61 protein-coding genes and 1 pseudogene (1 of these 62 only partly in view) are annotated in these 53,859 nt (G+C 63.4%); 43 read left to right on the top strand and 19 right to left on the bottom strand.

Features of this window, described 5'->3' with window-relative positions:
* A protein-coding gene (locus NKK50_RS29410) for a phytanoyl-CoA dioxygenase family protein (protein ID WP_023702040.1) crosses the window boundary here: on the top strand, positions 1-386 show its 3' end. The gene continues 409 nt to the left of window position 1, outside the view; only the last 386 of its 795 coding nucleotides appear in the window; the start codon falls outside the window, past its left edge; its stop codon occupies positions 384-386.
* Positions 387-519: 133 nt separating this feature from the next.
* A complete protein-coding gene (gene purD / locus NKK50_RS29405; RefSeq protein WP_352544272.1) occupies positions 520-1,806 on the top strand; it encodes a phosphoribosylamine--glycine ligase in 1,287 nt (428 codons plus the stop codon).
* A 3-nt stretch (positions 1,807-1,809) separates the two neighbouring features.
* Here the strand turns inward: purD and NKK50_RS29400 are convergent, their stop codons facing one another.
* Positions 1,810-2,922: a glycoside hydrolase family 25 protein gene (locus NKK50_RS29400; protein WP_352544275.1), complete on the bottom strand. Its 1,113-nt coding sequence runs from the start codon at positions 2,920-2,922 to the stop codon at positions 1,810-1,812.
* A 447-nt stretch (positions 2,923-3,369) separates the two neighbouring features.
* Between NKK50_RS29400 and NKK50_RS29395 the strand changes: the two genes are divergently transcribed.
* Positions 3,370-5,139: an acyl-CoA dehydrogenase family protein gene (locus NKK50_RS29395; RefSeq protein ID WP_023752611.1), complete on the top strand. Its 1,770-nt coding sequence runs from the start codon at positions 3,370-3,372 to the stop codon at positions 5,137-5,139.
* Between the two features lie 31 nt (positions 5,140-5,170).
* Positions 5,171-5,923, top strand: coding sequence for a crotonase/enoyl-CoA hydratase family protein (locus tag NKK50_RS29390; RefSeq protein ID WP_023738480.1), 753 nt, complete (start codon positions 5,171-5,173; stop codon positions 5,921-5,923).
* Between the two features lie 8 nt (positions 5,924-5,931).
* Here NKK50_RS29390 and pdxH read toward each other — a convergent pair whose 3' ends face one another.
* Positions 5,932-6,549: a pyridoxamine 5'-phosphate oxidase gene (pdxH, locus tag NKK50_RS29385; protein WP_023668448.1), complete on the bottom strand. Its 618-nt coding sequence runs from the start codon at positions 6,547-6,549 to the stop codon at positions 5,932-5,934.
* 40 nt (positions 6,550-6,589) lie between these two features.
* Here pdxH and NKK50_RS29380 point away from each other — a divergent pair, with 40 nt between their 5' ends.
* Together NKK50_RS29380 and NKK50_RS29375 are read left to right on the top strand one after the other, a co-directional pair.
* On the top strand, positions 6,590-7,051 hold the full coding sequence (locus NKK50_RS29380) for an RT0821/Lpp0805 family surface protein (protein WP_023698503.1): 462 nt from the start codon (positions 6,590-6,592) through the stop codon (positions 7,049-7,051).
* Positions 7,052-7,175: 124 nt separating this feature from the next.
* A complete protein-coding gene (locus NKK50_RS29375) occupies positions 7,176-8,105 on the top strand; it encodes a DnaJ C-terminal domain-containing protein (RefSeq protein WP_023692090.1) in 930 nt (309 codons plus the stop codon).
* A 19-nt stretch (positions 8,106-8,124) separates the two neighbouring features.
* On the opposite strand, the gene NKK50_RS29370 is transcribed toward NKK50_RS29375, so the two are convergent.
* Complete coding sequence (locus NKK50_RS29370; protein WP_023743671.1) at positions 8,125-8,760, bottom strand: TetR/AcrR family transcriptional regulator; 636 nt, start codon at positions 8,758-8,760, stop codon at positions 8,125-8,127.
* A gap of 187 nt (positions 8,761-8,947) precedes the next feature.
* On the opposite strand from NKK50_RS29370, the gene mddA reads away from it, so the two are divergent.
* The 3 genes from mddA to NKK50_RS29355 all read left to right on the top strand — a co-directional run bounded on the left by mddA (position 8,948) and on the right by NKK50_RS29355 (position 11,357).
* A complete protein-coding gene (mddA, locus tag NKK50_RS29365) occupies positions 8,948-9,682 on the top strand; it encodes a methanethiol S-methyltransferase (protein ID WP_352544271.1) in 735 nt (244 codons plus the stop codon).
* A 219-nt stretch (positions 9,683-9,901) separates the two neighbouring features.
* Complete coding sequence (fabI, locus tag NKK50_RS29360; RefSeq protein WP_352544270.1) at positions 9,902-10,723, top strand: enoyl-ACP reductase FabI; 822 nt, start codon at positions 9,902-9,904, stop codon at positions 10,721-10,723.
* A gap of 46 nt (positions 10,724-10,769) precedes the next feature.
* Entirely contained in the window at positions 10,770-11,357 is a 588-nt protein-coding gene (locus NKK50_RS29355) for a histidine phosphatase family protein (protein WP_023685404.1), read from the top strand.
* Positions 11,358-11,441: 84 nt separating this feature from the next.
* Here the strand turns inward: NKK50_RS29355 and NKK50_RS29350 are convergent, their stop codons facing one another.
* Entirely contained in the window at positions 11,442-11,696 is a 255-nt protein-coding gene (locus tag NKK50_RS29350; RefSeq protein ID WP_023685405.1) for a DUF1344 domain-containing protein, read from the bottom strand.
* Between the two features lie 183 nt (positions 11,697-11,879).
* Here NKK50_RS29350 and aroC point away from each other — a divergent pair, with 183 nt between their 5' ends.
* Positions 11,880-12,995 (top strand): chorismate synthase, encoded by a 1,116-nt coding sequence (aroC, locus tag NKK50_RS29345; RefSeq protein ID WP_352544269.1) that lies wholly within the window; start codon positions 11,880-11,882, stop codon positions 12,993-12,995.
* Between the two features lie 74 nt (positions 12,996-13,069).
* Entirely contained in the window at positions 13,070-14,170 is a 1,101-nt protein-coding gene (ribB, locus tag NKK50_RS29340; RefSeq protein WP_023668438.1) for a 3,4-dihydroxy-2-butanone-4-phosphate synthase, read from the top strand.
* A gap of 329 nt (positions 14,171-14,499) precedes the next feature.
* Here ribB and NKK50_RS29335 read toward each other — a convergent pair whose 3' ends face one another.
* On the bottom strand, positions 14,500-15,723 hold the full coding sequence (locus tag NKK50_RS29335) for an MFS transporter (RefSeq protein WP_352544268.1): 1,224 nt from the start codon (positions 15,721-15,723) through the stop codon (positions 14,500-14,502).
* 118 nt (positions 15,724-15,841) lie between these two features.
* Between NKK50_RS29335 and NKK50_RS29330 the strand changes: the two genes are divergently transcribed.
* The 8 genes from NKK50_RS29330 to NKK50_RS29295 all read left to right on the top strand — a co-directional run bounded on the left by NKK50_RS29330 (position 15,842) and on the right by NKK50_RS29295 (position 22,462).
* Entirely contained in the window at positions 15,842-16,450 is a 609-nt protein-coding gene (locus NKK50_RS29330; RefSeq protein ID WP_352544267.1) for a TetR/AcrR family transcriptional regulator, read from the top strand.
* Between the two features lie 94 nt (positions 16,451-16,544).
* Complete coding sequence (locus tag NKK50_RS29325) at positions 16,545-17,528, top strand: hypothetical protein (protein WP_352544266.1); 984 nt, start codon at positions 16,545-16,547, stop codon at positions 17,526-17,528.
* Between the two features lie 71 nt (positions 17,529-17,599).
* Complete coding sequence (locus NKK50_RS29320) at positions 17,600-18,526, top strand: histone deacetylase family protein (protein WP_352544265.1); 927 nt, start codon at positions 17,600-17,602, stop codon at positions 18,524-18,526.
* Between the two features lie 3 nt (positions 18,527-18,529).
* Positions 18,530-18,781 carry an exodeoxyribonuclease VII small subunit gene (locus tag NKK50_RS29315; RefSeq protein WP_023668433.1) on the top strand — a complete coding sequence of 84 codons (252 nt, stop codon included), beginning with the start codon at positions 18,530-18,532 and terminating at the stop codon, positions 18,779-18,781.
* A 38-nt stretch (positions 18,782-18,819) separates the two neighbouring features.
* Positions 18,820-19,086, top strand: coding sequence for a DUF2277 domain-containing protein (locus NKK50_RS29310; protein WP_023668432.1), 267 nt, complete (start codon positions 18,820-18,822; stop codon positions 19,084-19,086).
* A 10-nt stretch (positions 19,087-19,096) separates the two neighbouring features.
* Positions 19,097-20,017 carry a pirin family protein gene (locus NKK50_RS29305; protein WP_023687141.1) on the top strand — a complete coding sequence of 307 codons (921 nt, stop codon included), beginning with the start codon at positions 19,097-19,099 and terminating at the stop codon, positions 20,015-20,017.
* A gap of 101 nt (positions 20,018-20,118) precedes the next feature.
* Positions 20,119-22,032 carry a 1-deoxy-D-xylulose-5-phosphate synthase gene (dxs, locus tag NKK50_RS29300; protein ID WP_352544264.1) on the top strand — a complete coding sequence of 638 codons (1,914 nt, stop codon included), beginning with the start codon at positions 20,119-20,121 and terminating at the stop codon, positions 22,030-22,032.
* A gap of 145 nt (positions 22,033-22,177) precedes the next feature.
* Complete coding sequence (locus tag NKK50_RS29295; protein WP_023668429.1) at positions 22,178-22,462, top strand: hypothetical protein; 285 nt, start codon at positions 22,178-22,180, stop codon at positions 22,460-22,462.
* Here NKK50_RS29295 and NKK50_RS29290 read toward each other — a convergent pair.
* Positions 22,459-22,860: a GFA family protein gene (locus NKK50_RS29290; RefSeq protein WP_023668428.1), complete on the bottom strand. Its 402-nt coding sequence runs from the start codon at positions 22,858-22,860 to the stop codon at positions 22,459-22,461. The genes NKK50_RS29295 and NKK50_RS29290 overlap by 4 nt on opposite strands.
* A gap of 146 nt (positions 22,861-23,006) precedes the next feature.
* Here NKK50_RS29290 and NKK50_RS29285 point away from each other — a divergent pair, with 146 nt between their 5' ends.
* Positions 23,007-23,801 (top strand): TlyA family RNA methyltransferase, encoded by a 795-nt coding sequence (locus tag NKK50_RS29285; protein ID WP_023702017.1) that lies wholly within the window; start codon positions 23,007-23,009, stop codon positions 23,799-23,801.
* A complete protein-coding gene (locus tag NKK50_RS29280) occupies positions 23,798-25,033 on the top strand; it encodes a class I SAM-dependent RNA methyltransferase (protein ID WP_352544263.1) in 1,236 nt (411 codons plus the stop codon). The genes NKK50_RS29285 and NKK50_RS29280 overlap by 4 nt, the downstream gene beginning before the upstream one ends.
* Positions 25,034-25,099: 66 nt before the next feature.
* Here the strand turns inward: NKK50_RS29280 and NKK50_RS29275 are convergent, their stop codons facing one another.
* From NKK50_RS29275 to NKK50_RS29255, 5 genes are all read right to left on the bottom strand, one after another.
* Positions 25,100-25,489, bottom strand: coding sequence for a type II toxin-antitoxin system VapC family toxin (locus NKK50_RS29275; protein ID WP_023709873.1), 390 nt, complete (start codon positions 25,487-25,489; stop codon positions 25,100-25,102).
* Entirely contained in the window at positions 25,476-25,751 is a 276-nt protein-coding gene (locus tag NKK50_RS29270; protein ID WP_084569973.1) for an AbrB/MazE/SpoVT family DNA-binding domain-containing protein, read from the bottom strand. Before NKK50_RS29270 ends, NKK50_RS29275 begins: the two co-directional genes overlap by 14 nt.
* A gap of 79 nt (positions 25,752-25,830) precedes the next feature.
* A complete protein-coding gene (tldD, locus tag NKK50_RS29265; protein ID WP_031239407.1) occupies positions 25,831-27,243 on the bottom strand; it encodes a metalloprotease TldD in 1,413 nt (470 codons plus the stop codon).
* Between the two features lie 210 nt (positions 27,244-27,453).
* Positions 27,454-27,921, bottom strand: coding sequence for a YbjN domain-containing protein (locus NKK50_RS29260; protein WP_050590349.1), 468 nt, complete (start codon positions 27,919-27,921; stop codon positions 27,454-27,456).
* Positions 27,922-27,994: 73 nt separating this feature from the next.
* On the bottom strand, positions 27,995-28,579 hold the full coding sequence (locus tag NKK50_RS29255; protein WP_023668422.1) for an invasion associated locus B family protein: 585 nt from the start codon (positions 28,577-28,579) through the stop codon (positions 27,995-27,997).
* Between the two features lie 363 nt (positions 28,580-28,942).
* Between NKK50_RS29255 and coxB the strand changes: the two genes are divergently transcribed.
* From coxB to NKK50_RS29190, 13 genes are all read left to right on the top strand, one after another.
* Entirely contained in the window at positions 28,943-29,839 is an 897-nt protein-coding gene (gene coxB, locus NKK50_RS29250) for a cytochrome c oxidase subunit II (RefSeq protein WP_050485823.1), read from the top strand.
* 38 nt (positions 29,840-29,877) lie between these two features.
* Complete coding sequence (ctaD, locus tag NKK50_RS29245; RefSeq protein ID WP_023668420.1) at positions 29,878-31,530, top strand: cytochrome c oxidase subunit I; 1,653 nt, start codon at positions 29,878-29,880, stop codon at positions 31,528-31,530.
* Between the two features lie 71 nt (positions 31,531-31,601).
* Positions 31,602-32,546 (top strand): heme o synthase, encoded by a 945-nt coding sequence (locus NKK50_RS29240; protein WP_023668419.1) that lies wholly within the window; start codon positions 31,602-31,604, stop codon positions 32,544-32,546.
* Positions 32,543-32,698, top strand: coding sequence for a cytochrome c oxidase system small membrane protein (locus NKK50_RS29235; protein WP_023668418.1), 156 nt, complete (start codon positions 32,543-32,545; stop codon positions 32,696-32,698). Before NKK50_RS29240 ends, NKK50_RS29235 begins: the two co-directional genes overlap by 4 nt.
* A gap of 8 nt (positions 32,699-32,706) precedes the next feature.
* Entirely contained in the window at positions 32,707-33,333 is a 627-nt protein-coding gene (locus NKK50_RS29230; RefSeq protein ID WP_023687150.1) for a cytochrome c oxidase assembly protein, read from the top strand.
* 1 nt (position 33,334) lies between these two features.
* Complete coding sequence (locus NKK50_RS29225; protein ID WP_023668416.1) at positions 33,335-34,216, top strand: cytochrome c oxidase subunit 3; 882 nt, start codon at positions 33,335-33,337, stop codon at positions 34,214-34,216.
* Between the two features lie 76 nt (positions 34,217-34,292).
* Positions 34,293-34,433, top strand: a complete 141-nt coding sequence (locus tag NKK50_RS29220; RefSeq protein ID WP_023732093.1) for a L,D-transpeptidase family protein — start codon at positions 34,293-34,295, stop codon at positions 34,431-34,433.
* Between the two features lie 13 nt (positions 34,434-34,446).
* The gene (locus NKK50_RS29215; protein WP_023685423.1) at positions 34,447-34,833 is read left to right on the top strand and encodes a DUF983 domain-containing protein; all 387 of its coding nucleotides are present in this window, start codon (positions 34,447-34,449) and stop codon (positions 34,831-34,833) included.
* Positions 34,830-35,585, top strand: a complete 756-nt coding sequence (locus tag NKK50_RS29210) for an SURF1 family protein (RefSeq protein WP_023692072.1) — start codon at positions 34,830-34,832, stop codon at positions 35,583-35,585. Before NKK50_RS29215 ends, NKK50_RS29210 begins: the two co-directional genes overlap by 4 nt.
* A gap of 161 nt (positions 35,586-35,746) precedes the next feature.
* Complete coding sequence (ispH, locus tag NKK50_RS29205) at positions 35,747-36,757, top strand: 4-hydroxy-3-methylbut-2-enyl diphosphate reductase (RefSeq protein WP_023834467.1); 1,011 nt, start codon at positions 35,747-35,749, stop codon at positions 36,755-36,757.
* 7 nt (positions 36,758-36,764) lie between these two features.
* The gene (locus NKK50_RS29200; RefSeq protein ID WP_023827465.1) at positions 36,765-37,727 is read left to right on the top strand and encodes a homoserine kinase; all 963 of its coding nucleotides are present in this window, start codon (positions 36,765-36,767) and stop codon (positions 37,725-37,727) included.
* Positions 37,724-38,260, top strand: coding sequence for a ribonuclease HI (gene rnhA / locus NKK50_RS29195; RefSeq protein WP_352544262.1), 537 nt, complete (start codon positions 37,724-37,726; stop codon positions 38,258-38,260). The genes NKK50_RS29200 and rnhA overlap by 4 nt, the downstream gene beginning before the upstream one ends.
* A gap of 29 nt (positions 38,261-38,289) precedes the next feature.
* The gene (locus NKK50_RS29190; RefSeq protein ID WP_023827463.1) at positions 38,290-38,874 is read left to right on the top strand and encodes a histidine phosphatase family protein; all 585 of its coding nucleotides are present in this window, start codon (positions 38,290-38,292) and stop codon (positions 38,872-38,874) included.
* A gap of 72 nt (positions 38,875-38,946) precedes the next feature.
* On the opposite strand, the gene NKK50_RS29185 is transcribed toward NKK50_RS29190, so the two are convergent.
* The 3 genes from NKK50_RS29185 to NKK50_RS29175 all read right to left on the bottom strand — a co-directional run bounded on the left by NKK50_RS29185 (position 38,947) and on the right by NKK50_RS29175 (position 40,914).
* Positions 38,947-39,426, bottom strand: a complete 480-nt coding sequence (locus tag NKK50_RS29185) for a DUF2938 domain-containing protein (RefSeq protein ID WP_023732091.1) — start codon at positions 39,424-39,426, stop codon at positions 38,947-38,949.
* A gap of 87 nt (positions 39,427-39,513) precedes the next feature.
* Positions 39,514-39,996: a peroxiredoxin gene (locus tag NKK50_RS29180; RefSeq protein WP_023698522.1), complete on the bottom strand. Its 483-nt coding sequence runs from the start codon at positions 39,994-39,996 to the stop codon at positions 39,514-39,516.
* Between the two features lie 111 nt (positions 39,997-40,107).
* The gene (locus NKK50_RS29175; RefSeq protein ID WP_023706670.1) at positions 40,108-40,914 is read right to left on the bottom strand and encodes a protein-disulfide reductase DsbD domain-containing protein; all 807 of its coding nucleotides are present in this window, start codon (positions 40,912-40,914) and stop codon (positions 40,108-40,110) included.
* A gap of 215 nt (positions 40,915-41,129) precedes the next feature.
* Between NKK50_RS29175 and NKK50_RS29170 the strand changes: the two genes are divergently transcribed.
* Positions 41,130-41,738 carry a YqgE/AlgH family protein gene (locus tag NKK50_RS29170; RefSeq protein WP_023668405.1) on the top strand — a complete coding sequence of 203 codons (609 nt, stop codon included), beginning with the start codon at positions 41,130-41,132 and terminating at the stop codon, positions 41,736-41,738.
* Positions 41,739-41,934: 196 nt separating this feature from the next.
* Here NKK50_RS29170 and NKK50_RS29165 read toward each other — a convergent pair whose 3' ends face one another.
* Genes NKK50_RS29165 through thrC form a run of 4 tightly spaced genes read right to left on the bottom strand, consistent with a single transcriptional unit; the run spans position 41,935 to position 48,142 of the window.
* On the bottom strand, positions 41,935-44,823 hold the full coding sequence (locus NKK50_RS29165) for an EAL domain-containing protein (protein WP_023706671.1): 2,889 nt from the start codon (positions 44,821-44,823) through the stop codon (positions 41,935-41,937).
* Positions 44,824-44,826: 3 nt separating this feature from the next.
* On the bottom strand, positions 44,827-45,423 hold the full coding sequence (locus tag NKK50_RS29160; RefSeq protein ID WP_023668403.1) for a GNAT family N-acetyltransferase: 597 nt from the start codon (positions 45,421-45,423) through the stop codon (positions 44,827-44,829).
* 14 nt (positions 45,424-45,437) lie between these two features.
* Complete coding sequence (locus tag NKK50_RS29155; RefSeq protein WP_023668402.1) at positions 45,438-46,730, bottom strand: M16 family metallopeptidase; 1,293 nt, start codon at positions 46,728-46,730, stop codon at positions 45,438-45,440.
* Positions 46,731-46,744: 14 nt separating this feature from the next.
* Positions 46,745-48,142 (bottom strand): threonine synthase, encoded by a 1,398-nt coding sequence (gene thrC / locus NKK50_RS29150; protein ID WP_352544261.1) that lies wholly within the window; start codon positions 48,140-48,142, stop codon positions 46,745-46,747.
* Positions 48,143-48,268: 126 nt separating this feature from the next.
* Here thrC and NKK50_RS29145 point away from each other — a divergent pair, with 126 nt between their 5' ends.
* The 7 genes and pseudogenes from NKK50_RS29145 to NKK50_RS29115 all read left to right on the top strand — a co-directional run bounded on the left by NKK50_RS29145 (position 48,269) and on the right by NKK50_RS29115 (position 51,548).
* The gene (locus NKK50_RS29145) at positions 48,269-49,000 is read left to right on the top strand and encodes a hypothetical protein (RefSeq protein ID WP_023668400.1); all 732 of its coding nucleotides are present in this window, start codon (positions 48,269-48,271) and stop codon (positions 48,998-49,000) included.
* 199 nt (positions 49,001-49,199) lie between these two features.
* Complete coding sequence (locus NKK50_RS29140) at positions 49,200-49,523, top strand: ArsR/SmtB family transcription factor (protein WP_023668399.1); 324 nt, start codon at positions 49,200-49,202, stop codon at positions 49,521-49,523.
* Entirely contained in the window at positions 49,520-49,945 is a 426-nt protein-coding gene (locus tag NKK50_RS29135; RefSeq protein ID WP_023668398.1) for an SRPBCC family protein, read from the top strand. Before NKK50_RS29140 ends, NKK50_RS29135 begins: the two co-directional genes overlap by 4 nt.
* Positions 49,946-50,002: 57 nt before the next feature.
* Positions 50,003-50,395, top strand: coding sequence for a VOC family protein (locus tag NKK50_RS29130; protein ID WP_023668397.1), 393 nt, complete (start codon positions 50,003-50,005; stop codon positions 50,393-50,395).
* Between the two features lie 25 nt (positions 50,396-50,420).
* Positions 50,421-50,642, top strand: a complete 222-nt coding sequence (locus NKK50_RS29125; protein ID WP_023668396.1) for a hypothetical protein — start codon at positions 50,421-50,423, stop codon at positions 50,640-50,642.
* A gap of 3 nt (positions 50,643-50,645) precedes the next feature.
* Positions 50,646-51,103, top strand: a pseudogene (locus NKK50_RS29120) (DUF1801 domain-containing protein).
* A gap of 13 nt (positions 51,104-51,116) precedes the next feature.
* Positions 51,117-51,548 (top strand): DUF1801 domain-containing protein, encoded by a 432-nt coding sequence (locus tag NKK50_RS29115; protein WP_352544260.1) that lies wholly within the window; start codon positions 51,117-51,119, stop codon positions 51,546-51,548.
* Positions 51,549-51,553: 5 nt separating this feature from the next.
* Here the strand turns inward: NKK50_RS29115 and NKK50_RS29110 are convergent, their stop codons facing one another.
* Positions 51,554-52,240, bottom strand: coding sequence for an HAD family hydrolase (locus tag NKK50_RS29110; protein WP_023687164.1), 687 nt, complete (start codon positions 52,238-52,240; stop codon positions 51,554-51,556).
* Positions 52,241-52,427: 187 nt separating this feature from the next.
* On the opposite strand from NKK50_RS29110, the gene NKK50_RS29105 reads away from it, so the two are divergent.
* Positions 52,428-53,561: a site-specific DNA-methyltransferase gene (locus NKK50_RS29105; RefSeq protein ID WP_352544259.1), complete on the top strand. Its 1,134-nt coding sequence runs from the start codon at positions 52,428-52,430 to the stop codon at positions 53,559-53,561.
* Positions 53,562-53,859 lie beyond the last annotated feature (298 nt).

The following is a 53,859-nucleotide window of genomic DNA, read 5'->3' as shown; positions in this document are numbered from 1 at the left end:
TCAAGGAAGCGACGCTGCGGCTGATCGCCGGCTCGCACAAATGGGACAAGATGATCCTGCCGGTGCGCTGGCTCGATGACAGCAATTTCTATGCCGGCGAGGGCGATTATCTGCCCGTGCCGGATCCCGACAAGGACCCGTCGCTGAAGGTGCTCGAATGGGAGATGGAGCCGGGCGACGCCATCCTGTTCGACTTCCGCACCGCGCATGGTGCGCGCGGCAATCCGACCGCGGCGCGTCGCCGGGCGCTGTCGCTGCGCTGGGTCGGCGACGATGCGCGCTATGTCGAGCGCCCCGGCCGTACCTCGCCGCCCTATCCCGGCCATGACATGAAGCCCGGCCAGAAACTGCGCGAGGACTGGTTCCCGGTCGTCTTCCAGAGCTGATACCGGCCGGGGACGCCGTGCTCTCGGCGCGACGTTCCCGTGCGCAACCGGTATGGCGCAAGGTAAAACTCTTGACCCGCGCCGCCCGGGGCAATAGCGCAGTCCCTGTCGTGAAATGACAAGGGACATCGGCATGCGCGTTTTGTTAATCGGCTCCGGCGGCCGCGAACATGCCCTGGCCTGGAAGATCGCGGCCTCGCCGCTTTTGACCAGGCTCTATGCCGCGCCCGGCAATCCGGGCATCGCCCACGAGGCCGAACTGGTCAAGCTCGACATCGCCGACCGTGCCGCTGTTGCCAGCTTCTGCCAGGACAACGCGATCGATCTCGTCGTCGTCGGGCCGGAAGGGCCGCTGGTCGCCGGCATTGCCGACGATCTGCGTGAGCAGGGCATCCGCGTCTTCGGCCCGTCGAAGCGGGCAGCGCGGCTCGAAGGCTCGAAAGGTTTTACCAAGGACCTTTGCGCCAAATACGGCATCCCGACCGCCGCCTATGGCCGCTTCACCGATCTTGCCTCGGCGAAAGCCTATGTCGAAAAGGTCGGCGCGCCGATCGTCATCAAGGCCGACGGGCTTGCCGCCGGCAAGGGCGTCACCATCGCCATGACGCTGGATGAGGCGCAAGCCGCGCTCGATGCCTGTTTCGACGGCGCCTTTGGCGACGCCGGCGCTGAGGTCGTAGTCGAGGAATTCATGACCGGCGAGGAGGCGAGTTTCTTCTGCTTGTGCGACGGCACCACGGCACTGCCCTTCGGCACCGCGCAGGACCACAAGCGCGTCGGCGACGGCGACACCGGCCCCAACACCGGCGGCATGGGCGCCTATTCGCCGGCGCCGGTGATGAGCCCCGAAATGGTCGAGCGCACCATGCGCGAGATCGTCGAGCCGACCATGCGCGGCATGGCCGAGCTTGGCGCGCCGTTCGCCGGCATTCTCTTCGCCGGGCTGATGATCACCGACAAAGGGCCGAAGCTGATCGAATACAACACCCGCTTCGGCGATCCCGAATGCCAGGTGCTGATGATGCGGCTGAAGGACGATCTGCTGGTGCTGCTCAACGCCGCCGCCGACGGCCAGTTGGCGCACAGTTCGATCCGCTGGCGCGACGATGCCGCACTGACCGTGGTGATGGCGGCACAGGGCTATCCCGGGACGCCGGAAAAAGGCTCGGTCATTCGGGGTCTCGACGAAGCCGCTGGCGACGGCGTTGAGATTTTCCATGCCGGCACTGCCATCAATGGCGGCGCGCTGGTCGCCAATGGCGGCCGCGTGCTCAACGTCACCGCATCAGGCAAGACGGTGGGCGAAGCGCAAAGCCGCGCTTACGCCGCGCTCGACCGTATCGACTGGCCGCAAGGCTTCTGCCGCCGCGACATAGGCTGGCAGGCGGTGGCGCGGGAAAAGGCCAGCGCCGCCACATAAGCCTCAGCGCTCGCGAACCAGTTCCGTCGAAGCGGTGCTGACCGGGTCGGCGGCCTGCGAGAAGGCGGCCTCGAGCAGAGCCTCCGAACGATACGTGGTCCGCTTCCAGGCGACATACTCGGCAATGCCGAAGCGCGCGCGGCGCGGCACCGTCTTGACCACCGGCATGCGGAAGGCGGCGCGGAATGTCTGCCAGCGCGCGCCGAGCACCGCCACCATTTCCTCGACCGTCGGTGGCGTCGCCACATCGGCGTATGTGATGGTGACTTTGCCGGCGAGCCCGGCCGCGCGCGACACCGGCACCGGTATCGAGGCGAGGTAGTCGGGCGGCACGTCGATCAGGCCGCCGAAGGGCCATTGCTGGCGCAGTGCCGCCGCGTCCATCGGCGCGACGTTGACGTCGATGTCGTTGGGCGTGCCGGCGACGCGGTAGGGGCAGCGCAGGCGCCCGCAATTGGCCTGCGCCGAGAACTGCCACAGCGCATAGCCCTGCCAGTTGCCCATCGGAAAATGCACGTCGATGTCGGGCTTGTAGCGCGCGTACCAGAGCGGCAGCCGCGACAGCAGACGGTATTGGTAGCGGTTGTCGGCGATGTACTGGGCGGTCTTGCCGTTGGTGTAGAGGATCGGGAAACGGCCGAGCCGCCGGTGCACCTGGCGCACGAATTCCTCGGCATCCTCGAGCGACATCCATTGCGAGGGGTCGTTGCCTTCGAGATCGAGGGCGAGCAGATCGTCAGGGGCTGGCTCGGCGAAATCGATGAAACTGTTGGCCTGCTCGAGCGGATTGCCGGGGCGGGCAAGATGATACGCGCCCCATTTCAGGCCGAGCGCCTTGGCCACCACCTTGCGCGTCTGGAACAGCTCGCGCGTCACCGCAAAGCGTTTCCACAGCGTCTTGCAGAGTTTGACGGCGATCTCGTCGCCATAGCAGAAATAGGGCGGCGGCAGCCCGTCGGAGGCCTTGTTGATGAAGCCGACTATGCGCTTGTCGGTGGCAAGCTGCGCCCACTCGATGGAATTGTATTCATAGGCGTCGACTACCAGCGCGCGGTCGCCATCCCGCCAAGGCTCGGAAAAGTCCGAGGCTGTAGCCGCTGACGTCAGCGCCATCATCGCCGCGAGAGCGATCGCTGAGCGGCGAAGAAGATGCGCCGGCGTTTTCAAACAGGGGATCCCCGCTGACCAAACACCGATGGTGGACCGGTATGGTTAAGGAAGTGCTTTCGGGCAGGAGTCCTGTCGCTCTCGCGATTTCGTCATTCTATGGCGAAGCAAGGAGCGAAGCGACCCGGCGCGGACCATAGTATGCATTCCGCGACTTCGAAGCGTTGCCACGGCGCGGAATTCTGCACCGTTGCGCCCCTGGCGCGAGGTCGCGACATGGTACTCGGCATCCGCTACGCTCCCGCTCCACTGTGGACGACGAAGTTCGATGAAAATCCGCGTGACAAAGTTTGACGTTTACGTAAAAAGAAGGTCGGAGGCCGCCCAGAGGCGGATGGTTTTGCATCGGCCCGGGTCCTAGGATCGAGCAGTCGGAGCAGCGGAGGAGAAAGCGGCATGTACAAGGCCCCGGTCGACGACATTTCGTTCACGCTCAAGCATGTCGCCGGGCTCAAACCGGCGCTCGACAGCGGCGCGTTCGGCGACCTCGGCGAAGACCTTGTCGACGCCATCCTGGCCGAGGCCGGCCGCTTCGCCAGCGAGGAAGTGGCGCCGCTCTACAAGATCGGCGACGAGCACGGCGCGGTGCTGAAGGATGCAGCCGTGACCATGCCGCCCGGCTGGAGGGCGCTTTACCGCAGCTGGATCGGCGGTGGCTGGAACGCGCTGTCCGGACCGGAAGAATTCGGTGGCCAGGGCCTGCCGACCATGCTCGGCGTTGCCGCGCTCGAAATGTGGAACTCCGCCGCCATGGCCTTCGGCATCGGCCCGACGCTGACCATGGGCGCCGTCGAGGCGCTGGACAAGCATGCCTCCGAAGCGCTGAAGGCAAAGTATCTGGCAAAGCTCGTCTCCGGCGAGTGGATGGGGACGATGAACCTGACCGAGCCGCAGGCCGGTTCCGATCTCGCCGCCTTGCGCAGTCGCGCCGAGCCTGCCGGCGACGGCACCTACCGCATCTTCGGCCAGAAGATCTTCATCACCTATGGCGAGCATGATTTCACCGACAACATCATCCATCTGGTGCTGGCGCGGCTGCCCGACGCACCGGCCGGCACGCGCGGCATCTCGCTGTTTTTGGTGCCGAAATTCCTGGTCAATGATGACGGCTCGCTCGGTGCCCGCAACGACGTCTTCTGTTCCGGCCTCGAGCACAAGCTCGGCATCCATGCCTCGCCGACTTGCACCATGATCTATGGCGACGGGTTCCAGGGTGCTGCGCCCGGCGCCGTCGGTTGGCTGATCGGCGAGGAGAACAAGGGGCTCGCCTGCATGTTCACCATGATGAACAACGCGAGGCTTTGCGTCGGCATGCAGGGCGTGGCAGTGGCCGAAGCCGCGACGCAGAAGGCGATCGCCTATGCCAATGAGCGCCGCCAGGGCAAGGCATCGGACTTTTCAGGCGCCGGGATGGCGCCGATCGTCCATCACCCCGACGTGCAGCGCAATCTCTTGACCATGAAGGCTTTGACCCAGATCGCCCGCGCCATCTCGTATTCCTGCGCCTATGCCATCGACTTTGCGCGTGTGTCGACAGGCGAGGAGGCCGCGCATTGGCGCGATCGCGCCAATCTGCTGACGCCGCTGGCCAAGGCCTTTTCCACCGATATCGGCGTCGATGTCGCATCGCTCGGCGTCCAGGTCCACGGCGGTATGGGCTTCATCGAGGAGACGGGCGCGGCCGCGCTCTATCGCGACTCCCGCATTGCGCCGATCTATGAAGGCACCAACGGCATCCAGGCGATCGACCTTGTAGCCCGCAAATTGCCGCTTGGCGGCGGCGAGCATGTGCATGGCTATATCGCCGAACTGAAGGCCATCGCCGACGAGGTGCGGACCTCGAACCTGCAGGGCTTCGGCCGCACCGCCGAAGCGCTTGACCAGGCGTTCGACGATCTCACCGAGGCGACGCGCTTCCTGCAGAAGCTGCTGGCCGACGGCCGTCTGGACGAAGCGCAAGCCGGTGCGACCCCCTATCTCAGGCTGATCTCGCTTGCTGCCGGCGGCGCTTATCTGGCGCGTGGCGGACTTGCCCAGCAGAGCCGCATCGCCCTTTGCCGCTTTTTCGCCGAAAACCTGCTCGGCGAAGTCAGCGCCTTGAAGGAACGCGTCATCGATGGCGCCGAGAGCCTCGCTACCGCCGGCAAGGCGCTGATAACGGCCTGAATACCAGAGCGCTCACCAGGGAAGAATGACCGTGACAGACCATATTCTCGTCGAGCGCCAGGGCGCCATCCAGATCATCCGCATGAACCGTCCCGACAAGAAGAACGCACTGACGCGCGCCATGTACGCGACAATGTCCAAGGCGCTGGCCGATGGCGATGCCGACCCGGCGGTTCGCGTCCATGTCTTCCTCGGTGTGCCTGGCGCCTTCTCTTCCGGCAACGATCTCGCCGATTTCCTGGTCATCGCCACCGGCGGTGAGGGCGGCAACGAGGTCTGGGACTTCCTGATGGCGCTGGCCAAAACGGAGAAGCCGATGGTCTCCGGCGTCGACGGCATTGCGGTCGGCATCGGCACCACGCTCAATTTGCATTGCGACCTGACTTTCGCCACGCCGCGCACGGTGTTCCGCACACCCTTCGTCGACCTCGGCCTGGTGCCGGAGGCGGGCTCCAGCCTGCTGGCGCCGCTCATCCTCGGCAGGCAGGGCGCCTTTGCGCTGCTTGGACTCGGCGAAGGTTTTTCCGCCGAACGCGCCAAGGCCGCCGGCCTGATCTATGAGGTGGTCGAGGAGGACGGGCTAGAAGCCGCGGCACTCGCCGCGGCCGGCGCGATCGCCGCCAAGCCGCCGCAGGCGCTGAAGATCGCTCGTGACCTGATGCGCGCCCCGCGCGACGAGCTTGTCGCCCGCATCAAGGTGGAGAGCGAGCGTTTCTCCGAGCGGCTGAAGTCCGACGAAGCGCGCGCCGCGTTGACGGCCTTCATGACGCGCAAGAAGGCCTGAACTTATCCTCAGGGATAAAGCCGTGTCTTGTCCCAGCCGCCTTCGGCGTTGCGCGAAAAGACCAGCCGATCGTGCAGCCGGAATGGCCGGTCGTGCCAGAACTCGATCGCCTGCGGCACGATGCGGAAGCCCGACCAGTGCTTTGGCCGCGGGATTTCGCCGATAGGGTAGCGCGCCGTGTATTCGGCCACCGCCTTCTCCAGGGCAAAGCGGCTTTCCAGCGGCCGCGACTGTTTCGAAGCCCATGCGCCGATCCGGCTGCCGCGCGGCCGCGTCGCGTAATAGGCGTCGGCTTCAGCGTCGCTGACGATCTCCACCGGACCGCGTATGCGCACCTGGCGGCGCAGCGATTTCCAGTGGAAGCACATCGCCGCCTTCATGCTGCCAAGAATCTCGCGGCCCTTGGCGCTCTCGAAATTCGTGTAGAAGACAAAGCCGCTTTCATCGAAACCCTTGAGCAGCACCATCCGCACATCCGGCATGCCGTCGGCATCGACGGTTGCAAGTGCTACGCCGTTGGCGTCGTTGATTTCGCTTTTCTTGGCGTCCTCCAGCCACTCGGCAAAGAGCCGGAACGGCTCGGCGGCTTCGGTAAAGTCACTACTTGTTAACTCAGTGTCACTCATAGTTTTTCTCAAATTGTATCGAGCTTCAGGAGGTTGCCGATTGTCGCGTATCGCGCAAGCTTTTGACAGCGGGCAATGGAGCGTTATCGCTTCGGCCAGTTCGAAAGCCGTGATCGTGATTATCGCACTGCCGCTTGCCGCCTGCGGCGCCGGCGGCTTCAGCCTGGAAAAGGCCGAGGTCGATCGTTCCATCGTCACCTCAAGCGCGCCGGCCAGGGTGACATCGACGGATGCCGACAGCGCTTCCGACCAGACCACGATCGGCAATGCGGTGTCTTCGGCCGACATCGAGGAGCTTCGCGGCCAGGCCGTGCCGTGGGCGAATGCCGACACCGGCTCGCGCGGCTCCATCACCGAACTCGCCGAAGTGCAGGACAACGGCCAAGACTGCCGCAGCTTTACCGCCTCGCGCGAAAGCTTCGACGGCGTCGCTTTGTTCAAGGGGCAATTGTGCATCGCCGCGGCCGGCGGCTGGCACATGCAGGACTTCAAACCGCTCTGATTTTCGAGGTTTGCGGGCATCGCAATTTCAACGCTCGATAAGCCTGCGCGCCACTGGAATTTCTTCCTATGGGAGCGCATATAAGGGCCAACGTGGATTTAACTCATTTTCCAGGGCAGGACGCATGCGCGACCCCTATGAGGTGCTGGGCGTTGCCAAGAACGCATCGGCCAAGGACATAAAATCGGCTTACCGCAAGCTCGCCAAGAAGTATCATCCGGACCAGAATCCGAATGATCCCAAGGCCAAGGACCGTTTTGCCGCCGCCAATCAGGCCTATGAGGTCGTCGGCGACGAGAAGAACCGTGCGGCCTTCGACCGCGGCGAGATCGACGCCGACGGCAAGCCGAAATTCCAGGGCTTCGAGGGTGCAGCCGGCGGCGGCGATCCGTTCGGTGGCTTCCGCCGCCAGCAGGGCGCCGGCGGCTCGCGCTTCGAATTCCGATCGGGGCGTCCGGGCGGCGATCCGTTCGACGGCAACAGCGACATTTTCAGCCAGATCTTCGGCGACGCCTTTTCCGGCGCGCGTGGCGCCGGAACAGGCGACCGCCGCCAGCAGGCGACCGCCGCCGATCTCAACGTGACGCTCGACGTCACCATCGAGGAGATAGCGACCGCCGAAAAGGTGACGGCGATGTTCCCCGACGGCCGCAAGATTGCGGTCAAGCTGCCGGTCTATGTCGAGGACGGACAGACCATCCGGCTGAAGGGCCAGGGCGAGCAGGGGCCGGGACAGCCGGGCGATGCGCTGGTCAAGATCCGTATCCGCAGGCACCCGCGCTACCGCATCGAGGGCCGTGACCTGCATGCCGATCTGGAGGTAGCGTTGGCCGACGCGGTGCTGGGCGCCAAGGTGCCGGTCGACACGCCGACCGGCAGGCTGGCGGTCAACATTCCGGCCTGGTCGAGTTCCGATAAGGTGCTGCGCCTGAAGGGCAGGGGCTTGCCGGAAAAGGCCGGCGGCCATGGCGATCTCTACGCCCATGTTCGCATCATGCTGCCGGAAGGCGGCGACAGCGAACTCGAAGCGCTGATGCGCAGCCGCAAAGGCTGATGCGGCTCGACTTGGCTGGCTAGCTGCCGGGCGCCGCTTCCTCCATCCGCCGGATGGTTTCGCCGAAGCGGCGCAGCGCCTGCCGCACCGGGACATGCGGGCCCTCGATCTCCAGCAGGATCATCGTCTCGCTGCCGAGGAAGGCGGCGCTGACCAGACTGGTTACTTCGGCGGCGGAGAATGGCCCGAGGCCGCCGAACCGCTGCTCCGCCTCTTGCGCCAGTCCGTCCAGCAGTTCGAACCAGCCGCGCAGGTCGCGGCGCACCGCCTTGGCGATTTCGGGGCTCGACAGGCTTGCCGCGATCATCTCGTGCAGGATCCGGACATAGCCGGACGCCAGATCATCGTCGAGGAAATCGCAAGCGCGCTCCCAGCGTTGCCACAGCGGCATCGGTGCCGCAAAGGTCTCCGCCTGGCGCTTCAGCAGGCCCTCGTTCAGATGGTCCAGCAGGGCCAGGAACAGCCGTTCCTTGGAGCCGAAATGGTAATGGATCTGGCTGAGCGGAACGCCGGCGATCTCGGCAACGCGGCGCGTCGACAGATCGGCATAACCGCCTTGATGGAGGCATAACTCGGCGGCCGAAATCAGTTCGGCGCGCGTGTCGCGCTTTTGCTTGTTCTGCGGCGGGGTAACGGCTTCGGCAGCGTCCGTCATGCGGCGTGGCTGCCGCTGTTAGCGGTGCAATCTGGGCGGATCATAGCTTCTCCTGTCCGGGGCTGGACGTCCCTCCACTCTATCTCGGTCGAGCGACCGATCAAGTTGACTCGTCAGAGAATTTATGGTTTTTGACACTGAATTCGGTCGACCGACCGAATCCTGATGCTTGCATGGAGGGGCAGTCATGGCGGGCGTAATCACCCTTATCTACGGCGTTGCCGCATACCTGATTTTTCTCGGTTCGTTTCTCTATGCGGTCGGTTTCGTCGGCAACATGGTCGTGCCGAAATCCATCGATTCCGGAGTCGCTGGAAGTCCGGTCGAAGCCGTCATCGTCAATGCGCTGCTGCTCGGCCTTTTCGCCGCCCAGCACAGCATCATGGCGCGGCCGGTTTTCAAGCGCTGGTGGACACAGATTGTCCCGCACGCGGCCGAACGCAGCACCTATGTGCTTTTGGCCAGCCTCATCCTGCTGCTGCTCTACTGGCAATGGCGGCCGATCCCCGGTCTCGTCTGGACGGTCGAGAACCCGGTCTGGGTCGCCGTCATCCATGGCGTGTTCTGGCTCGGCTGGGCGGTATTGTTGACCAGCACCTTTCTGATCAGCCATTTCGAACTGTTCGGCTTGCGCCAGGTTCTCGCCGCTTTGCGCAAGAGCGAACCGGCGCCGCCCGTGTTCAGGACGCCGCTGTTCTACAAATGGGTCCGGCACCCGCTCTATGTCGGCTTTCTCCTGGCCTTCTGGGCGACGCCGTCGATGACATGGGGCCATCTTCTGTTCGCGGCGGGCAGCACCGGCTACATCCTGCTCGGCATCTTCCTCGAGGAACGCGATCTCGTCGCGATGTTTGGCGATCAGTACCGCCTCTACCGCAAGCAGGTGGGAATGCTCATTCCCTGGCGCAAAATGGCTGGATAGGGCCGATGCGGTGCCGGCCAGCCGATTCGGCTGCCCGGCCTGGGCCGTCAAGGCGCGCTGGCCGCAGTGAGGCGTTCGAATCTCACAACAACCTTATTATCCCCCATTCGTTGTCACGCCGAGTGTCTGAATTGAACGCGCGCCCCGTCTGTGCTTGATGCGCCTTTCTGCCTGTGCGATAGGCACTCCAAAGCAGAAAACCTTTCGGAGAGCGCTGACATGGCGGGTGGACAGGGCCTAATGGCCGGCAAGCGCGGGCTTATACTGGGCGTCGCCAACAACAGATCGATTGCCTACGGCATCGCCAAGGCCTGCGTCGACCATGGCGCCGAGATCGCGCTGACCTATCAGGGCGAGGCGTTCAAGAAGCGCGTCGAGCCGCTGGCGGCGGAATTGGGCGCCTTTGTCGCCGGTCATTGCGATGTCACTGATCCGGCGAGCCTCGACGAGGTGTTTGCCAATGTCGCCAGGCACTGGGGCGGCAGGCTCGACTTCCTCGTCCATGCCATCGCCTTTTCCGACAAGGACGAGTTGACCGGACGCTATGTCGAGACGACGCGCGACAATTTCCTGCGCACCATGGACATTTCGGTCTATTCCTTCACCACCATCGCCAAGCGCGCCGAAGCGCTGATGACCGACGGCGGCTCGCTGCTGACGCTGACATATTACGGCGCCGAAAAGGTCATGCCGCATTACAACGTCATGGGTGTCGCCAAGGCCGCGCTCGAAGCCAGCGTGCGCTATCTCGCCGTCGACCTCGGCGGCAAGAAGATCCGCGTCAACGCCATCTCGGCCGGGCCGATCAAGACCTTGGCTGCTTCGGGCATCGGCGACTTCCGCTACATCCTCAAGTGGAACGAATACAATTCGCCGCTGAAGCAGACCGTCACCCAGGAAGAAGTCGGCGATTCCGCCGTCTATTTCCTGTCGGACCTGTCGCGTGGCGTCACCGGCGAGGTGCACCATGTCGATTCCGGCTATCACGTCGTCGGCATGAAGGCGGTCGACGCGCCGGATATTTCGACCGTCAAGGAATAGTTCTGCCGCGGTTTCCGCCCGCCTGTCCTGATTTCCGGAAGACCTGATGGTTCCGCTCGTCTACATCGTGCGCCATGGCCAGACGCAGTGGAATGCCGAGTCGCGGCTGCAGGGCCAGGCCGACACCGATCTCAACGCGCTCGGCCGCGAGCAGGCGACCCGCAATGGACGGCGGCTGGCCGAACTGATCCAGAACCCTGAGGATTTCGACTTTGTCGCCAGCCCGATGAAGCGGACGCGCGAGACGATGCAGCGGCTACGCTTGGCGATGCAACTCGATCCCGATGCCTACCGCACCGACCCGCGTCTGGTCGAGGTGCACTTTGGCGACTGGCAGGGCTTTACCTATGCCGAACTCGATGCGCGAATGCCGGGCTCGGCGAAGGCGCGACGACGCAACAAATGGAATTTCCAGCCGCCGGGCGAGGGCGCCGAAAGCTACCAGATGCTGCTCGAACGGGTGAAGCCGTGGTTCGAGGCGCTCGACCGCCAGACGGTCTGCGTCACGCATGGTGGCGTCGTGCGGACTCTGTTTCGGATGGTCGAAGGTGTTTCCGAACATGAAGCGGCAAACCTGGAAGTGCGGCAGGACCGGGTGCTCAGGCTGCAGGACGGGCGTCTGGATTGGCTTTAGGTTCGAGCAGATAAAAACAGGACGACCGTCCTGTTTATCCGGGCAGGGCTCCGCCGAGCGGCAAGACCCTGTTCGGCGTCGGTGTTACTCGGTGTCGGGCAGTTCCATGTCGGTGACGACGTTCTCGCCATTCGTCACGTCATAGGCAATGACGATATCCATGCCGGGCTTCAGCGAATCGAGATCGGTCTCGGCGTTGAGCTTGAAGGACTTGCCGTCCTCCAGCGTCAGCGTCAGCGCGTCCTTGTCGACCTTCTTGATCAGGCCTTCGGTCTGGCCGGCATAGGCGGCGGTGGAAATCAGCAACATGGCGGCAGCAGCGCCAATCAGGGTACGCATCGTCGTCCTCTTTGTCATTGCGCCTGCACGGATGGCGGCGAGCTTTCAACGGGCGGATGGAAGAGAGCAGAAACCAACCGAATGTGTCAAAACTAAAACCGCCGGATCACAGTTTGACCGCTGTGGAAAACGCCAATAGAACGCACCTTTGATCCGGTCCGCTGCCGGGCAGGGCTAAAATTCATGTCTCACAACACGTTCGGCCATCTGTTCCGCGTCACCACCTGGGGCGAAAGCCATGGCCCGTCGCTCGGCTGTGTCGTCGACGGCTGCCCGCCCGGGATCCGCTTCACACGGGCCGAAATCCAGGCCGAACTCGACAAGCGCCGTCCCGGCCAGTCACGTTTTGTGACCCAGCGCCGCGAGCCGGACGAGGTGAAGGTGCTGTCCGGCTTCATCCTCGACGAGGACGGCGAGACGATGATCACCACCGGCACGCCGGTCTCGATGCTGATCGAGAATGTCGACCAGCGCTCCAAGGACTATGGCGAGATTGCCCGCCAGTACCGTCCCGGCCACGCCGACTACACCTATGAAGTCAAATACGGCCTGCGCGACCATCGCGGCGGCGGTCGTTCCTCGGCGCGCGAGACGGCCGCGCGTGTGGCCGCCGGCGCGCTCGCCCGTAAGGTGGTGCCCGGAATGGTGGTGCGCGGCGCGCTGGTCTCGATGGGCGAAAAATCGATCGACCGCGCCAACTGGAACTGGAATTTCATCGGTGACGTCGAAAACCCGTTCTTCACCCCCGATCCGGCCTCCGTTCCGGTCTTCACCAGCTATCTCGACGGCATCCGCAAGTCCGGCTCCTCGGTCGGCGCGGTGATCGAGATCGTCGCTGACGGCGTGCCCGCCGGCCTTGGCGCGCCGATCTACGCCAAGCTCGACCAGGACATCGCGTCCGGCCTGATGTCGATCAACGCCGTCAAGGGCGTCGAGATCGGCAACGGTTTTGAAGCCGCCCGCATTACCGGCGAACAGAATGCCGACGAGATGCGCATCGGCAATGACGGCAAGCCGGTCTTCCTGTCCAACAATGCCGGCGGCATTCTGGGCGGCATCTCGACCGGCCAGGCGATCGTCGCCCGCTTCGCCGTCAAGCCGACCTCGTCGATCCTGACGCCGCGAAAATCCATCGACAAGGACGGCAACGACGTCGACGTCATGACCAAGGGCCGCCACGACCCCTGCGTCGGCATCCGCGCCGTGCCGATCGGCGAAGCCATGGTTGCCTGCGCCATCGCCGACCATTATCTGCGGCACCGGGGACAGACAGGCCGGGGATTAGGCAGTAGGGATTAGGTAATAGGCCAGCCCATCCTTCCTTCCCTAACTCCTACTGCCCAACCCCTATTCCCTGCGAGCGAAGCGAGCCAATGCCATACGATCAGAAGAAAATCGTCGAAGCCATCCGCGCCTTCGAGCGCGGCGAGATCGTCGTCGTCATGGACGATGACGGGCGTGAGAACGAGGGCGACCTGATCGTTGCCGCCGTGCATTGCAGCCCGGAGAAAATGGCCTTCATCATCCGTCACACCTCCGGCATCGTCTGCACGCCGATGCCGCGCGAGGAGGCCAAGCGGCTCAATCTGCAGCCGATGGTCGCCGACAATGATTCCGCCCACACCACGGCCTTTACCGTCAGCGTCGATTTCAAGCATGGCACCACCACCGGCATTTCGGCCGAGGACCGCACGCTGACCGTGCGCAACCTGGCCAACGGCAATGTCGGCGGTTCGGATTTCGTTCGCCCCGGCCACATCTTCCCGCTGATCGCTAGGGAAGGCGGCGTGCTGATGCGTTCGGGCCATACCGAAGCCGCGGTCGATCTCTGCAAGCTTGCCGGCCTGCCGCCGGTTGGCGTGATCTCGGAGTTGGTCAATGACGACGGCACCGTCAAGCGCGGCCCGCAGGTGGCGAGCTTTGCCGAGGAACATGGCCTCAAGCAGGTTTCGGTCGCCGACCTCATCGCCTACCGGCAGCGCAAGGAAACGCTGGTCGAACGCGTCGCCTGCTCCGAAATCGACACACTCGGCGGCAAGGCACAGGTCTTCACCTACACGCTGCCCTGGGATTCCATGCACCATGTCGCGGTCGTTTTCGGCGACATCCGTGACGGCGAGGACGTGCCGGTGCGGCTGCATTCGGAGGATGTGGTGACCGACGTGTTCGGCACCAGCCACCGGCTCGACGCCATTATGAAGGCGATGGGCGAACGCAAGCGCGGCGTCATCGTTTACCTCCGAGAGGGTTCGGTCGGCGTCGCCCATCAGGAGCGCAACCGGCCGATGAGTGCCGACCGTGAGGACCACGAAGAGGCCCGCCGCCGTGAGAACGAGTGGCGAGAAATCGGCCTCGGCGCCCAGATCCTGAAGGATCTCGGCATTTCCTCGATCAACCTGATCGCCTCGCGCGAGCGCCACTATGTCGGGCTTGAAGGCTTTGGGATTCACATCGCGAAAACTGAGATTATCTAGTTCGTCGCGCAAGAGCGACGCTGCCGAAAAAATTGCGCGGGCAGGTCGCCTGCTTCTGCGATTTGCTGAAGCCTCCACGCGTTCGTCATCCTATGGCGAAGCAAGGAGCGAAGCGACGCGGCGCAGACCATAGGATCCATGCCGCGACTTCGATGCGTTGCAACGGTGCAGAATTCTGCTCCGCTGCACCCTTCGGTCAAGGTAACGGAATGGGTCCTCGGGTCTGCGCGGCCGCTTCGCTCCCGCTCGCGCGTGGATGACGACACCAGAGGCCTCACCTAATTCCGAACGTTTGCGATCGTCTCCAAAGCCAACGTCAGGCCATATCCTCACTCCGCGGGAACGGCGGCCGCGTCGCATCCGTCCAGCTCGCATGTGTGGGTGGCCAGGCTGCGCTGGCCCAGCAACACCGTGACCAATGCGATGACGCCGGCCGCCACCGAGACCCAGAACCCGTTGCGGGCGCCGAATTCATCCACCACCGCACCGGCGGCAAACGAACCGAGCGCCATGCCGATGCCGATGCCTGTCATCACCCAGGTGATGCCTTCGGTCAGCATCGCTTCCGGCACGTGGCGTTCGATCAGGCCGAAGGCGGTGATGAAGGTTGGCGAGATCGCCACGCCGCTGATGAAAACGGTCAGCGCCAGCAGCGGCACCGTGTCGGCGGTGAGCGGCAGCAATGTGCCGAGCGCAACGAGGGCGACCGCGAGGGCCAACTGGCGCTGCAGCGGCGCTTTCAGGTTGAGCGCACCGACGACGAGGCCGAGCACGAACGATCCCAGCGCATAGACGCCGATGACGAGGCTGGCGGCGCCCGGCTGGCCGAGTTCCTTGGTGATCGCCACCGTGCTCACTTCCGTCGTCGCGAAGGTGGCGCCGACGAAGATCAGGGCGAAGGTGATGATCTGCACCGGCCTGAGCCGGATTGCCGAGCCGGTCGAGACATGATTCACCGGCCGCACTTGTGGTTCGGTCGAACGCTGCAGGATGAAGGCTGCCGAGCCAAGGGCGAGGAATAGCGTGCTGACCAGGACACCGGCTTCCGGGAACAGAGCGGCACTCAAGCCCACCGACAGCGATGCGCCTGCAATGTAGACGAGTTCGTCCGCCGCCGATTCGAAGGCGAATGCGGTGTTCATCTGCGGCCGGCCGCGAAAAATCTCGGTCCAGCGCGCGCGCACCATCGCCGGCATGCTGGGCATGGCGGCGGCCGCCAGTGCCGACACAAACAGCGTCCACACCGGCCAGTCCTGATTGGCTGCGGCAATCAGCACCGCGAAGGCGAGCACGGTGAGGATGGTGGTCGGAACCACGATCCGCGTCTGGCCGAGGCGATCGACCAGCCGTGATATCTGCGGCGCCACGAAAGCGTTGCTCAGCGCGAACGTCGCCGAGACAGCTCCCGCCAGCCAGTATTCGCCATGTGTCTGCGACAGCATGGCCACGATGCCGATCGGCGCCATGGCGATCGGCAGCCGCGCGAGGAAACCCGCGGCGGCAAACCCCTTGGCTCCAGGGGTACGAAAGATTTCCGAGTATGGGTTTTGCATGGCTGGTTCCTCGACAAAGGCCAATTCGACAATTACATACGGTGCGTATGAATATAGGTAGTCGATACGCCGCGTATGTCAATTGGCATACGAAGCGTATGTGAATAAGGCCAGAACCATGCACAGACCCCGCAAGGAGATGATTGCCGAAACGCGCGCCAAGCTGATCACGGCGGCCCGCCACGCTTTCGGCACAATCGGCTATGCCGAGGCGTCGATGGACGACTTCACCGCCTCGGCCGGGCTGACCCGCGGCGCGCTCTACCATCATTTCGGCGACAAGAAGGGCCTGCTGCAGGCTGTCATCGCCGAAATCGATGGCGAGATGGCCGTCCGCATCCATGAGATTGCGTCGCGGGCGCCAAGCCGCTGGCAGCGTTTCGTCGACGAATGCACGACCTATATCGAGATGGCGCTGGAGCCGGAAATCCAGCGCATCATGTTTCGCGACGGTCCGGCTGTGCTCGGCGATCCGGCGCAATGGCCGAACGCCAATGCCTGCGTCGACTCGATGACCGATCATCTGACGGCTCTGCAGCAGGAGGGGGTGGTCGTCCCCGGCGTCGACCCCGAAACCGCCGCCCGGCTGATCAACGGCGCCAGCAGCCAGGCGGCGCAGCGCATCGCCAATTCGAACGACCCCGAAGCGACGTCGAAGACCGTGGTGGCAGCCTTCCAGCAACTGCTTGAAGGCCTTCTCAAAAAACAGGGTTCGCAGCCGGCCTGAAATCTGGTCGGCCGAGACCCGGCATTTGCCGAGATTGACAATTCCCGGCCCGGGTTCATGCTCGCCGTCCATCTCTGAGGGGAGATTCGGGCGCATGTGGGATTTCGAAATCGGCAGGTCGGTGTCCATCATGATCAGGACATGGCCATTCATCGTCTTTCGCATGATCGTCTATTTCGGCATCACGCTCGCCTATATCGTGGCGACCGGCAGCGGCGCCTCGGTCGGCTATGGCGTCGGCCATATCTCCACCGATCCCGACGGGCCGCTTTCCTTTGCACTGTGGGGCGGCATCGTCGGCATCGGCATCGTTTCGATCGCGCTCTACTGGATCCGCGAATACATCCTCTACGTCGTCAAGGCCGGCCATATCGCCGTCATGGTCCATTTGATCGATGGCCGGGACGTTCCCAATGGGCAGGACCAGATCGCCTACGCCAAGGACGTGGTGAAGGAGCGTTTCGCCGAGGCCAACATCCTTTTCGTGGTCGACCAGCTGGTCAAGGGCGCCATCCGCGCCATCACCGGCCTGATCGGCGGCATCGCCGCCTTCCTGCCCATTCCGGGCCTCGGCGGTCCGGTCGCTTTCATCAATACGGTGATCCGCCTGTCGCTGACCTATGTTGACGAGATCATCCTCGGCTACAATATCCGCATCAACTCGTCGTCGCCCTTCGAAACCGCCCGGCAAGGCGTCGTGCTCTATGCCCAGAACGGCAAGACCATGGTCAAGAACGCGGTCTGGCTGGCTGTCATCATGTGGGCCGTGTCCTTCGTCATCTTCCTTTTGATGCTGGCGCCGGCCGCCGCCATCATGTGGTTCATACCGGGGCAGCTCGGCGGCTGGGCCTTCGTGCTCGCCATCCTCCTTGCCTGGGCCTTCAAGGCGGCCTTCATCGAACCCTTCGCCATCGCCTGCCTGATGCAGGTCTATTTCAAGAACATCGAAGGCCAGGTGCCGAACGCCGAATGGGACCAGCGGCTGGCCGAGGCGTCGTCCAAGTTCAGGGAACTCAGGGACAAGGCGGTGGCTTCCTTCGGCGGCTCGCGCTGGACGCAGCCCGCGCCCGTGGTGTAATCCCTGTTGAACGTCGGGGCGGTGAGGCGTCAAACCATGGTCAAAGCGGCCGGGCGCGCCTATATCGGGTCATGGTCACCAGGCTCTACACCCATCCGATCTTCCTCGAACATCTGACGCCCCCCGGTCATCCGGAGCGGCCGGACCGCTTGCGCGCTATCGAGCGCGTGCTCGACGACGAGGCCTTCACCGCACTCGATCGGGTCACGGCGCCGCAAGGCGACGAGGCCACCATTCTCTACGCCCACCCCGAGGATTTCGTCGCCCGCGTCCGCGCCGCGATCCCTGAGAGCGGCATCGCCTCGATCGACGCCGACACCAGCGCCAGCCCGAAAAGCTGGCAGGCGGTGGTCACCGCCATCGGTGCGGCCAACGCCGCCGTCGACGACGTGTTCGAGGGCCGCGTCGCCAATGCCTTCGTCGCCGCGCGTCCGCCCGGCCATCATGCCGAAAAGACCACGGCCATGGGCTTTTGCCTGTTCAACACCGCGGCGATCGCGGCCCGCTACGCGCAGAAGAAACACGGCGCCGAACGTGTCGCCATCGTCGACTGGGACGTGCATCACGGCAATGGCACGCAGGACATTTTCTGGGACGATCCCTCGGTGCTCTATTGTTCGACGCACCAGATGCCGCTCTATCCCGGCACCGGGGCTAAAAACGAAACCGGCGCCGGCAACATCGTCAACGCGCCGCTGGCGCCGCAGACCGGCTCGGACATGTTTCGCGATGCCTTGCTGTCGCGCGTCCTTCCGGCACTCGACAATTTCGCGCCCGATCTGATCATCATTTCCGCAGGCTTCGACGCTCACCATCGCGACCCGCTGGCCGAGATCAACCTCAGCGAGGACGATTTCGACTGGGCGACAGGCCAGTTGCTGGAACGCGCCGGGCGCCACAGCGGCAACCGGCTCGTCAGCCTGCTTGAGGGCGGCTACGATCTGCAGGGACTGGCATTTTCGGTCGCCGCCCATGTCGGGCGGCTGATGAAGGGGTAAAGTATGGCTGGCGAAGCAAATGAAGACGTGAAGGCGATGAGCTTCGAGCAGGCACTCGACGCGCTGGAAAAGATCGTCGATGATCTGGAACGCGGCGACGTGCCGCTCGACCAATCGATCAAGATCTATGAGCGCGGCGAGGCGCTGAAGGCCCATTGCGACCGGCTGCTGAAGGCGGCCGAAGACAAGGTCGAGAAGATCAGGCTGTCGCGTGATGGCAAACCGGTGGGAACGGAGCCGCTCGACGCGGAGTAGTGGAATGGGGCGGGCATAAAGCAGATAGGAGTTCAAGCATGTGCAGAAACATCAAGACCCTGTTCAATTTCGAGCCGCCGGCGACCCATGACGAGATCCGCGACGCCGCCCTTCAATTCGTGCGCAAACTGAGCGGAACGACGCGCCCCTCGCAGCGCAACCAGGCAGCCTTCGACCGTGCCGTCGAGGCGATCGCCGAATCGGCGCATGAATTGCTGCATTCGCTGGAAACCACGCATCATCCGCGCAATCGTGAAGAGGTGGCGGCCAAGGCAAAAGCCAAATCGGCGCTCCGCTTCGCCTGAGGACATCCAGATGAGTTTCTTCCCCGGCAAGGACCCTGAGCCTGGCGATGCCTTCGCCAGCGACCAGATCGAGCTCATGGTCATTCCAAACGCCAAGGACATTGGCGGCTTCCAGGTTCGTCGCGCTCTGCCGACGGCAAAGCGGCGGCTGGTCGGTCCCTTCATCTTCTTCGACCGCATGGGGCCGGCGATCTTGCGCGCCGGCCAGGCGATGGATGTGCGCCCGCACCCGCATATCGGGCTTTCCACCGTCACCTATCTGTTCGACGGCAATATCAGGCACCGCGATTCGCTCGGCACCGAGATGGTCATCCAGCCCGGCGACGTGAATTTGATGACCGCCGGCCGCGGCATTGTCCATTCCGAGCGCACGCCCGAAGAACTGCGCGGCGCGCCGATGTCGGTCTCCGGCCTGCAGACATGGCTGGCTTTGCCCGACGGCAAGGAGGAAGTGGCGCCGGTGTTCGAGAACACGGCCGCGCTCCTTCTGCCCGAGATCGACGCCGAAGGTGTTTCCGGCCGCGTGGTGATCGGCGATTTCCAGGGACTGCGCTCGCCGGTAAGAGCCGACACCGAGACGCTCTACGCCGATCTGAGGCTGGCGCCCGGCGCCAGCGTCAAAATTCCCGCCGACGCCGAGGAACGCGCCATCTACACGCTGGACGGCGATGTCTCGGTTTCGGGCGACCGTTTTCCGGCCGAACGGCTGCTGGTGTTCCGGCCTGGTGACGAGATCGTCGTGTCGTCCGAGCGCGGCGCCCATTTCATGCTCTTCGGGGGCGCTTCGCTCGGCTCTCCGCGCCACATCTGGTGGAACTTCGTCTCGTCGTCGAAGGAACGCATCGAACAGGCCAAGCAGGAATGGAAGACGGGCCGCTTCGATATCGTTCCTGGAGATGAGGAAGAGTTCATTCCGTTACCGGACAATTAACGTCAGCATCACCCGCGTCACTGACACGCATTTACATTCCGGCGACGCAGGCATATTTCGCCATGATCGACGCGCATTATAGCTGAGCAGGCCCTTTAACAGTGAACGCAACGCTGCATACGCCGCTTCTCGACAAGGTCCGCATTCCAGCCGACCTGAAGAAGCTTGACGAAAGCGAGCTGCCGCAGCTGGCCTCGGAGCTGCGCGCCGAGCTGATCGATGCCGTCTCGCATACGGGCGGGCATCTCGGCGCCGGCCTCGGTGTCGTCGAACTGACGGTGGCGCTGCACTATGTCTTCAACACGCCGGAAGACCGCGTGATCTGGGATGTCGGCCACCAGGCCTATCCACACAAGATCCTGACCGGCCGCCGCGACCGCATCCGAACGCTCAGGCAAGAAGGCGGCCTGTCCGGCTTCACCCGTCGCGCCGAGAGCGAATACGACCCGTTCGGCGCCGCGCACTCTTCGACCTCCATTTCCGCCGGCCTCGGCATGGCCATGGCGCGCGACCTCTCGGGCGGCCACAACAATGTCATTGCCGTCATCGGCGACGGCGCCATGTCCGCCGGCATGGCCTATGAAGCCATGAACAATGCCGGCGCGCTTGATGCCCGGCTGATCGTCATCCTCAACGACAACGACATGTCTATCGCGCCGCCGACCGGCGCCATGAGCGCCTATCTGGCGCGGCTCGCGTCGGGCAAGACCTATCTTGGCCTGCGCGATTTCGGCAAGAAGCTGACCTCCTATCTCGGCAAGCGCGCCGACCGCGCCATCAAGCGGGCGGTCGAGCATGCGCGCGGCTACGTCACCGGCGGCACGCTGTTCGAGGAGCTTGGCTTCTACCATATCGGCCCGATCGACGGTCACAATCTCGAGCATCTGATCCCGGTGCTGAAGAACGTCCGCGACCATGCCGACGGCCCGGTGCTGATCCATGTCGTGACCCAGAAGGGCAAGGGCTACGCGCCGGCCGAGGCCGCGGCCGACAAATATCACGGCGTCAACAAGTTCGACGTCATCACCGGCGCGCAGACCAAGGCCCCGGCCAATGCGCCGGCCTACACCAAGGTGTTCGCCGAGAGCCTGGTCCAGGAGGCCCGCCTGGACGACCGCATCGTCGCCGTCACCGCCGCCATGCCGAACGGCACCGGCCTCGATTTGTTCGGCGAAGCGTTTCCGACCCGGACCTTCGATGTCGGCATTGCCGAGCAACATGCCGTGACCTTCGCCGCCGGCCTCGCCAGCGAGGGCTACAAGCCCTTCGCCGCCATCTATTCGACCTTCCTGCAGCGCGCCTACGATCAGGTCGTCCATGATGTGGCGATCCAGAAACTGCCGGTGCGTTTCCCGATCGACCGCGCCGGTTTCGTCGGCGCCGACGGCGCCACTCATTGCGGCGCCTTCGACACCACCTTCCTGGCGACGCTGCCGGGCTTCGTGGTGATGGCGGCCGCCGACGAGGCGGAGCTTCGCCACATGGTGCGCACCGCCGGCTATTATGACGAAGGCCCGATCGCCTTCCGCTATCCGCGCGGCAATGGCGTCGGCGTCGACATGCCGGAGCGCGGCTCGGTGCTCGAAATTGGCAAGGGCCGCATCGTCAGGGAAGGCACCAAGGTGGCGCTTCTGTCCTTTGGCACCCGGCTGCAGGATTGCCTGCTGGCGGCCGAGGAACTCGGCGCGGCCGGATTGTCGACAACGGTTGCGGACGCCCGTTTCGCCAAGCCGCTCGACGAGGATTTGATCCGCCGTCTTGCCCGCTCGCACGAAGTGCTGGTGACGGTGGAAGAGGGCGCTGTCGGCGGTTTCGCCAGCCACGTGCTGCAGTTCCTCGCCCATGAAGGCTTGCTGGAAAGCGGTCTGAAAGTTCGGCCGCTGGTGCTGCCAGACGAGTTCGCCGACCACGCCAAGCCGGAAAAAATGTATGCCGATGCCGGGCTCGACGCGGCCGGCATCGTGCGCACCGTGTTCGTCGCGCTCGGCCATTCCGCGCGCGCGCAGCGCGCCTGAATCAAACCTCACGCAGCTGAAGCAGTTGCCTGTGCAAGCTTAACACTTTGTTAACGCTTCTCTTTGGCGTTTCGCTTACCGTCTCTTTTGGCCGTTTTTCAACGCCGCCCTGCTAGAACTGCCTCTAGGCAGGGAGTTAAAAACAATGCGAACGCTTCTGTGCGGCGCGGCCCTTTTGGCCGTCATCGCCGCGCCGGCCATGGCCGAGACGCGCTATGACCGCAAGCTCGAACAGGCGGTGGCAGGCATCGTCGCCCGCAAGATGGGCGATATCAGGGGCGCTTTTTCCTACAAGCAGGTGCCGCAGCTTGTCGTCGTGCCGGACGCACCAGTCGTTGCTGTCGAGCGCCCGCGCAAGCAGGCTTCAGATGACGGAAGCGACGGCCTGATGCCGGCCGTTGAACGGCAGGTCTCACGGACGATCTTCTAAAACCACATATCGCGCACGCAGCGCCCATCGCGCGGCAGGTCGTCATAAGTGTCCAGCCCGTCGAAATGGTCGATCGGCAGGTCGGCGACCGCCTCAGGCGGTGCCAGCCTGACATTGACGGCGATACGCGTGCGGCTGCTGTCGCTGCGGCGCAAACCGCGCCAGGCAAGCACACAGGCACATGTCGGGCAAAACAGGATTTCCAGCGACGGCGTCTCCTTGCCGGCGCGGGTGTAGGACTGCACAGGCCCCGCAAGCCGGATACGCTCGTCGACAAAGTCATAGGCCCAGAGCGTGCCATAGCGGCGGCAAAGCGTGCAATTGCAGGCCGTGATCGGGCCGGGATCGCCTTCCAGCGTCCAGTGGGCGGCGCCGCAATGGCAGGTTCCCGTCAGCATTCGTCTTCCTCCGCATTGCCTGAGCCTCTACATCTTGCCGGACTGGCTGCGCTATTCAACCGGGCGGACTGGCTTGCGGCCCGGGTCTCGACGTCCTCCCATGCCAATGTCCTTGCCTTCGCGGCCGGCTTTCGCCATGAAGGCCGATGAACTCCCCTCTGCCAGCCAGCACACGCCAGCGGCTCGACGAATTGCTCGTCCAGCGCGGCCTGTTTGCGAGCCGCTCGCGCGCCCGCGACGCGGTCGAGCGCGGCACCGTGACGGTCGACGGCGTGGTCGCCCGCAAGCCCGGCCAGACGGTTCTGCCGCACTGTCTCATCGTCATCGACGACCCGGCGCAGGGTTATGTCTCACGCGCGGCGCTGAAGCTGATCGCCGGGCTCGACCATTTCAGTCTCGATCCCGCGGGCAGTGAAGCCCTCGATATCGGCGCCTCGACAGGCGGCTTCACCCAGGTGCTGCTCGAACGCGGCGCGGCCCATGTCACTGCCATCGATGTCGGCCACGGCCAGATGCATCCCGGTGTCTCGTCCGACCCGCGCGTCACCGTGATCGAGGGCCTCAACGCTCGCGAGCTCGCGGCTGCCGATCTCGGCGGCCGTATCCCCGATTTCATCGTCTCCGATGTCAGCTTCATCTCGTTGAAACTGGCGATGCCACCGGCGTTGGCATTGGCACGGGACGGCGCTCGTGCGGTGTTTCTGGTCAAGCCGCAATTCGAGGCCGGCCGCGAGGCGATCGGCAAGGGCGGTCTTTTGAAAGACCCTTATGACGCCGCCCGTGTGGCCGGCTTGCTGCAGGAATGGCTCGAAGGCGTCCCTGGCTGGCGTACATTGGGCTTGCACATGTCGCCGATCGAAGGCGGGGACGGCAACCGCGAATTCCTGCTTGCCGGGATCAAGGATGCCGGGACCAAGGATGCCGGGACCAAGGACCGATGAGCACGGGCTTCACCATCAAGAGACTGGGTTCGCAGGGCGACGGCGTCGCCGAGACGGAAACCGGCGAGCTGTTCATTCCCTTCACCCTGCCCGGCGAGACCGTCACCGCCGCGCGCGAGAGGGATCGCGCCATGCTGATGGCGGTATTGGAGACGTCGCCGCTGCGTATCGATCCGGCCTGCCGGCATTTCACCGAATGTGGCGGCTGCGCCGTCCAGCATCTGCAAGCCGACGCTTACCAGCAATGGAAACGCGACAAGGTCGTGCACGCCTTGAAAGGCATTGCCGGCGACATCGGCGCCCTGGTGCCGTGTGCGCCACACACACGCCGCCGCGTCGTGCTTGCCGCCAGGCGCGCCGACACAGGCATGCTGCTTGGCTTCCATCGCCATCTTTCGCCGGAAATCATCCCCATCGAGGAATGTCCGATCTCGCTGCCGGAGATCGTTGCCGCGCTCGATCGCTTGAGGTCGGTCGCCGACCTGGTTTGCGCCACCACCAAATCGTTCCGGATGGCGGTCACTGTGACGGGCTCGGGGCTTGACGTCGCTGTCTATGAGTCGGGCAAGCTGGGCGAGAACCAGCGCCGGGTCGCCTCCAACTTCATCATGGCCAATGGCTTTGCCCGGCTTTCGATCGACGACGAGATCGTCATCGAGCCGAAAAAGCCGGTGGTCATGTTCGGCACCGTCGCTGTCGCCATACCGCCTGGCGCCTTCCTGCAGGCAACGCAAGCCGCCGAACAGACGATGGCCGATCTCGTTGGCGGACATCTGAAGCGGGCCAGGAAAGTCGCGGATCTTTTCGCCGGCTGCGGCAGCTTTGCGCTTCGGCTGGCGGCCAAATCCGAAGTCCACGCGGTCGAAGGCGACGCGGCAGCCCTTTCGGCGCTCGACCGCGGATCGCGCTTCGCCACCGGCCTGAAGCGGGTAACCGGCGAACGCCGCGACCTGTTCCGGCGGCCGCTGACGTTCAAGGAGCTGAATGCTTTCGATGGCGTCGTCTTCGACCCGCCGCGCGCCGGCGCCGAGGACCAGTCGAAGCAGATCGCCCGCTCGGATGTGCCGTTCGTCGCCGCCGTCTCCTGCAATGCGGTGACGCTGGCACGCGACCTGCGCATCCTGATTGACGGCGGCTACATCTTGAAGAGCGTCACGCCCATCGACCAGTTCCTGTGGTCGCCGCATGTCGAGGCCGTGGCGCTGCTGGAGAAGCCGAAACGGCGACGTTAATCCGCCGATTTTCACAAGGCCGTGCTTGAGTTTGCCGCCCCCCGCAAGACGTAGCCGGCTGGCAAACTAGCCTTCGCGAACGCTTTCGTACCCGGCCGCTTGTGCGGCCTTGATGAACTTACGGTCGAAGGACACAAATGCTGAGCAGTGCGAGGACTTGCCCAGATGGAGCGCATCGGCGAAATCCATTCCCGTCTCGGCTAGATCGACCGCGGAAGAGACCATCGCAGCATCCTCTATCTCGATAGTGGGAAGCCCGCCGAACACCCGCAGTGCATTGACGATCGAGGCCTGATCATAACCATAGCCGCTGCGCAGCACCCACTCAGCCTCCAGGATCACCGTGACGGCGACGAAAACGGGCTGACCGTCGATCAGCCGCCGGGCTCGCGGGGACTGCTCGGGATCGTCGTTCGTCAGATACCTGACGACAACGTTGGTATCAATCGCGAGCATGGCGCCGCCGTGCTTCAGCAAGGACGGCTGCGTCCATCTCCTCCAAGGTCTTCGGTCTGCCACTGTGCGGCAGGACACCAAAGACATCTTCTGGTCGTGTCGGGACAAAGGCAGGCGCCGGTCTCAAAAGTACACCGTCCGGTGTGTCTTCGACCTGCAGGCGCGTGCCCGCGCCCCAGTCCCTCCGTTTGCGGATAGCGCTGGGCAGGATGACTTGTCCCTTGGTCGAGACGGTCGTTATAAGCTTTTCTATTGCACCCATTGCGGTATTACCCTTGTGTAAGACAAAGGTAAGATATCCCTGTGAGGGGAACTATTCAAGCCCGCCGACGTCTCCTCGCTCAAACCCTGGTGCCGCCGAGGGTCATCTGGTTCATCCTGAGATGCGGCTGGCCGACGCCGACCGGCACGCCTTGTCCGGCCTTGCCGCACATGCCGATGCCGGTGTCGAGTTTCATGTCGTTGCCGATCATCGAAACGCGGTGCATGGCGTCCGGTCCGTTGCCGATCAGCATGGCGCCCTTTATCGGCTGCGTCACCTTGCCGTTCTCGATCATGTAGGCCTCGGTGCAGCCGAACACGAACTTGCCTGACGTGATGTCGACCTGGCCGCCGCCGAAGGATACGGCATAGATGCCGGTCTTGACCGAGGCGATGATCTCGTCCGGCTCCATGTCGCCCGCCGTCATATAGGTGTTGGTCATGCGCGGCATCGGCTGGTGCGCATAGCCTTCGCGCCGGCCGTTTCCCGTGGCTTTCATGCCCATCAGCCGGGCGTTCTGGCGGTCCTGCATGTAGCCGACAAGCTTGCCGTCCTCGATCAGCACATTGCGGGCCGAAGGCGTGCCTTCATCGTCGACGGTCAGCGAACCCCGCCGCTCCGGCATGGTGCCGTCATCGACCACGGTAACGCCCTTGGCCGCCACCTGCTGGCCCAGCAGGCCGGCGAAGGCGGACGTCTTCTTGCGGTTGAAGTCGCCTTCCAGCCCGTGGCCGACAGCCTCATGCAGCATGACGCCCGGCCAGCCGCTGGACAAAACGATGTCGAACGTTCCGGCCGGCGCGGGAATGGCTTCGAGATTGACCAGCGCCTGCCTGAGCGCCTCCCTGGCCGCATGCTTCCAGGCGTCCTCGACCAGGAACTCGCCGAACGCCTTGCGCCCGCCCATGCCATAGGAACCGCTTTCCTGGCGGTCGCCGTCGCCGACGACGACGGAAACGTTGATGCGGACCAGCGGGCGGATGTCGCGCACGATCTGGCCGTCGGCGCGCACGATCTCGACATGCTGCCAGGACGCCGCGAGCGAGGCCGTCACCTGGCGCACGCGCGGGTCCTCGGCACGCAGCCATGCGTCGATCTCCTGCAACAGCTTGGCCTTGACCTCGAAGGAAGGCGAGGGGATCGGGTTCTCCTCGCCATAGAGATGGCGGTTGGTGCGCGCGGGCGCCCCGGCAAGCGTGCCGGAATAGCCGCCCTTGACGGTCGAGACGACGTCGGCGGCGCGCAGCAGCGACGCCTCGGAAAGATCGCTGGAATGGGCGTAGCCGCTGGCCTCGCCGGCCACGGCGCGAAGGCCAAAACCCTGGTCAGTGTTGAAATTGGCGGTCTTCAGCCTGCCATTGTCGAACATCAGCGCTTCGCTCTCGCTGTATTCGAGGAACAGTTCGCCGTCGTCGGCGCCGTTCAGTGTGTCGGCGACGATCCGCTTGATGCGATCGTCTGAAATGTCGAATTGGCCGGTCAGGCTGTTCATGGCAGGTCCGCTCACAGGAGGAATGGTGTTGCCACGATGTAGGCGCGAAGACGCGCCTGCACAATCCGCAATGACGATCCGCAGCCGGACAGTGGAGCGCTAATGCATGTCGCCCAGAAGTGTGCCGCGGTTCTGGGACAACGACATGCATCAAACAAAGACCTAAAGCGCGTCGTATGAATCCGTTTCAGCGCGACGCGCTTTAGGGCCCTACTTCTCGTCCACGAACGCTTTGATGTCGCTGGTCATGGAATCCCAGTTCGAGAACTGCTCTTCGAGATAGGAGCGGGTAACCCCGCCCCTGAACATGACATCCATCTTGAAGTTCGACCCGTCACCGGAAAAGGCCTTCACCCAGCGGTATTTCTTGTTCCATTCATTGGCCTGGTCGGCCGTGAAGGGGTCGGTATAGCCCGAGGAGAACTGGATAGACTTGCACTTCTCATGGTTTTCGCAGCCATAGAAGTAGATCACATATTTCATGCCCTGGAGCCGGCCGGAGATCATCGGATCACCGCCGTCATCCTTGTCCATCTTGGCCGAGCCATAGCCTTTCGCAAGCTCGAAAATGACGGCCGGATCGGGCGCCGTGATGATTTCGGTATCCTCGGCAAAGGCGACGGAAACGGCGCCGGTCAGGATCAGACCGGTCGAAAAAAGCAAAGAAAAAGCACGCATGATGACCCCCACAGCCAACAATCAAACCCGTGGGAATTGTGCGTCAGGAAAGACGGTTTCGCAAGCATCAAGCTCAGGGCAGGGCGGCAAAACCGTCGGCGAAGCCCTTGAGGTCGACAGGGATGCCGATGCCTTCTTCCGGCGTCTGGAAGACGATGAAGGTGGCCGACGTCCCGGTCTTCAGCGTATCGAGCAGCGGCTTTTCGAGAATGACCTCGGCATAGCAGCCGTCCTGGAAGCAGCGCACGAAATAGGCGCGGCCAATATCCTTGCCGTCGACATTGAGGCCCAGGCCATTGGGCAGCAGAACGCCGAGCGGGGCCAGCACGCGCAGGATCTCGGCCTTGTTGTCGGCGGTGCGCAGGACGACGACGGACAGTCCCATTTCCGGGCGATCCTCGGCAACGACGTTCTGCATCATCACGCATTGTTCCGAGGTGGCGCCGGCCGGCGTGTCGCAGATGATCGACCACGCGCCATGCGTTGACTTGACCGTGCCGCTGGGCTGCGCTGCATTGGCGACGCCGGTTGCGGACGAGCCGATACCGATCAGGGCGGCGAGAAAAACGACCTTCGCCCCGCTTCTCGAAAGCCAAGCGCTTTTCGAATGCCAGGCGCTCTTCGAATGCCAGGCGTTTCTCGAAAGCCAAGAGGTCATGACGGCTCCATTGCGAATCACGGCACTTTAAGCCGCGCCAAGGCCAAGTAAAGGATAGGGCGACCGCCGGTCAGCCCCGGCAGGCGCAATAATGCGCTTTTCCCTAGCAAATTCGCCCGAATTGCGACCGTCGGGCGCATTCCTGACACAAGCCCGCATAGCCTGTCTGTCGACGACCCGCGCGGGCCACGAGGCCGTCGAAACAGCGCGGCAGCACTTGCGCGCAAAAATGCCGCACGGTTTCGCCCGCTCCTTTCTTGCGGAGGGAAATAGAGTATGGTTTGAACCACCCTTGGGACTGTCCGGGATTCCCATCCCGGCATTGTTCGATATTCTTGCGTCGCGATCGCGAGGAACCGGGAGATGAAGAGGGCGATGAGAAAATTCCCAGCAAGCGCCAAATTGATGGCAACGGCAGGCGCCGCCGCCGCATTTTTCGCCGGTGCCTCCGCCCATGCGGCCCAGCCGCAGCCGTGGGAGATGACTTTTCAGCCGCCGGCGACAGACATGATGCGGCAGATCGAGTGGTTCGGGAACTACACGATGTGGTTCGTCGTCCCGATCACTGCTTTGGTTCTGGCGCTTCTCGCCTGGTGCATCTTCAGGTTCCGCGCCAGCAAAAACCCGGTTCCGTCCAAGACCAGCCACAACACGCTGATCGAGATCATCTGGACAGTCGGGCCGGTCGTCGTCCTGCTGTTCATCGCCATTCCCTCGTTCCAGTTGCTGACGGCGCAGTACACGCCGCCGGAAGAGGCCAAGCTGACCGTCAAGGTAACGGGCAATCAGTGGAACTGGGACTATGAGTACCAGACCGAGAACACGCTCTCCTTCAACTCGGCCATCCTGCAGGACGCCGACCGCGCCGCGATCGGCAAGGAAGACCGCAAGGTCTATCCGCGCCTGCTGGCGGTCGACAACGAGCTGGTCGTGCCGGTCAACACCATGACGCGCGTCCTGGTTACCGCAGCCGACGTGATCCATTCCTTTGCCGTTCCGGCCTTCGGCATCAAGATGGACGCGGTTCCCGGCCGCACCAACGAGACGTGGTTCAAGGCGGAAAAGGAAGGCATCTATTACGGCCAGTGCTCGCAGCTCTGCGGCAAGGACCATGCCTTCATGCCGATCGCCGTCCGCGTCGTATCCGATGCGCAGTACAAGACCTGGCTGGCAGCAGCCAAGACCGACCTCCCCGGCGCCAACAAGGCGCTGATGGCCGAGGTCGACGGTACCAACAAGGTAGCGGCCGCCGGCAATTGATGCCGCGGGTTAGCAAGAATTAGGGAACGGAGCCGACCATGGCAGAAGCTGCAGCTCACGACGACCACGACCACAAGCCCTATCATGGCTGGGTCCGGTGGGTGTACTCCACCAACCACAAGGACATCGGCACGCTCTACCTGATCTTCGCGATCTTCGCGGGCATCGTCGGCGGCGCGCTTTCGGTCGTCATCCGCATGGAGCTGCAGGAGCCGGGCATCCAGATCTTCACCGGTCTGGCGCAGATGGTCTATGGCATGAACGGCGATGCCGCCATCGACGGCGGCAAGAGCATGTACAACGCCTTCGGCACCGCGCACGCGCTGATCATGATCTTCTTCATGGTCATGCCGGCGCTGATCGGCGGCTTCGCCAACTGGATGGTGCCGATCATGATCGGCGCGCCTGACATGGCCTTCCCGCGCATGAACAACATCTCGTTCTGGCTGCTGCCGCCGGCCTTCCTGCTGCTCATCGCTTCGGCTTTCATGCCGAGCGCGCCCGGCGCCTATGGCGTTGGCGGCGGCTGGACGCTCTATCCGCCGCTGTCGACCTCCGGCCAGCCCGGGCCGGCCATGGATCTGGCGATCCTGTCGATCCACATTGCCGGCGCGTCCTCGATCCTCGGCGCCATCAACTTCATCACCACCATTTTCAACATGCGCGCGCCGGGCATGACGCTGCACAAAATGCCGCTATTTGCCTGGTCGGTTCTGATCACCGCCTTCCTGCTGCTCTTGTCGCTTCCGGTTCTGGCCGGTGGCATCACCATGCTGCTTACCGACCGCAATTTCGGCACCACCTTCTTCGCCCCGGATGGCGGCGGCGATCCGATCCTGTTCCAGCATCTGTTCTGGTTCTTTGGTCACCCCGAAGTGTACATCCTGATCCTGCCGGGCTTCGGCATCATCAGCCACATCGTCTCGACCTTCTCGAAGAAGCCGGTGTTCGGCTATCTCGGCATGGCCTACGCCATGGTCGCGATCGGCGCCGTCGGCTTCATCGTCTGGGCGCACCACATGTACACGACCGGCCTGTCGCTCGACACGCAGCGCTACTTCGTCTTCGCCACCATGGTCATCGCCGTACCGACAGGCGTGAAGATCTTCTCCTGGATCGCGACGATGTGGGGCGGCTCGATCTCGTTCAAGACGCCGATGCTGTGGGCGCTGGGCTTCATCTTCCTGTTCACGGTCGGCGGCGTCACCGGCGTCCAGCTCGCCAACGCCGGCCTCGACCGCTCGCTGCATGACACCTATTTCGTCATTGCCCACTTCCACTATGTGCTGTCGCTGGGTGCGGTCTTCGCCATCTTCGCCGGCTGGTACTACTGGTTCCCCAAGATGACCGGCTACATGTACTCGCCGGTGATCGCCAACACCCACTTCTGGGTCACCTTCGTCGGCGTCAATTTGATCTTCTTCCCGCAGCATTTCCTCGGCCTGGCCGGCATGCCGCGCCGCACCATCGACTATCCCGACGCGTTCGCCGGCTGGAACATGGTGTCGTCCTACGGCTCCTATATATCGGCCGTCGGCGTGGTGATCTTCCTCTATGGCGTGTTCGAGGCCTTCCAGAAGAAGCGCGTCGCCGGCGCCAACCCGTGGGGCGAGGGTGCAACGACGCTCGAATGGCAGCTGCCTTCGCCGCCGCCTTTCCACCAGTGGGAACAGCTGCCGAAGATCAAGTAAGGCAGCCCGAATACGAAACCGCCGGCCCGCCGGCGGTTTTCGGCCAACGGAATGATTGGACTTATGTACGCATGGCCCTTGTCGACGACCCAATGATTGACGAAGCGGGCTTTCGCATGTCGGAAGCCACGTCGGGCGATTTCTTCGCCCTGCTGAAGCCGCGCGTCATGTCGCTGGTGGTGTTCACGGCCTTTGTCGGCATGGTCGCTGCGCCCGTGACCATCAACCCGCTGCTGGCGGTGATCGCCATCCTGGCCATTGCCATCGGCGCCGGCGCCTCGGGTGCGCTCAACATGTGGTACGACGCCGACATCGATGCGGTGATGAGCCGGACCGCCGGCCGCCCGGTACCGTCCGGCCGCATCCTGCCCGGCGAAGCCCTGAGCTTCGGCCTTGTGCTTTCGGTGCTGTCGGTGATGACCCTGGGCGTGCTGGTCAACTGGCTGTCGGCGGCGCTGCTTGCCTTCACCATCTTCTTCTACGCCGTCGTCTACACGATGTGGCTGAAGCGCTCGACGCCGCAGAACATCGTCATCGGCGGCGCCGCCGGCGCCATCCCGCCGGTCATCGGCTGGGCCGCGGTGACCGGAACGGTGAGCCTGGAAAGCCTCGTCCTGTTCCTGATCATCTTCCTGTGGACGCCGCCGCACTTCTGGGCGCTGGCGCTGTTCAAGTCCGACGACTACGCCAAGGCCGGCATCCCGATGATGCCGAACGTTGCCGGCCAGGCCTCGACCCGCCGCCAGATCTTTGCCTACGCCCTGATCCTGGCGCCGATCGGCGTGCTGCCCTGGGTGCTCGGTTTCACTACCGCCTTCTATGGCGTCGCATCAGTGGCTCTCGGCGCCGGCTTCGTCTGGTATGCCTGGAAAGTGCTGTGCATGACCGATAGCGACCGCGTCATGAAGCCGGCCAAGGCTCTGTTCGCCTATTCGCTGCTCTACCTCTTCGCCATCTTCGCCATCTATCTTGCCGACTGTGTCGTCGGTCGCGCTTTGGCCATCGGTGGAGCATGACTATGATCGACAAGAAGCTTGAACTGGTCACGCTGACCGAAAGCCAGAAGAAGGCGCGGCGCAACCGTTCGGCGGCGATCGGCGTCGCGCTGGCGATTCTGGTCGTCATCTTCTACGTCGCGACCATCGTGAAATTCGGCCATACCGGATGAGGCCGATGATGACCCGCCAGACCGTGACCGATCCCAGGAAGAAGAACACCAACCGCGTCGTCGCCGCCGTCTGCGTCGCCTTCTTCGGCGGCATGATCGGCATGGCCTACGCCGCGGTGCCGCTCTACAAGATGTTCTGCCAGGCCACCGGCTATGGCGGCACCACGCAGCGCGCCGAAAAGCAATATGCCGGCCGCATCCTCGACCGTGACATCACCGTGCGCTTCGACGCCAACACCAACGGCATTCCGTGGCAGTTCCAGCCGGTCGCCCGTTCGGTCACCATCAAGATCGGCGAGACCACGCAGGCGCATTACAGCGCCACCAACAAGCTCGACCGCGCCGTTACCGGCCGCGCCACCTTCAACGTGCAGCCGGAACTGGCGGGCCCCTACTTCAACAAGGTCGAGTGTTTCTGCTTCACCGACACGACGCTGAAGCCCGGCGAGACGCTGGACATGCCAGTCGTGTTCTATGTGGATCCCGATATCGTCAACGTGCCGGAACTGAAGGACTTGAAGACGATCACCCTGTCCTACACGATGTTCCCGGTCCAAAAGAACAAGCCGGTGGCGTCATCGACGCCGAACAGCAGCAGCAAAGTTTCAGATACCGAAGCAAATCTCGGGGGTTGATATGGCAGACGCGCACGCAAAACCACAACACGACTACCATCTCGTCAACCCGAGCCCGTGGCCCTTCCTGGGGTCGATCGGCGCACTGGTGACTGCAGTCGGCGGCGTCGCCCTGATGCAGTATCTCAAGAACGGCGATTTTCCAATTTTCGGCCACAACATCGCCAATCCATGGCTGTTCTTCATCGGCCTGGTCATCGTCCTCTACACGATGTTTGCCTGGTGGTCGGACACCATCAAGGAAGCGCATGAGGGCCACCACACGCGCGTCGTGTCGCTGCATCTGCGCTACGGCATGATCATGTTCATCGCTTCGGAAGTGATGTTCTTCGTTGCCTGGTTCTGGGCCTATTTCGATGCCAGCCTGTTTCCGAGCGAAGTGCAGAATTACGCCCGCACCGCTTTCACTGGTGGCGTCTGGCCGCCGAAGGGTCTCGAAGTCCTCGATCCCTTCCATCTGCCGCTCTACAACACCATCATCCTGCTTCTGTCGGGCACCACGGTGACATGGGCGCACCATTCGCTCATCCATGGCGACCGCAAGGGCCTGATCAACGGCCTGGTGCTGACCGTCGGCCTCGGCATGCTGTTCACCATGGTGCAGGCCTACGAGTACATGCACGCTCCGTTCGGCTTCAAGGATTCCATCTACGGCGCGACCTTCTTCATGGCGACCGGCTTCCATGGCTTCCACGTCATCATCGGCACCATCTTCCTGCTGGTCTGCCTGATCCGCGCCTGGAAAGGCGACTTCACGCCCAAGCAGCATTTCGGCTTCGAGGCGGCTGCCTGGTACTGGCACTTCGTCGACGTGGTCTGGCTGTTCCTGTTCGCATCGATCTACGTCTGGGGATCGGTCGGCGCGGTGATCGAAGGCCACTGACGGCTTTCACCGAACCGACAAATCAGAAGGGCGGTCGCGGCAACGCGGTCGCCTTTCGTCTTTTCGGCGCCCATCAATGGCCAACGGATTCGGCTGGTCGGGCTGGCTGCTTCAATTGGTCGACTGGACCGATGGCTGCATTGGGGTTACCGACTGCGACATGGACCAAATCTGGACTATGGTGCCGGATGGAACGCTGATCGAAATCGAGCCGTAAAGCATGACTATCCATGAGTGAAGATAGGGCGATCTGGCCACCCATCGAGCCGATCTCGGCCGGCCTGCACGGACGCTGCCCGCGCTGCGGCGAAGGACGGCTGTTTTCCGGCTTCCTCACCGTCGGCAAGCGCTGCAACAATTGCGGCCTCGACTATTCCTACGCCGATGCCGGCGACGGCCCGGCGGTGTTCGTCATCCTGATCATCGGCTTCATCGTCGTGGGGCTGGCGCTGTGGGTGGAGGTCACGCTGAGCCCGCCGCTCTGGCTGCATTTCATCATCTGGATACCTCTGGCCGTGGGACTGTGCCTGACGGCGCTGAGGTTGATCAAGGGGGTGCTGCTGACGCTTCAATACGCCAACAAGGCGGCCGAAGGCCGCCTGGACCAGGGGCAATGAGCGAGGCGCTGACCAAGCCCGCCGGCCGCTCGCGGCCGAAGACGGCATTGCTGCTCGGCCTCGGCCTGGTGGTGTTCGTCATCCTGCTCGGGCTTGGCACATGGCAGGTGCAGCGCCTGTACTGGAAGGAAGCCCTTCTGCAGACCATCGACCAGCGCACCCATTCAGCGCCGCAGCCGCTGGCGGACGTCGAGAAGGAATTCGCCGCCACCGGTGATGTCGACTACACGCCGGTCACCGTCAGCGGGACGTTCCTGCACTCCGGCGAGCGGCATTTCTACGCCACATGGGACGGCGACGCCGGCTTCAACGTCTATACCCCGCTGGCCCTCGACGATGGCCGCTATGTCCTGATCAACCGCGGCTTCGTTCCCTATGATGTCAAGGATGCCGCCAAGCGCCCGCAAGGGCAGGTGACCGGCAAGGTCACGGTCACCGGCCTGGCGCGCAACCCGCTGCCGGCCAAGCCGTCGATGATGCTGCCCGACAATGACGTGGCCAAGAACATCTTCTATTGGAAGGATCGTGACGTCATGGCGGCGAGTGCCGGCCTGCCGGCCGGTGCCGTGCTGGTGCCGATCTTCATCGACGCCGACAAGACGCCGAACCCGGGCGGGCTGCCGGTCGGCGGCGTCACCATCATCGACCTGCCGAATTCTCATCTGCAATATGCCTTCACCTGGTATGGCCTGGCGGCGGCTCTTGCCGCGGTTCTGATCATCAGGCTGCGCCGTCCGGCAAAGACTGAATGATCCAGAGCATGATCCCGAAAAGTGGGAACCGGTTTCGGACAAGATCATGCTCCAACAAAGAGTTAGATCAGGTTGACCATTCAACCTGATCCAACTGCCCTTGACAGGGCAGGGGTGCACACCTCATTTCGCCAAACGATACGATCAACCGATCTGGAATCATGCTGCAGACCGCCACAAAACCACCGCTGACGATCCGGCTCTGCCAGCCGCGCGGCTTTTGCGCCGGTGTCGACCGCGCCATCCAGATCGTCGTGCTGGCGTTGAAGAAATACGGCGCGCCGGTCTATGTCCGCCACGAGATCGTGCACAACCGCTATGTCGTCGAGGGCCTGCAAAGCCTTGGCGCGGTTTTCATCGAGGAACTCTCGGAAATCCCGGCCGAGCACCGCAAGTCGCCGGTTGTCTTCTCGGCCCACGGCGTGCCGAAATCGGTGCCGGCCGACGCCAAGGCACGCGAGCTCTTCTATCTCGACGCCACCTGCCCGCTGGTGTCCAAGGTGCACAAGCAGGCGATGCGCCATCAGCGGCTCGGCCGCCATGTGCTTCTGATCGGCCATGCCGGCCATCCCGAAGTGATCGGCACCATGGGCCAACTGGCTGAAGGCGCCGTCACGCTGATCGAGACCGAAGCCGACGCTGGGACCTTTGCCCCCGCCGACCCGGAAGCGCTCGGCTTCGTAAGCCAGACAACGTTGTCGGTCGAAGACACTGCCAGCATATTGCGGGTGCTGCAGGAGCGCTTCCCGCAACTGCATGCACCGGCCGCCGAATCGATCTGCTACGCCACCACCAACCGCCAGGAAGCGGTCAAGGAAACCGCCGCCGGCGCCGATCTCTATCTGATCGTCGGTGCGCCCAATTCCTCCAATTCGCGCCGTCTTGTCGAAGTGGCGGAGCGCGCCGGCGCCACCATGTCGCTTCTCGTACAGCGCGCCGCCGAAATTCCGTGGAATGACATCACAAATATCTCGACGCTCGGCCTGTCTGCCGGCGCGTCGGCGCCGGAGATCATCGTCGACGAGATCATCGACGCCTTCCGCCAGCGCTTCGAGGTGACCATCGACCTGGCGATCACGGCCACCGAAACGGAGGATTTTCCAGTCATGCGGGTTCTGCGCGATGTCGAACTGACACGGGCCGACATGGCCTTCGTCAACGGAGCCGCGTGAACAGCCCATGGCGGTCTACACCGACGTCAATGAAGGCGAACTCGGCGCGTTCCTGAGGGCATATCCGGTCGGCGAACTCTTGTCCTACAAGGGTATCGCCGAAGGCACGGAGAATTCGAATTTCCTGCTGCACACCTCAAGCGGCTCTTACATACTGACGCTCTACGAGAAGCGCGTCGACAAGGCCGACCTGCCGTTCTTCCTCGGCCTGATGGGCCATCTCGCCCGCAAAGGCATTTCCTGTCCGCTGCCGGTGACCGCGCATGACGGCACCGTCATCGGCACGCTGGCCGGCCGTCCCGCGGTCATCATCACCTTCCTCGAAGGCCTGTCGCTGCGGCGGCCGACAGCGGCGCATTGCGCGGAGGTCGGCAAGTCCCTCGCCGCACTGCATTTGGCCGGGCAGGATTTTGCGATGACGCGTAACAACGCACTGGCCATCGAGGGCTGGCGCAAACTCTGGAATGCCTCGCGCGACCGAGCCGACGAGGTCGAGCCGGGACTGGCGGCCGAGGTCGACGCGGATTTCGCGGATTTCGAACGCCATTGGCCGCAGGGCCTGCCGGCAGGCATCATCCATGCCGATCTGTTTCCCGACAATGTCTTCTTCCTCGGCGAGAAACTGTCCGGCCTCATCGACTTCTATTTCGCCTGCCACGACCTCTACGCCTATGACGTCGCCACCTGTCTCAACGCCTGGTGTTTCGAGAAGGATTTCTCCTTCAACCTGACCAAAGGCACGGCGCTGCTGGCCGGCTATCAGAGCGTGCGGCCTTTGAGCGAGGGCGAGAAAGCAGCGCTGCCGATGCTTTCGCGTGGCTCGGCGCTGCGCTTTATGCTGACCCGGCTCTATGACTGGCTGACCGTTCCCGACGGCGGGCTGGTCATGAAGCGCGATCCGACCGAATATATCCGCCGCATGCGCTTCCACCGCGCGATCAAGTCGCCTTCGGAATACGGACTGACATGACCAAGCAGGTCGAAATCTTCACCGACGGTGCCTGCTCGGGCAATCCCGGTCCCGGCGGCTGGGGCGCCATCCTGCGCTTCAACGGCAAGACCAAGGGATTGTCGGGCGGCGAGGCCGAGACGACCAATAACCGTATGGAACTGCTGGCCGCCATCTCGGCGCTGAATGCGCTGAAGGAGCCGTGCGCCGTCGAGCTTCACACCGACAGCAAATATGTCATGGACGGTATCTCCAAATGGATCCACGGCTGGAAGAAAAACGGCTGGAAGACCGCCGACAAGAAGCCGGTCAAGAACGGTGAACTGTGGCAGGCGCTGGATGAGGCCAATCGGCGCCACAACGTGACCTGGAACTGGGTCAAGGGCCATGCCGGCCACACCGAGAACGAACGCGCCGACGAACTCGCAAGGGAAGGCATGGCGCCGTTCAAGAGGGGCTCAGCCAAACCTGCGGCGCCGAAAGTGGCGCTGAAGCCGGCGGCATCCGAGAAGCAGCCGGCGCCGCGGGCACGGCGCTCGACCCAGAGCTATTGAGCTCAAGCTATCGGCAGGAGACCTCACTCATGCCGATCGTATACTACATCACCCATCCCCAGGTTCAGATCGATGCCAACGTTCCCGTGCCGCACTGGGGGCTGTCCGAGATCGGACGAGCGACAGCATCAGCCATGCTCGATCAGCCATGGGTCGGGTCGATTCGCCGTGTCGTCTCGTCGGCCGAGCGCAAGGCGATCGAAACCGCCGAGATCCTTGGCAAACACCTCGGCCTCGCGGTCGAGGTGAGGGAGCGCATGCATGAGAACGATCGGTCGGCAACCGGCTTCCTGCCGCCGCCGGAGTTCGAGGTGGTCGCCGACCAGTTCTTCGCCGACCCGCACAAAAGCATCCGCGGCTGGGAACGGGCCATCGACGCCCAGCAACGCATTGTCAGCGAGGTCGAAACGGTGCTGGGTGCTGCCGACGGCGGCGACATTGCCTTCGTCGGCCATGGCGGCGTCGGAACGCTCTTGCTGCTCTCGCTCAGCGGCCGCGCAATCAGCCGCGCGGCGGATCAGCCGGCCGGCGGCGGCAATTACTTCGCCTATGATGTCGGCACGCGCCGCGTCGTCCACGGATGGCGGCCGATAGACAGTCTGGCGCCGCGCTAAAGCGGATGTCAGGAGATCATCGATACCGTAGCCGCGATGAAGCCGCTGGCGACCAGCGGATAGAACCTGTCCTCAGCGGATCAGCAGGGCCGTGCCGTAGAGGCCGAGCGCGAACACCGTGTGCGAGATCACGTTGAAGGCGCGGATCTGCATCGCGTTGGGGCGCTTTGACGCAGCCCAGCCGGCGCCCATGCCGGGCGCCAGCAGGAACCAGCCGGCGCCGATGGTGACCATGCCGAGGATGAAGGCCGGCAGGAAGGTCGGCGCGTCCAGCCATGCCGTGCCCGCCAGCGCCACCAGGATGAAGCCGTAGACGATGCCGGTGACATAATGGAAGGCCCAGCCCAGCGCCTGCTCATGCGCATAGGGTGCGGCATGGGCGATATCGTCGTGGAAAACCTTGCCTTCCCTAAGGTGCCAGACCCAGCGGCCGGGCGGCCCCCAGTTCGGCCGCGGCTGGCTGAGCGCCAGATGCAGGAACAGCGCCCAAAGATCCATCAGCACCGTGGCGCCGATGCCGATCGCAACGCTGCGCCAGATGATGTCAAACATCGTCGATGTCCCCCAAAGCAGGCAATCCGGCTGGAAGCGCGTCGTCGTCAGGCCATGGCGCTCATGAGCCGACGCGGCCGCCGCGGTTTAGAGCTGGCTCAGAATGTGAGCGGCACCCGATGTGTCGACTCCTGGCTTGGTCTCGACATTGAGCGCCGTGACCTTGCCGTTGTCGACGATCATCGAGAAGCGCTTCGAGCGCAATCCCATGCCGCCGCTGGAATAGTCGGAGTCGAGGCCGATCGACCTGGCGAAGTCGCCATTGCCGTCGGCGAGATAGAGGATCTTGCCTTGACCGCCGGTGAAATTGGCCCAGGCGCCCATGACATGGACATCGTTGACGGAGACGACGGCGATGGTGTCGACGCCGCGGGCCAGGATGGCATCGTGGTTCTCGAGATAGCCCGGCAGATGATTGTTGCTGCAGGTCGGCGTGAAGGCGCCTGGAACGCCGAACAGCACGACCTTCTTGCCCGCGAAAATCTCGGCCGAGGTGATCACCTTGGCGCCGTCGGCGGTCATTTCCTTGAAGGTCGCATCGGGCAGTTTGTCGCCAACGGCAATCGTCATGATGGTCCTCGTGTGAAAAGCAGGGAAGGTTTCTTGCGATAGCGAAATCGGGCATCTCCCGCAACCGCCGACAAGGCCTGGATCAAGGGAAAGCCCTGATCGGGTTCGGTATCAGGGGAACGGCAGAACGCCCTCGACCGCGCCTTCGGCACTTGTCAGGGTGTAATACAACCCGCCATCGGTCGGTGTCGTCGACGGCCGGTCGAGGATCGGAATGGTAAATACCAGCCGGCCGTCCTTTTCGCTGCGTGCAGGCGCCCCGAACATATAATCGCGTCCCCCGGCGACGAATAAATCCGCCGCCTCCGGATCTCCGGGAAAAGTCGCCTCGACCATCAGCGTCTCATGGTCGCCCGGCAGCACCTTGATCCCGAAATCGGGCTTGGCAGGCGCGGGCAAGGTGGCGAGTGCAGCCTTCACCAGCGCCGCATCCTCGGCATTGTCGGGATCGGCGGCGGGATCGACGCTCAGCCGCGTCTGCACCGGAATACAGATCGTCTCGCAGATGCCGAGAAAGATGTCGGCATCGATGACGGCCGCATCCCCAGGCGACGACAAAGTGAATGTCACCGGCAGCGAGACCGGATGGTTGTAGCCGGCCCATTTGCCGTAGCCGTCGTCATGGCGCTGCGGCGGCGGGAAGGAAAACGCCGCATCGGTGATGTTGGTGCTGGCCGAAACGTCGATCTGCGGCGGCACGCCGGCGTCGCCCGGATCGCGCCAATAAGTTTTCCAGCCGGGCTTGAGCGCGATGTCGAGCACGCCCTGTATGCGACCGGCCTCGTCGGCCTTGCCTGTTGTCACCAGCCGCACCTTGCCGCCTTCGCTGTTGTACCATTCCGACGAGGAGGCGGCGGCGGGCAGGACTGCTCCGCATCCGATAGCAATACCGAGCAGCAGGATTTTCAAGCTTTGCATGGCGTTGATTTGATCGTCAGTTCATGGCCGCGCAATGTTTTCATGGCGCTCTGCGTATCATATTTGCGTGACCTTCGGGCAAGGAACAGTTGGCTTCAAGCAATCGGCCGAGTGAAGTTCGCAGTCAAGATTCCGTTGTTCCAACCGTTGGGCTTTGGCCGAATCGCACGCGGCGCATCTTTTCGGCGTCCCGGAAACGCGTTACGCTCCAGTCCATGGACTTGTTGCGCCACAAAAAGACAGCCGGTGGACGCGGCTTTCTTGACGACCAGTTTCTGATTGCCATGCCCGGCATGAAGGACGATCGCTTCACGCGCTCGGTCATCTACATCTGTGCGCACAGCGATGAAGGCGCCATGGGCCTGATCATCAACCAGACGCAACAGATGCTGTTTCCCGATCTTCTGGTGCAGCTCGGCATCATGAACGAACAGGAGGCGATCAGGCTGCCTGCGCAGGCCCGCGACTTCGTGGTGCGCAATGGCGGCCCGGTGGACCGCAGCCGCGGCTTCGTCCTTCACTCGGGCGACTACCGGGTGGAATCCTCGCTCACCGTCTCCGACGATATCTGCCTGACCGCGACGGTCGACATATTGCGCGCCATCTCGTCCGGCCGCGGCCCGCGGCGCGCTTTGATGGCGCTCGGCTATTCCGGCTGGGGCGCCGGCCAGCTGGAAACCGAGATCGCCGAGAATGGCTGGCTGACCTGTCCGGCCACGCCGGAGCTGCTGTTCGACGCCGACATCGAGCGGAAGTACGACCGCATCCTGGCATCGATCGGGATTGATCTGGCGCATTTGAGCCTGGCCGCGGGGCACGCCTGAAGCCTCGCCTTCGCCGACGTTCCGCCGAACCTTCGCGACTAGCCGAAGCCGCCCGCCACTTTCGTCATCCTAGGGTCTGCGCCGCGTCGCTGCGCTCCTTGCTTCGCCCTAGGATGACGAAGGCGCGGTCGCTTCAGCTAATTTTCGGGGTTCATTCCAATGTAACCACGCGCCTGCACGACGCATGCCTCACCCATCACGCCTGCGTCATCGGGTACTGTTCTTTCAACGCCTTCAGCACCTGGTCGCCTGGCATCGGCGCGCCGAACATGAAGCTTTGCACATATTCGCAGCCCATCTGGCGCAATTCCAGCGCATCGCTTTCGTCGGAAATGCCCTCGGCCACCACCGACAGGCCGAGTTCATGCGCCATGTTGACCATGGATTTGAGCAGCACCGCCCGCTTCGGCGTCGCGTCGTCGACGAAGCTCTTGTCGATCTTGATGGTGTCGAAGGGGAAGCGGGTCAGATAGGCGAGCGAGGAATAGCCGGTGCCGAAATCGTCCAGCGACAGGCCGATGCCGAGCTGCTTGAGTTTGGTCAGCACATGCGAGGTCTGCTCTGGATTGTCCATGACCAGCGATTCGGTAAGTTCGAGCCGGAAGCAGCGCGGCTTCAGATTGGCGCGGGCGATGACCGAGCGGACATCGCTGACCAGGTCGCGGCGGATCAGCTGGCGGCTGGACAGATTGACCGACACCGACAGCGGGGTGTCGCCGATCTGCTTTTGCCAGCCGGCGAGGTCTTCGGCCGCCTGCTGCATGGCAAACAGCCCAAGCTGCACGATCAGGCCACAGCTTTCGGCGACCGGGATGAAATCGCCCGGCGGGATCATGCCGCGGCGCGGATGGTCCCAACGCAGCAGCGCTTCGAAGCCGGCAATGCTGCCGTCCTCCAGCCGCACGATCGGCTGGTAGGCAAGGGTGAATTCGCGCCGCTCGATGGCGCGGCGCAGATCGGATTCGAATTGCAGCCGGTCGGTGCCGACGGTGCGGAAGGCCGGCCGGAACGGCTCGATCCTGTCGCCGCCGAAGCGCTTGGCCTGGTGCATGGCAAGCTCGGCGTCCTTGACCATGTCTTCTGCCGAAGTCTGCGCCGAGGTCCAGGTGATCAGGCCGATCGAGGCAGTCAGCACGATCTCGCGCTTGGCGAAGGTGATCGGGTTGTTGATGGCGTGCTTGATGGCGTCTGCCACCGCCGCGATGCGGGAGGGTTCCTGTTCGGAGAGCAGCATCAGGGCGAACTGGTCACCGGCAAAGCGCGACAGCGAATCCTTAGGTTTCAACAGCCGGTGCAAGCGGCGCGCAATGGTGAGCAGGATGGTGTCGCCGGCCGAGATGCCAAGCCCGTCATTGACCTGCTTGAAACGGTCGATGTCGATGACGAAGACGGTGGGGCGCACCTTCTCTTCGGTGCGCGCGATCGAGATGATGGCTTCCAGCCGGTTCATCAGAAGTTCGCGGTTGGGCAGGCCGGTCAGATTGTCGTGAACGGCATCGTGCAGCAGCCTTTCCTCGGACTTTTTCTGCTCGGTAACGTCGACCATGGTGCCGACGCAGCGAATCACTTCGCCATCCGAGCCGATCACCGGCCGCGCCCGAAGCAAGAACCAGTGGTAGTGCCCGTCGGCGCCGCGCAGGCGGAAATTCTGCGAGACCCGGCCGCGCCGATGTTCGAGCACCACGTCGAGGGTGGTGCGGAACGTGTCGCGGTCGTCGGCATGCAGCACCGGCAGCCAGTTGCGGGCCGCACCCCCCAGGCTGTTGGGCGCCAGGCCAAGCTGGATGCTGACGTCGGGCTTGGTGACGACGCGGTCGCGCAGCACGTCCCAGTCCCACACCGTGTCGCCGGAGCCGGCGACGGCCAGCGCCTGGCGCTCAAGATCGGAGAACAGGCCCTGATGCAGCGCGCCGCCGGCAAAGGCATGCTGCATGACGGTGAAGCCGATCAAAAGGATGATCAGGATCAGCCCGCCGCCCAATGCCGGCTGGGCGATGTCGTTGTCGAGCATGCCGGTGATCGCCATCCACGACCCGCACAGCCATAGCAGCACCATCACCCAACTGGGCACCAGCATGATCGCACGGTCGTAACCACGAAGACCGAGCAGGATGATGAGGCCGAGCCCGGTCAGCGCGGTGGCGGCAAAGGACAGCCGGGCAATACCGGCGGCGACGGCCGGATCGATGATGGCCACACCCGCAATCAGCACCAGACCGAGGATCCAGACCAGCGCGCCATAGCTGAAATGGCCGTGCCACCGGTTGAGGTTGAGATAGGCGAACAGGAACACCACGAAGGTCGCCGCAAGCGCCACCTCCGTTCCCGCCCGCCACATCTGCTCGTTCCCGGGCGATATCTCTATGATCTTGTTTAGAAAGCCGAAATCGACGCAGATATAGGCAAGTACCGCCCACGCAAGTGCGGCTGTCGCCGGAAACATCGAGGTTCCCTTGACGACGAAAAGGATGGTCAGGAAGAGCGCCAGCAGCCCGGCGATGCCGATGACGATGCCGCGGAACAGCGTATAGGAATTGACCGAGTCCTTGTAGGCTTCCGGCTCCCATAGATAGACCTGCGGCAGCTTCGGCGAGGCGAGTTCGGCGATGAAGGTGATCACCGTTCCCGGGTTCAGCGTCACCCGGAACACGTCGGCGTCGGAGCTTGACTGGCGGTCGAGCGCGAAGCCCTCGCTGGGGGTGATCGCGGCGATGCGGGTGGCGCCGAGATCGGGCCAGAAGATGCCGGAATTCACCAGCCGGAAATGCGGCGCCACGATCAGCCGGTCGAGCTGCTGGTCGGTGGTGTTGGCGAGCGCGAACACCGCCCAGTCGCCGCTCGAGCGCGCGTCATTGGCCTCGACCTCGATGCGCCGGACGATGCCGTCGGGACCGGGCGCGGTCGACACCTGGAAGTTTTCGCCCTGATTGACGTAGATCTGGACGGCGCGCGACAGGTCGAGCGCGACATCGTCGCGGGCAATCTTGATCGGTTCGACGGCGAAGGCCGGGAGCGCCGCGCAAAGCGTGACGACAACCGCCAGAACAAAGGCCAACAGCGACCCGTTTCGCAGGAAATTCGTCAAAAATCAGTCCTTCGTTCCAGCGCCCGGCGGATCGTCCGCGATCCGGGCGTAGAGGTAGTGGTCCTGCCAGATGCCGTTGATCCTGAGGTAGGATCGCAGAAGTCCTTCGCGCCGGAATCCGGCTTTTTCAAGCACGCGGATCGACCGGACATTGTCGGGAATACAGGCAGCTTCGATCCGGTGCAACCTCAGCGTATCGAAGGCGAAGCGGCAGACCACCTTGACCGCGTCGGTCATCAGGCCGCGGCCGCCAAACCGCTCCCCGATCCAGTACCCGACATGGCCGCTTTGCGAGACGCCGTGGCGGATATTGCCGAGCGTAATGCCGCCGGCAAGCTTGCCGCTCGCCTTCTCGAAGATGAAGAAGGCGATGGCTGTCCCCTGCGCATAGTCTTCGCGGTAGCGGCCGATGCGCAGCCGCCAGGCGGTGCGGTCGAGTTCATCGGGCGTCCAGCGCGGCTCCCACGGTTCGAGGAAGGCACGGCTTTCGCCGCGCACCGCTGACCATTCGCGATAGTCGTTGGTGTAGGGCACGCGCAGCATGACCCGGTCGCCTTTCAGTGCCGGCAGGTCACGGCGAAAGAAAGGGAGCGCGAACACCGGCGCTTGAAGGCTTAGACGGCGAGCTTGCGGGCCGTGGTGTGCGTGCCCGCAAGCGAATCGAGAATCGCCTCATAGGGCGCGAGCGTACCCACCGGTCCAACCGCGGTCAGCGTCGGCTTGGTCGAAAACAGCCGGGACGAAAGGTCGGTCAGCCGCTCGACGGTCAGCGCCGACAGCCGTTCCATCAATTCCTCCTTGGCGATCGGCCGACCGAACAGAAGCAGCTGCCTGGCGATCTGCGAGGCGCGGCTGGCCGGGCTTTCAGCCGACATGATCAGGCCGGCGCGATATTGCGCGCGGGCGCGGTCGAGCTCTTCCTGAAGGATATTCTCGCCGGCCTTCTGCAGCTCGTCGATAATGACCGGCACCAGTTCGGCAATGTCGCTCTGCCCGGTAGCGGCATGAACGCCGAAGATGCCGGTATCGGAAAAACCCCAGTGGAAGGCATAGACCGAATAGCACAGGCCACGCTTTTCGCGGACCTCCTGGAACAGCCGGGACGACATGCCGCCGCCGAGGATCATCGACAGCACCTGCGAAGCGTAGAAATCGCGCACATGATAGGCTCGGCCTTCGAAGCCGAGCACGATCTGCGCGTCCATCAGGTCGCGATCCTCGCGGAAATCGCCGCCGACATACTGCGCATATTGCGGCATCGTGCTGTCGGACTTGCTGCGGAAACCGCCGAGCTGCTTTTCGACCTCGCGCACGAAATTGTCGTGCTTAATGTCGCCTGCCGCCACGATCACCATCTTCTCGGCGCCATATTGGCGCTCGATGAAATCATGCAGCTGTTTGGAGGTGAAGGATTTGACGGTTTCCGGCGTGCCGAGGATCGAGCGGCCGATCGTCTGGTGGCGGAAGGCGGTCTCGGTGAAACGGTCGAAGACGATGTCGTCGGGCGTGTCGTGCGCGGCGCCGATCTCCTGCAGGATCACATGCTGCTCGCGCTCCAGTTCCTCTGGGTCGAATTCGGACTCCTGCAGGATATCGGCAAGGATATCCACCGCCAGCGGCACATCGTCGGACAGCACCCTGGCGTAATAGGACGTCGTCTCGACTGATGTGGCGGCATTGATCTCGCCGCCGACATCCTCGATTTCCGAGGCGATCTCGAAGGCCGTCCGCCTTTTCGTACCCTTGAAGGCCATATGCTCGAGCAGATGGGCCATTCCGTGCTCGTCGTCACGCTCATTGCGGGCGCCGGACTTGACCCAGGCGCCAAGGGCAACGGATTCGAGGCTTGGAAGGGTTTCGGTGGCGACTGTCAGGCCGTTCGACAGACGGCTTACCTCAACACCCATATGGCAAGTACTCCCTAACGCGCTGCCCTTGAGTGGCGGCTCACGTAATCTTCCACCATTTTCAGGTCGGATGGAAGTACCGTGTACTTTTCGTCGGCTGACATCAAGGACCCCAGGCATGCGGGCAGGGCCGGCGACACGCCGCAGGCGGCTTCGACCGCGGCCGGGAACTTGGCCGGGTGCGCCGTGCCCAGCACCACCATCGGCACTGCACCGTCAGCCTTGCCGGCGGCGACATGCACGGCCGCGGCCGTGTGCGGATCGAGCAGATAATTGCTGGATTCGAGCGTTGAACGGATGGTGGCGGCAACCTCGTCCATATCAGCGCGTCCGGCGTCGAATTCGGACCGCATCCGGTCGATTTCTGCGGTTTCGATGGTGAAGGCGCCGGATTGCTTGAGGCCGGCCATGTAACGCCGCACCGTCTCTGCGTTACGGTCGCAGGCCTCGAACAGCAGTCGCTCGAAGTTCGACGATACCTGGATGTCCATCGATGGCGACGTCGTCGCAAACACACCCTTGGTGCGGTATTCACCGGTCGCGAAAGTGCGCGCCAATATGTCGTTGTCGTTGGTGGCGACGATCAGCCGCTCGATCGGCAGGCCCATCTTCTTGGCGGCGTAACCGGCGAAAATATCGCCGAAATTGCCGGTCGGCACGGTAAAGGAGGCCGGCCTGTCCGGCGCGCCGAGCGAAAGCGCCGAGGAAAAATAATAGACGATCTGGGCCATGATGCGGGCCCAGTTGATCGAATTGACGCCCGACAGCGACACGCGATCACGAAAACCATGATCGTTGAACATATCCTTCAGCAGGCCCTGGCAATCGTCGAAATTGCCTTCGATGGCCAGCGCCTGGACGTTGGTGGCCGTCGATGTCGTCATCTGCCGCTGCTGCACCGGCGAGACGCGGCCATGCGGAAACATCACGAAAATGTCAGTTCGGTCGCGGCCGGCGAAGGCATCGATGGCGGCGCCGCCGGTGTCACCCGAGGTCGCGCCGACGATGGTTGCGCGCTGGCCGCGCTCAGTCAGTACATGGTCCATCAGCCGGGCAAGCAGCTGCATGGCAACGTCCTTGAAGGCCAGCGTCGGACCGTGGAAGAGTTCAAGGATGAACGTGTTGGCGCCGGTCTGCACCAGCGGGCAGACGGCCTGGTGGCGGAAGGTGGCATAGGCTTCTCGCACCAGGCGCTCGAAGACGGGTGCGGCGATCTCGCCGCCGAGGAACGGCGTCAGCACGCGGATGGCGAGGTCCGCATAGGGCAGGCCGCGCATGGCGCGGATCTCGGCTGCCGAAAACTGCGGCCATGTCTGCGGCACATAAAGCCCGCCGTCGCGGGCCAGCCCCGCCAGCACCGCGTCGGCAAATCCAAGCACGGGTGCATCCCCGCGGGTACTCACATAGCGCATCGTCAAGGTCCATTGCTGCCGCCGGTTCATCCACGGCAATTGGTTAATTTTCCGAGCCGGCTCAGTCGCATTTTTGCCGTGGCGTTGCTATACGTCACCAACTTTGCGAGAGGGAAGTGCAGTTTCATGGCGTTTCACAAGTTCAACCGTCGCTTTGTCGCGGGTCTGGCGCTCACCGGCTTTATGCTTGCCGCCGCCGGTTGCCAATCGAGCGACAATGGCATCCTCAATCTCGGTTTCGGCAAGAAGACCGACCCGAATGCGCCAATACCGCCGCAGGATCCCAAGGTTCTCGCCAGCCAGTTGCAGGCCTACTGCCCGAAAGTGACGGTGCGCGATGGCACCGCCTACTTCAATACCTACGCCAAGGGCGCGCCGCAGCCGAGAAAGAAAAAGGCTGATGCGGCACAGGATGCCGAGGCCGCTGCCGCCGCGCAGACGGCGCCTGACGGCTCCATCGTCGATCCGAACAAGGATCCGGCCAAGATCATCTACCAGGCCTCGATCAGCGATGTGAGCCGCGATTGCAGCCGTGCCAACGGCCAGTTGACGATGAAGGTTGGCGTTGCCGGCAAGATCGTGCCGGGACCGCTGTTCGCCCCCGGCACCATCACCATGCCGATCCGCATTGCCGTCATGCACGGCCCCGACGTGCTTTATTCGCAAATTCACCCCTATCAGATCCAGGTCAGCGATCCCTCGACCGCCACCCAATTCGTGTTCACCGATCCCAACGTCGTCGTGCCCGAACCCTCCGCCCGGGATTACACTGTCTATGCCGGCTATGACGACACCGCGCCGGCGGCGGCGGACAAGAAGTCCGGCAAGAAAAAGAAGCGCGCTCCCGCGACGAACTAAGCGCCTGGGCGCCGTCGCTGCTGCGACGGTGCCGGTCAACTCTTTGAAAGATCCAAACGATCCGATCGTAATCCTGCAGGTGTGCGCCTGCGGCAGGTCGCGTCTGCGCTTTAATCTCGATCCATTCCGCCAGCGCACTTGACTCATCCATATCCCGGCGGTTATACGTCAATCAATAGCTCGCAGGTTATTGATCCCAATGCCGGACGCCCACGATACTTTGTTCAGAACGCTTGCCGACCCGACCCGGCGGGCCATCTTCGAGCGCTTGTGCCGCCAAGGTGAGCAGACCGTGGGGGCGCTGACGGCGCAGTCCGGGGTCTCGCAACCGGCGGTGTCGAAGCATCTCGGCGTCCTGAAGCTGGCCGGCCTGGTGCGTGACCGCCACGCCGGACGCCAGACCCACTACAGCGCCCAGCCCGCGGCACTTGGCCCGCTGACCGACTGGACAGTTCAAATGACTGGATTCTGGGAGAGCCGCTTCGATGATCTCGAGAGCCTGCTGAAAAGGATGGACCAGTGAGCAATCCCGAGCTGCGCACCGTCGTCGTCGAACGTGAAATATCCTGGCCGGCGGAGAAGATCTGGCGCGCGTTGACGCAGCCGCATCTGATTGAGGAATGGCTCATGAAGAACGATTTCAAGCCTGTCGTCGGCCACAGCTTCAATCTTCGCGGCGACTGGGGCGGCGTGCTCGACTGCGAGGTGCTGGCCATCGAGCAAAACAGGACGCTGTCCTACAGCTGGGATTTTGCGCATGAGGATGCCGCCTACAATCTGACGAGCGTGGTGACGTTCACGCTCACACCCACGAGCTCGGGAACCCATCTGCGCGTCGAGCAGTCGGGCTTCCATCCGAGCCAGAAGCAGGCCTATGGCGGCGCCAGGGCCGGGTGGCAGCAATTCCTCACCAAGCTGGAGCAGGTCCTGGCGAAGCCGGATTGAAGCCTGCCGGTACCATGCCCTGATCGCGGGGCACCGAATGCAAAAAGGAGTAAATCGATGAAGATCAAGCTGACCAGCGTCTATGTGGACAACCAGGACAACGCACTGCGCTTCTACACCGACGTGCTGGGCTTTGCCGTGAAGGCCGACTTCAGCAATGGGCCTTTTCGTTGGCTGACCGTCATCTCACCCGATGAGCCTGAGGGAGCCGAGCTACAGCTGGCGCTCAACGACAACCCGGCCGCCAAGGCCTACCAGCAGGCCATCTTCAAGCAGGGGCAGCCCGCGCTCATGCTGTTCACCGACGACGTCAAGGGTGATTACGAGCGCATCAAGGGACGCGGCGGTGCGTTCGCCATGGCGCCGACAGAAGTGACCGGCTCGACTATCGCCCAGCTCAACGACAGCTGCGGCAATCTCATCCAGATCACCCAACTGGCGCGTTGGTAGGCGCTGGTTTCAAGAGGAAGTTGCAATGAACTTGAGCAAATGGATACGTCAAACCCATCGTTGGCTGTCGATCATCTTCACGCTGACCGTGGCAGCCAATTTCATCACCATGGCGTTCGGGCAACCTCCGGCCTGGGTGGTCTATTCGCCGCTGCTGCCGCTATTCCTGCTGCTGTTCAGCGGCCTCTACATGTTCGTGCTGCCTTACGTCGCGAGATCGCGTGGCGAGCAGGGCGCGCAAGGGTAGGACATGGCCAAGGCGCCGGGAAAATCGAAGGTCGCAAAACCGGCCCCAGACAAGCCGGAAAAGCCGGTCCTGCTTTCGGGCGGCAACCCGCAGATCCCGAAGGCCTATGGGGACGCTCCGGTGCAGGCCTATATTGCTGCCATGCCGGGCTGGAAAAGCGATGTCGGGCGCTGGATCGACGCACTTATCGTCAGCGCCGTCCCCAGCGTCTGCAAGGCGGTGAAGTGGAACTCACCGTTCTATGGCTCGAGGGCGAGGGTTGGTTCCTCAGCCTGCATTGCTTCACCAGATACGTCAAAGTCGCCTTCTTTCGCGGCACGTCGCTCGATCCTGTGCCTCCCGGCGGTTCCAGGCAAAAGGAAGTGCGGTATCTCGACATCCATGAAGGCGAAGAGATCGACGAAGCCCGCTTCGCCTCCTGGGTGAGCCAGGCCAGCCGATTGCCCGGCGAGAAGATGTGAACGGAGGCAGACCATGAAGGTCAGCATGTCGAGCAAGGACGAGGGAGGCGCCTCTGCCTCCGAGCGGATAGATGCCCGAATCCGGGAGCTGGACGATTGGCGGGGCAAGACGTTGGCCAGCCTGCGCAAGACCATCCTCGACGCCGACCCGGAAATCATCGAGGAGTGGAAGTGGATGGGCAGCCCGGTATGGTCACGAGACGGCATGATCGCCGTCGGCAACGCTCACAAGGACAAGGTGAAGCTGACCTTTTCTCACGGCGCCAGCCTGCCGGATCCCGACAGGCTGTTCAACAACGGGCTCAACGGCAAGGTGTGGCGCGCCATCGATGTGTCGGAGGGCGACGTGATCGATGCGGATGCGCTGAAAGCGCTCGTCCGCGCCGCGATTGCCTACAACAGGGCTAAGAAGAAACCGGCTAGGTCGGCCAAAGCCAAGGACTGATCGGTTCAGGCGTCCGACCACTCCGACAGAGCGGCAATCACACTTTTCAGTTCGGCCCAGCGGCGGATGACGGTTTCGGCTCCGGCTTCGGTCAGCACATCGGCATGGCCGGGATAGCTGTGCGCGGCGCCGGTGAAGCCGATCACGCGCATGCCGGCGGCCCTGGCGCCGGTGACGCCGTGCACCGAATCCTCGATGACGAAGGTGTTTGCCGGATTGGCGTTGAGTTGCTCCGCCGCGATCAGGAACACATCCGGCGCGGGCTTGGTTTTCTTGCTTGGTACTTCCAGCGCTGAAAAAATCCGGCCGGCGAAGAACGGCAGCAGGCCCACTTTCTCGAGCATGAACTCGATCCGCTCCAAGCGTGAGTTCGAGCAGACGCAGCGCGGCGCGGTGACCGCGGCGACCGCCTCGCGCACGCCGTCGATGGCGCGCACGTCGCTGCGCAGTTTGCGGTCAACCAGCTCTTCGGCCCGGTCGATCATCGAGGCCTGGAACGGGATGGCGGATTTTTGCTCGACCCGCATCATGATGTCCTTGAAGGTCAGTCCGGCATAGGTTTCGGCGTATTCCTCAGCCGAAATTTCATATCCGGCCAAGGTCAGCAATTCGGCCTCGACGCGGGCTGCGATGATTTCGGAATCGACGAGCACGCCGTCGCAATCGAAGATGACAAGATCTGGCTGGGGCATGGCAATCCGAACGAGGAGGGTGATAGAGGCCCGGCAAGGCTCAAGCGGCGCGACATACACCAACGGGCCGGGCTGCGCAAATTTACGACGTCAGGGCTGCCTGGACCGTTGCGTCCTTCACCGAATATTTACGCTGATCGGTAACCATAACGGGGAGTAAACAGTAACGCGTGCCTTGGGTGTAAAAATGTCTGCCGTGCGTCTTGTCGCCGACCTCTCCCACGCCCCCCAGCAATCCGAGTGGCTGGACACGATCCTCAAGGGCGATTGTGTCGCCGCGCTCGACCGGCTGCCGGAAAAATCCATCGACGTCATCTTCGCCGATCCGCCTTACAATCTGCAACTCGACGGCGATTTGCACCGGCCCGACCAGTCCAAGGTCGACGCCGTCGACGATGACTGGGACCAGTTCGAGAGCTTCGAGGCCTATGACGCCTTCACCCGCGCCTGGCTCCTGGCGGCACGCCGCGTGCTGAAGCCGAATGGCACCATCTGGGTCATCGGCTCCTACCACAACATCTTCCGCGTCGGCGCCAAGATGCAGGATCTCGGCTTCTGGATTCTCAACGATGTCGTCTGGCGCAAGACCAACCCTATGCCGAATTTCCGCGGTCGCCGCTTCCAGAACGCGCATGAGACCATGATCTGGGCCTCGCGCGACCAGAAGGGCAAGGGCTATACCTTCAATTACGAAGCCATGAAGGCGTCGAACGACGACATCCAGATGCGCTCCGACTGGCTGTTCCCGATCTGCACTGGCGGCGAGCGGCTGAAGAACGACAATGGCGACAAGCTGCATCCGACGCAGAAGCCGGAAGCCCTGCTCGCCCGCATCATGATGGCCTCGACCAAGCCGGGCGACGTCGTGCTCGACCCGTTTTTCGGTTCCGGCACCACCGGTGCCGTGGCCAAGCGCCTCGGCCGCCATTTCGTCGGCATCGAGCGCGAACAGGCCTATATCGACGCCGCCAATGAGCGCATCGATGCCGTGCGGCCGCTGGAAAGCGCCGATCTCGCCGTGCTCACCGGCAAGCGCGCCGAGCCGCGCGTCGCCTTTGTCAGCCTCATCGATACCGGGCTTATGCAGCCCGGCGCCACGCTTTACGATGCCAAGAAGCGCTGGTCGGCCAAGGTACGCGCCGACGGCACGGTGGCCATCGGCGACAGCGCCGGCTCGATCCACAAGATCGGCGCCGAAGTGCAGGGCCTGGACGCCTGCAATGGCTGGACCTTCTGGCACTATGAGCGCTCGGGCGGCCTGACCCCGATCGACGAACTGCGCCGGATTGCCAGGCTTGGCATGGAGCGGGCAGGGGCCTGACGCTACCACATAAAGGTCGGCGCCCTACGGCGCCCCCCTCTGGCCTGCCGGCCATCTCCCCCACAAGGGCATAGGCGCTAAGATAGCTTTGGCATGGACTGAAATTTGCGCTTTCGTGGTGGTTCGCGCCAGCGATATCGCAAGGCATGGAGATTTTGACGCAGGGCCGCCAAGGAAGGTTGAGTAAAGATGGTAGCGATCAGAGAGGCGACGATCTGGCGGGTGGCGCGCCACAGCAGCGGGCGCCCGTCGCTCAAGGGGGAGAGACACCCAACTCCTGCGAGAGGGGTTCGGTCAC

It is taken from the genome of Mesorhizobium sp. M0001 (assembly GCF_040324255.1).
Classification (GTDB): Bacteria; Pseudomonadota; Alphaproteobacteria; order Rhizobiales; family Rhizobiaceae; genus Mesorhizobium.
The sequence above is the reverse complement of the archived record's forward strand: the minus strand, read 5'-3'. Positions and strand labels throughout refer to the sequence as shown.

What these genes read in the sequence shown, in the direction of transcription:
- NKK50_RS29255 (WP_023668422.1), bottom strand. Translation starts at nt 28,579, where the DNA reads ATGACCTCTTGGCTTTCGAGAAACGCCTGGCATTCGAAGAGCGCCTGG.
- NKK50_RS29170 (WP_023668405.1), top strand. Translation starts at nt 41,130, where the DNA reads ATGGACTTGTTGCGCCACAAAAAGACAGCCGGTGGACGCGGCTTTCTT.
- purD (WP_352544272.1), top strand. Translation starts at nt 520, where the DNA reads ATGCGCGTTTTGTTAATCGGCTCCGGCGGCCGCGAACATGCCCTGGCC.
- NKK50_RS29295 (WP_023668429.1), top strand. Translation starts at nt 22,178, where the DNA reads ATGCGAACGCTTCTGTGCGGCGCGGCCCTTTTGGCCGTCATCGCCGCG.
- NKK50_RS29285 (WP_023702017.1), top strand. Translation starts at nt 23,007, where the DNA reads ATGAACTCCCCTCTGCCAGCCAGCACACGCCAGCGGCTCGACGAATTG.
- NKK50_RS29130 (WP_023668397.1), top strand. Translation starts at nt 50,003, where the DNA reads ATGAAGATCAAGCTGACCAGCGTCTATGTGGACAACCAGGACAACGCA.
- NKK50_RS29315 (WP_023668433.1), top strand. Translation starts at nt 18,530, where the DNA reads ATGGCTGGCGAAGCAAATGAAGACGTGAAGGCGATGAGCTTCGAGCAG.
- NKK50_RS29335 (WP_352544268.1), bottom strand. Translation starts at nt 15,723, where the DNA reads ATGCAAAACCCATACTCGGAAATCTTTCGTACCCCTGGAGCCAAGGGG.
- NKK50_RS29310 (WP_023668432.1), top strand. Translation starts at nt 18,820, where the DNA reads ATGTGCAGAAACATCAAGACCCTGTTCAATTTCGAGCCGCCGGCGACC.
- NKK50_RS29330 (WP_352544267.1), top strand. Translation starts at nt 15,842, where the DNA reads ATGCACAGACCCCGCAAGGAGATGATTGCCGAAACGCGCGCCAAGCTG.
- NKK50_RS29200 (WP_023827465.1), top strand. Translation starts at nt 36,765, where the DNA reads ATGGCGGTCTACACCGACGTCAATGAAGGCGAACTCGGCGCGTTCCTG.
- NKK50_RS29220 (WP_023732093.1), top strand. Translation starts at nt 34,293, where the DNA reads ATGGCCAACGGATTCGGCTGGTCGGGCTGGCTGCTTCAATTGGTCGAC.
- fabI (WP_352544270.1), top strand. Translation starts at nt 9,902, where the DNA reads ATGGCGGGTGGACAGGGCCTAATGGCCGGCAAGCGCGGGCTTATACTG.
- NKK50_RS29350 (WP_023685405.1), bottom strand. Translation starts at nt 11,696, where the DNA reads ATGCGTACCCTGATTGGCGCTGCTGCCGCCATGTTGCTGATTTCCACC.
- NKK50_RS29280 (WP_352544263.1), top strand. Translation starts at nt 23,798, where the DNA reads ATGAGCACGGGCTTCACCATCAAGAGACTGGGTTCGCAGGGCGACGGC.
- NKK50_RS29370 (WP_023743671.1), bottom strand. Translation starts at nt 8,760, where the DNA reads ATGACGGACGCTGCCGAAGCCGTTACCCCGCCGCAGAACAAGCAAAAG.
- NKK50_RS29355 (WP_023685404.1), top strand. Translation starts at nt 10,770, where the DNA reads ATGGTTCCGCTCGTCTACATCGTGCGCCATGGCCAGACGCAGTGGAAT.
- NKK50_RS29225 (WP_023668416.1), top strand. Translation starts at nt 33,335, where the DNA reads ATGGCAGACGCGCACGCAAAACCACAACACGACTACCATCTCGTCAAC.
- NKK50_RS29305 (WP_023687141.1), top strand. Translation starts at nt 19,097, where the DNA reads ATGAGTTTCTTCCCCGGCAAGGACCCTGAGCCTGGCGATGCCTTCGCC.
- NKK50_RS29400 (WP_352544275.1), bottom strand. Translation starts at nt 2,922, where the DNA reads ATGATGGCGCTGACGTCAGCGGCTACAGCCTCGGACTTTTCCGAGCCT.
- mddA (WP_352544271.1), top strand. Translation starts at nt 8,948, where the DNA reads ATGGCGGGCGTAATCACCCTTATCTACGGCGTTGCCGCATACCTGATT.
- NKK50_RS29275 (WP_023709873.1), bottom strand. Translation starts at nt 25,489, where the DNA reads ATGCTCGCGATTGATACCAACGTTGTCGTCAGGTATCTGACGAACGAC.
- NKK50_RS29235 (WP_023668418.1), top strand. Translation starts at nt 32,543, where the DNA reads ATGACTATGATCGACAAGAAGCTTGAACTGGTCACGCTGACCGAAAGC.
- NKK50_RS29110 (WP_023687164.1), bottom strand. Translation starts at nt 52,240, where the DNA reads ATGCCCCAGCCAGATCTTGTCATCTTCGATTGCGACGGCGTGCTCGTC.
- aroC (WP_352544269.1), top strand. Translation starts at nt 11,880, where the DNA reads ATGTCTCACAACACGTTCGGCCATCTGTTCCGCGTCACCACCTGGGGC.
- NKK50_RS29375 (WP_023692090.1), top strand. Translation starts at nt 7,176, where the DNA reads ATGCGCGACCCCTATGAGGTGCTGGGCGTTGCCAAGAACGCATCGGCC.
- tldD (WP_031239407.1), bottom strand. Translation starts at nt 27,243, where the DNA reads ATGAACAGCCTGACCGGCCAATTCGACATTTCAGACGATCGCATCAAG.
- ribB (WP_023668438.1), top strand. Translation starts at nt 13,070, where the DNA reads ATGCCATACGATCAGAAGAAAATCGTCGAAGCCATCCGCGCCTTCGAG.
- ctaD (WP_023668420.1), top strand. Translation starts at nt 29,878, where the DNA reads ATGGCAGAAGCTGCAGCTCACGACGACCACGACCACAAGCCCTATCAT.
- NKK50_RS29180 (WP_023698522.1), bottom strand. Translation starts at nt 39,996, where the DNA reads ATGACGATTGCCGTTGGCGACAAACTGCCCGATGCGACCTTCAAGGAA.
- NKK50_RS29325 (WP_352544266.1), top strand. Translation starts at nt 16,545, where the DNA reads ATGTGGGATTTCGAAATCGGCAGGTCGGTGTCCATCATGATCAGGACA.
- NKK50_RS29395 (WP_023752611.1), top strand. Translation starts at nt 3,370, where the DNA reads ATGTACAAGGCCCCGGTCGACGACATTTCGTTCACGCTCAAGCATGTC.
- NKK50_RS29125 (WP_023668396.1), top strand. Translation starts at nt 50,421, where the DNA reads ATGAACTTGAGCAAATGGATACGTCAAACCCATCGTTGGCTGTCGATC.
- coxB (WP_050485823.1), top strand. Translation starts at nt 28,943, where the DNA reads ATGAAGAGGGCGATGAGAAAATTCCCAGCAAGCGCCAAATTGATGGCA.
- pdxH (WP_023668448.1), bottom strand. Translation starts at nt 6,549, where the DNA reads ATGAGTGACACTGAGTTAACAAGTAGTGACTTTACCGAAGCCGCCGAG.
- NKK50_RS29140 (WP_023668399.1), top strand. Translation starts at nt 49,200, where the DNA reads ATGCCGGACGCCCACGATACTTTGTTCAGAACGCTTGCCGACCCGACC.
- NKK50_RS29320 (WP_352544265.1), top strand. Translation starts at nt 17,600, where the DNA reads ATGGTCACCAGGCTCTACACCCATCCGATCTTCCTCGAACATCTGACG.
- rnhA (WP_352544262.1), top strand. Translation starts at nt 37,724, where the DNA reads ATGACCAAGCAGGTCGAAATCTTCACCGACGGTGCCTGCTCGGGCAAT.
- ispH (WP_023834467.1), top strand. Translation starts at nt 35,747, where the DNA reads ATGCTGCAGACCGCCACAAAACCACCGCTGACGATCCGGCTCTGCCAG.
- NKK50_RS29230 (WP_023687150.1), top strand. Translation starts at nt 32,707, where the DNA reads ATGACCCGCCAGACCGTGACCGATCCCAGGAAGAAGAACACCAACCGC.
- NKK50_RS29190 (WP_023827463.1), top strand. Translation starts at nt 38,290, where the DNA reads ATGCCGATCGTATACTACATCACCCATCCCCAGGTTCAGATCGATGCC.
- NKK50_RS29290 (WP_023668428.1), bottom strand. Translation starts at nt 22,860, where the DNA reads ATGCTGACGGGAACCTGCCATTGCGGCGCCGCCCACTGGACGCTGGAA.
- NKK50_RS29215 (WP_023685423.1), top strand. Translation starts at nt 34,447, where the DNA reads ATGAGTGAAGATAGGGCGATCTGGCCACCCATCGAGCCGATCTCGGCC.
- NKK50_RS29270 (WP_084569973.1), bottom strand. Translation starts at nt 25,751, where the DNA reads ATGGGTGCAATAGAAAAGCTTATAACGACCGTCTCGACCAAGGGACAA.
- NKK50_RS29210 (WP_023692072.1), top strand. Translation starts at nt 34,830, where the DNA reads ATGAGCGAGGCGCTGACCAAGCCCGCCGGCCGCTCGCGGCCGAAGACG.
- thrC (WP_352544261.1), bottom strand. Translation starts at nt 48,142, where the DNA reads ATGCGCTATGTGAGTACCCGCGGGGATGCACCCGTGCTTGGATTTGCC.
- NKK50_RS29175 (WP_023706670.1), bottom strand. Translation starts at nt 40,914, where the DNA reads ATGCAAAGCTTGAAAATCCTGCTGCTCGGTATTGCTATCGGATGCGGA.
- NKK50_RS29185 (WP_023732091.1), bottom strand. Translation starts at nt 39,426, where the DNA reads ATGTTTGACATCATCTGGCGCAGCGTTGCGATCGGCATCGGCGCCACG.
- NKK50_RS29155 (WP_023668402.1), bottom strand. Translation starts at nt 46,730, where the DNA reads ATGGGTGTTGAGGTAAGCCGTCTGTCGAACGGCCTGACAGTCGCCACC.
- NKK50_RS29260 (WP_050590349.1), bottom strand. Translation starts at nt 27,921, where the DNA reads ATGCGTGCTTTTTCTTTGCTTTTTTCGACCGGTCTGATCCTGACCGGC.
- NKK50_RS29145 (WP_023668400.1), top strand. Translation starts at nt 48,269, where the DNA reads ATGGCGTTTCACAAGTTCAACCGTCGCTTTGTCGCGGGTCTGGCGCTC.
- NKK50_RS29115 (WP_352544260.1), top strand. Translation starts at nt 51,117, where the DNA reads ATGAAGGTCAGCATGTCGAGCAAGGACGAGGGAGGCGCCTCTGCCTCC.
- NKK50_RS29240 (WP_023668419.1), top strand. Translation starts at nt 31,602, where the DNA reads ATGGCCCTTGTCGACGACCCAATGATTGACGAAGCGGGCTTTCGCATG.
- NKK50_RS29105 (WP_352544259.1), top strand. Translation starts at nt 52,428, where the DNA reads ATGTCTGCCGTGCGTCTTGTCGCCGACCTCTCCCACGCCCCCCAGCAA.